The organism is Thalassospira profundimaris (assembly GCF_003326755.1).
Lineage (GTDB): Bacteria > Pseudomonadota > Alphaproteobacteria > Rhodospirillales > Thalassospiraceae > Thalassospira > Thalassospira profundimaris_B.
In genome coordinates, this window is sequence record NZ_JPWH01000025.1 from 1 (window position 1) to 57671 (window position 57671).

General features: G+C 56.1%; 50 protein-coding genes and 1 pseudogene (1 of these 51 running past the window's edge). 19 read left to right on the forward strand and 32 right to left on the reverse strand.

Translation table 11 applies throughout. The features are described from left to right. Positions 1-408 precede the first annotated feature (408 nt). Positions 409-900, forward strand: coding sequence for a YbaK/EbsC family protein (locus TH25_RS20560; RefSeq protein WP_114090159.1), 492 nt, complete (start codon positions 409-411; stop codon positions 898-900). Positions 901-944: 44 nt separating this feature from the next. Here the strand turns inward: TH25_RS20560 and TH25_RS20565 are convergent, their stop codons facing one another. Both TH25_RS20565 and fliI read right to left on the reverse strand, forming a co-directional pair. After that, positions 945-1373, reverse strand: a complete 429-nt coding sequence (locus TH25_RS20565) for a DUF1818 family protein (protein ID WP_114090160.1) — start codon at positions 1371-1373, stop codon at positions 945-947. A 115-nt stretch (positions 1374-1488) separates the two neighbouring features. After that, entirely contained in the window at positions 1489-2937 is a 1449-nt protein-coding gene (gene fliI / locus TH25_RS20570) for a flagellar protein export ATPase FliI (protein ID WP_258549246.1), read from the reverse strand. A gap of 389 nt (positions 2938-3326) precedes the next feature. On the opposite strand from fliI, the gene ctrA reads away from it, so the two are divergent. Then, positions 3327-4028, forward strand: a complete 702-nt coding sequence (gene ctrA / locus TH25_RS20575; protein ID WP_073953535.1) for a response regulator transcription factor CtrA — start codon at positions 3327-3329, stop codon at positions 4026-4028. 639 nt (positions 4029-4667) lie between these two features. Here ctrA and TH25_RS20585 read toward each other — a convergent pair. From TH25_RS20585 to TH25_RS20610, 6 genes and pseudogenes are all read right to left on the reverse strand, one after another. Then, positions 4668-5477: pseudogene (locus tag TH25_RS20585) on the reverse strand (CheR family methyltransferase); the annotation flags it as partial. A gap of 9 nt (positions 5478-5486) precedes the next feature. Beyond that, positions 5487-7277 carry a chemotaxis protein CheB gene (locus tag TH25_RS25655; protein WP_114090162.1) on the reverse strand — a complete coding sequence of 597 codons (1791 nt, stop codon included), beginning with the start codon at positions 7275-7277 and terminating at the stop codon, positions 5487-5489. A gap of 64 nt (positions 7278-7341) precedes the next feature. Next, entirely contained in the window at positions 7342-7707 is a 366-nt protein-coding gene (locus TH25_RS20595; RefSeq protein ID WP_114090163.1) for a response regulator, read from the reverse strand. An 89-nt stretch (positions 7708-7796) separates the two neighbouring features. Next, entirely contained in the window at positions 7797-8303 is a 507-nt protein-coding gene (locus TH25_RS20600; RefSeq protein ID WP_114090164.1) for a chemotaxis protein CheW, read from the reverse strand. Between the two features lie 17 nt (positions 8304-8320). Next, positions 8321-10984: a hybrid sensor histidine kinase/response regulator gene (locus TH25_RS20605; protein ID WP_114090165.1), complete on the reverse strand. Its 2664-nt coding sequence runs from the start codon at positions 10982-10984 to the stop codon at positions 8321-8323. A 157-nt stretch (positions 10985-11141) separates the two neighbouring features. Next, positions 11142-11753: a histidine phosphotransferase family protein gene (locus TH25_RS20610; protein WP_114090166.1), complete on the reverse strand. Its 612-nt coding sequence runs from the start codon at positions 11751-11753 to the stop codon at positions 11142-11144. A 333-nt stretch (positions 11754-12086) separates the two neighbouring features. On the opposite strand from TH25_RS20610, the gene TH25_RS20620 reads away from it, so the two are divergent. The 3 genes from TH25_RS20620 (at position 12087) to moaA (ending at position 14415) form a co-directional block, all read left to right on the forward strand. Continuing rightward, positions 12087-12272: a DUF3553 domain-containing protein gene (locus TH25_RS20620; RefSeq protein WP_114090168.1), complete on the forward strand. Its 186-nt coding sequence runs from the start codon at positions 12087-12089 to the stop codon at positions 12270-12272. A 173-nt stretch (positions 12273-12445) separates the two neighbouring features. Continuing rightward, the gene (locus tag TH25_RS20625) at positions 12446-13285 is read left to right on the forward strand and encodes a hypothetical protein (RefSeq protein ID WP_114090169.1); all 840 of its coding nucleotides are present in this window, start codon (positions 12446-12448) and stop codon (positions 13283-13285) included. 131 nt (positions 13286-13416) lie between these two features. Beyond that, positions 13417-14415 carry a GTP 3',8-cyclase MoaA gene (moaA, locus tag TH25_RS20630; RefSeq protein WP_258549247.1) on the forward strand — a complete coding sequence of 333 codons (999 nt, stop codon included), beginning with the start codon at positions 13417-13419 and terminating at the stop codon, positions 14413-14415. A gap of 113 nt (positions 14416-14528) precedes the next feature. Here moaA and TH25_RS20635 read toward each other — a convergent pair whose 3' ends face one another. The 4 genes from TH25_RS20635 to TH25_RS20650 all read right to left on the reverse strand — a co-directional run bounded on the left by TH25_RS20635 (position 14529) and on the right by TH25_RS20650 (position 17786). Continuing rightward, positions 14529-15326 (reverse strand): phytanoyl-CoA dioxygenase family protein, encoded by a 798-nt coding sequence (locus tag TH25_RS20635; protein WP_114090171.1) that lies wholly within the window; start codon positions 15324-15326, stop codon positions 14529-14531. Between the two features lie 61 nt (positions 15327-15387). After that, positions 15388-16608 (reverse strand): AraC family transcriptional regulator, encoded by a 1221-nt coding sequence (locus tag TH25_RS20640; RefSeq protein WP_114090172.1) that lies wholly within the window; start codon positions 16606-16608, stop codon positions 15388-15390. Between the two features lie 175 nt (positions 16609-16783). Then, positions 16784-17263, reverse strand: coding sequence for a GIY-YIG nuclease family protein (locus tag TH25_RS20645; RefSeq protein ID WP_258549248.1), 480 nt, complete (start codon positions 17261-17263; stop codon positions 16784-16786). Positions 17264-17276: 13 nt separating this feature from the next. After that, a complete protein-coding gene (locus TH25_RS20650) occupies positions 17277-17786 on the reverse strand; it encodes a glyoxalase superfamily protein (RefSeq protein WP_181847737.1) in 510 nt (169 codons plus the stop codon). Between the two features lie 317 nt (positions 17787-18103). Here TH25_RS20650 and TH25_RS20655 point away from each other — a divergent pair, with 317 nt between their 5' ends. From TH25_RS20655 to grxD, 3 genes are all read left to right on the forward strand, one after another. Continuing rightward, positions 18104-18337 (forward strand): BolA family protein, encoded by a 234-nt coding sequence (locus TH25_RS20655; RefSeq protein ID WP_073953523.1) that lies wholly within the window; start codon positions 18104-18106, stop codon positions 18335-18337. A gap of 124 nt (positions 18338-18461) precedes the next feature. Beyond that, positions 18462-19370, forward strand: coding sequence for an EamA family transporter RarD (gene rarD, locus TH25_RS20660; RefSeq protein WP_114090173.1), 909 nt, complete (start codon positions 18462-18464; stop codon positions 19368-19370). Between the two features lie 96 nt (positions 19371-19466). After that, positions 19467-19802, forward strand: coding sequence for a Grx4 family monothiol glutaredoxin (grxD, locus tag TH25_RS20665; protein WP_073953521.1), 336 nt, complete (start codon positions 19467-19469; stop codon positions 19800-19802). A 77-nt stretch (positions 19803-19879) separates the two neighbouring features. Here grxD and TH25_RS20670 read toward each other — a convergent pair whose 3' ends face one another. The 5 genes from TH25_RS20670 to cimA form a co-directional block, all read right to left on the reverse strand. Beyond that, complete coding sequence (locus tag TH25_RS20670; RefSeq protein WP_114090174.1) at positions 19880-20329, reverse strand: PACE efflux transporter; 450 nt, start codon at positions 20327-20329, stop codon at positions 19880-19882. A gap of 180 nt (positions 20330-20509) precedes the next feature. Next, a complete protein-coding gene (rpsD, locus tag TH25_RS20675; RefSeq protein WP_114090175.1) occupies positions 20510-21127 on the reverse strand; it encodes a 30S ribosomal protein S4 in 618 nt (205 codons plus the stop codon). Between the two features lie 230 nt (positions 21128-21357). Then, positions 21358-23457, reverse strand: coding sequence for a methyl-accepting chemotaxis protein (locus TH25_RS20680; RefSeq protein ID WP_181847739.1), 2100 nt, complete (start codon positions 23455-23457; stop codon positions 21358-21360). Positions 23458-23652: 195 nt separating this feature from the next. After that, on the reverse strand, positions 23653-24438 hold the full coding sequence (locus TH25_RS20685; protein ID WP_114090177.1) for an RNA methyltransferase: 786 nt from the start codon (positions 24436-24438) through the stop codon (positions 23653-23655). A gap of 235 nt (positions 24439-24673) precedes the next feature. Further along, complete coding sequence (gene cimA, locus TH25_RS20690; RefSeq protein WP_114090178.1) at positions 24674-26287, reverse strand: citramalate synthase; 1614 nt, start codon at positions 26285-26287, stop codon at positions 24674-24676. 326 nt (positions 26288-26613) lie between these two features. On the opposite strand from cimA, the gene TH25_RS20695 reads away from it, so the two are divergent. The 3 genes from TH25_RS20695 to TH25_RS20705 all read left to right on the forward strand — a co-directional run bounded on the left by TH25_RS20695 (position 26614) and on the right by TH25_RS20705 (position 28543). Beyond that, a complete protein-coding gene (locus TH25_RS20695) occupies positions 26614-26871 on the forward strand; it encodes a hypothetical protein (RefSeq protein WP_114090179.1) in 258 nt (85 codons plus the stop codon). Positions 26872-27050: 179 nt separating this feature from the next. Further along, positions 27051-27713, forward strand: coding sequence for a DsbA family oxidoreductase (locus tag TH25_RS20700; RefSeq protein ID WP_114090180.1), 663 nt, complete (start codon positions 27051-27053; stop codon positions 27711-27713). A 191-nt stretch (positions 27714-27904) separates the two neighbouring features. Continuing rightward, positions 27905-28543, forward strand: a complete 639-nt coding sequence (locus TH25_RS20705) for a LysE family translocator (protein ID WP_114090181.1) — start codon at positions 27905-27907, stop codon at positions 28541-28543. Between the two features lie 30 nt (positions 28544-28573). Here TH25_RS20705 and TH25_RS20710 read toward each other — a convergent pair whose 3' ends face one another. The 9 genes from TH25_RS20710 to TH25_RS20750 all read right to left on the reverse strand — a co-directional run bounded on the left by TH25_RS20710 (position 28574) and on the right by TH25_RS20750 (position 39430). Further along, the gene (locus TH25_RS20710; protein ID WP_114090182.1) at positions 28574-29878 is read right to left on the reverse strand and encodes an MFS transporter; all 1305 of its coding nucleotides are present in this window, start codon (positions 29876-29878) and stop codon (positions 28574-28576) included. Positions 29879-30060: 182 nt separating this feature from the next. After that, positions 30061-30765 (reverse strand): hypothetical protein, encoded by a 705-nt coding sequence (locus tag TH25_RS20715; RefSeq protein ID WP_114090183.1) that lies wholly within the window; start codon positions 30763-30765, stop codon positions 30061-30063. Continuing rightward, complete coding sequence (locus tag TH25_RS20720; RefSeq protein WP_220151469.1) at positions 30762-31736, reverse strand: aldo/keto reductase; 975 nt, start codon at positions 31734-31736, stop codon at positions 30762-30764. The genes TH25_RS20715 and TH25_RS20720 overlap by 4 nt, the downstream gene beginning before the upstream one ends. A 162-nt stretch (positions 31737-31898) precedes the next feature. Next, a complete protein-coding gene (gene cysS / locus TH25_RS20725; RefSeq protein WP_114090184.1) occupies positions 31899-33284 on the reverse strand; it encodes a cysteine--tRNA ligase in 1386 nt (461 codons plus the stop codon). A 70-nt stretch (positions 33285-33354) separates the two neighbouring features. Further along, positions 33355-34707, reverse strand: coding sequence for a glutamate--tRNA ligase (gltX, locus tag TH25_RS20730; protein WP_114090206.1), 1353 nt, complete (start codon positions 34705-34707; stop codon positions 33355-33357). Between the two features lie 28 nt (positions 34708-34735). Continuing rightward, entirely contained in the window at positions 34736-36412 is a 1677-nt protein-coding gene (locus TH25_RS20735; protein ID WP_114090207.1) for an NAD+ synthase, read from the reverse strand. 113 nt (positions 36413-36525) lie between these two features. Next, positions 36526-37011 carry a hypothetical protein gene (locus TH25_RS20740; protein WP_114090185.1) on the reverse strand — a complete coding sequence of 162 codons (486 nt, stop codon included), beginning with the start codon at positions 37009-37011 and terminating at the stop codon, positions 36526-36528. Between the two features lie 244 nt (positions 37012-37255). Next, a complete protein-coding gene (locus tag TH25_RS20745; RefSeq protein WP_114090186.1) occupies positions 37256-38638 on the reverse strand; it encodes a class II 3-deoxy-7-phosphoheptulonate synthase in 1383 nt (460 codons plus the stop codon). 291 nt (positions 38639-38929) lie between these two features. Beyond that, positions 38930-39430, reverse strand: a complete 501-nt coding sequence (locus TH25_RS20750; RefSeq protein ID WP_114090187.1) for a GFA family protein — start codon at positions 39428-39430, stop codon at positions 38930-38932. An 8-nt stretch (positions 39431-39438) separates the two neighbouring features. On the opposite strand from TH25_RS20750, the gene TH25_RS25130 reads away from it, so the two are divergent. From TH25_RS25130 to TH25_RS20760, 3 genes are read left to right on the forward strand one after another with little or no spacing between them, the layout of a single operon-like run. Continuing rightward, positions 39439-39594 carry a hypothetical protein gene (locus TH25_RS25130; RefSeq protein WP_181847741.1) on the forward strand — a complete coding sequence of 52 codons (156 nt, stop codon included), beginning with the start codon at positions 39439-39441 and terminating at the stop codon, positions 39592-39594. Continuing rightward, positions 39584-40327: a sulfite exporter TauE/SafE family protein gene (locus TH25_RS20755; protein WP_114090188.1), complete on the forward strand. Its 744-nt coding sequence runs from the start codon at positions 39584-39586 to the stop codon at positions 40325-40327. The genes TH25_RS25130 and TH25_RS20755 overlap by 11 nt, the downstream gene beginning before the upstream one ends. Positions 40328-40365: 38 nt before the next feature. Beyond that, entirely contained in the window at positions 40366-40947 is a 582-nt protein-coding gene (locus TH25_RS20760; protein ID WP_114090189.1) for an IMPACT family protein, read from the forward strand. A gap of 26 nt (positions 40948-40973) precedes the next feature. Here the strand turns inward: TH25_RS20760 and gntR are convergent, their stop codons facing one another. Together gntR and TH25_RS20770 are read right to left on the reverse strand one after the other, a co-directional pair. Continuing rightward, positions 40974-42020, reverse strand: coding sequence for an HTH-type transcriptional regulator GntR (gene gntR, locus TH25_RS20765; protein ID WP_114090190.1), 1047 nt, complete (start codon positions 42018-42020; stop codon positions 40974-40976). Positions 42021-42042: 22 nt separating this feature from the next. Next, complete coding sequence (locus TH25_RS20770) at positions 42043-42696, reverse strand: SGNH/GDSL hydrolase family protein (RefSeq protein ID WP_114090191.1); 654 nt, start codon at positions 42694-42696, stop codon at positions 42043-42045. A gap of 350 nt (positions 42697-43046) precedes the next feature. Between TH25_RS20770 and TH25_RS20775 the strand changes: the two genes are divergently transcribed. From TH25_RS20775 to TH25_RS20790, 4 genes are all read left to right on the forward strand, one after another. Then, a complete protein-coding gene (locus TH25_RS20775; protein WP_181847742.1) occupies positions 43047-43670 on the forward strand; it encodes a gluconokinase in 624 nt (207 codons plus the stop codon). A 2-nt stretch (positions 43671-43672) separates the two neighbouring features. Continuing rightward, on the forward strand, positions 43673-44704 hold the full coding sequence (locus tag TH25_RS20780; protein WP_114090192.1) for a TRAP transporter substrate-binding protein: 1032 nt from the start codon (positions 43673-43675) through the stop codon (positions 44702-44704). A 135-nt stretch (positions 44705-44839) separates the two neighbouring features. Beyond that, positions 44840-45481: a TRAP transporter small permease subunit gene (locus TH25_RS20785; RefSeq protein ID WP_258549249.1), complete on the forward strand. Its 642-nt coding sequence runs from the start codon at positions 44840-44842 to the stop codon at positions 45479-45481. Positions 45482-45532: 51 nt separating this feature from the next. Beyond that, positions 45533-46843 carry a TRAP transporter large permease gene (locus TH25_RS20790; protein ID WP_114090193.1) on the forward strand — a complete coding sequence of 437 codons (1311 nt, stop codon included), beginning with the start codon at positions 45533-45535 and terminating at the stop codon, positions 46841-46843. A 410-nt stretch (positions 46844-47253) separates the two neighbouring features. On the opposite strand, the gene pbpC is transcribed toward TH25_RS20790, so the two are convergent. The 3 genes from pbpC to TH25_RS20810 all read right to left on the reverse strand — a co-directional run bounded on the left by pbpC (position 47254) and on the right by TH25_RS20810 (position 55744). Continuing rightward, positions 47254-49446, reverse strand: coding sequence for a penicillin-binding protein 1C (pbpC, locus tag TH25_RS20795; RefSeq protein WP_114090194.1), 2193 nt, complete (start codon positions 49444-49446; stop codon positions 47254-47256). Positions 49447-49458: 12 nt separating this feature from the next. After that, positions 49459-54537, reverse strand: coding sequence for an MG2 domain-containing protein (locus tag TH25_RS20800; protein ID WP_114090195.1), 5079 nt, complete (start codon positions 54535-54537; stop codon positions 49459-49461). 190 nt (positions 54538-54727) lie between these two features. Continuing rightward, positions 54728-55744, reverse strand: a complete 1017-nt coding sequence (locus tag TH25_RS20810; protein ID WP_114090210.1) for a 1-aminocyclopropane-1-carboxylate deaminase — start codon at positions 55742-55744, stop codon at positions 54728-54730. Between the two features lie 171 nt (positions 55745-55915). Here TH25_RS20810 and TH25_RS20815 point away from each other — a divergent pair, with 171 nt between their 5' ends. Further along, entirely contained in the window at positions 55916-56380 is a 465-nt protein-coding gene (locus TH25_RS20815) for an Lrp/AsnC family transcriptional regulator (protein ID WP_073953495.1), read from the forward strand. 74 nt (positions 56381-56454) lie between these two features. Here the strand turns inward: TH25_RS20815 and gor are convergent, their stop codons facing one another. Beyond that, positions 56455-57671 carry the 3' portion of a glutathione-disulfide reductase gene (gene gor / locus TH25_RS20820; RefSeq protein WP_114090197.1) on the reverse strand. Its footprint extends 145 nt past the window's final position, so the window shows 1217 of its 1362 coding nt (coding positions 146-1362); its start codon lies off the right edge, out of view — the gene reads right to left on this strand; its stop codon occupies positions 56455-56457.

A 57671-nucleotide genomic window follows, 5' to 3' on the forward strand; every position in this document is an offset into this window, starting at 1 on the left:
TTTACCTCAATTAATGAGTCCTGAGCCTAGAGAAAAGGCCCCCAAAAGGACATGCGAAGAATTATCATTATCATGGCTCGAAAACCAGAATAATCGCGCGAAATTAAGAATAAGTGGCAAAATCACCCTTAAAATGCGGCATCATTCAATCAACACGAAAAACAGAATTCCCACAAAGTGCGGATAAATTGACATTTCTGGAATGGCTTTAGCTTCAGAAGCCTGCCACGCGACCAGAGTCGCCTATTTGGAAACCATCATTGGCAGGGGCACCAACATCCCCTGCGTGCCACTTGTGCAAGAAAATCTTGAAATACGGGCTATCTTGACCGTAGCGTACAGGCTCGCGCTTTGGGACAGGGACCTGAAGCCTCACCACGACAAACCCGTAAAAACTGCGACACCGTAATGAAAAAAATAACGCCGCCTGCCCGCCTTGCCAGCGCCTTTGAAAAGGCCGGTTTGACCGATATTGATGTATTGGAATTTCCCGCCGGAACCCGTTCAGCCGCCGATGCCGCCGCCGCTGTGGGCTGCGATATCAGCGATATTGGCAAATCACTGGTTTTTCAGGCTAAAAACAGCCAGGAACCGATCCTGATTATTATGAATGGTGCCGACCGCGTATGTGAAAAGAAGGTCGAAGCCCTGATTGGCGAACCAATTGGCAAGGCCGATGCCGCCCAGGTCCGCGCCCATACCGGCTATGCCATTGGCGGCGTGCCCCCCTTTGGTCATGCCAATGCCCTGCGCACCCTGATTGATGAAAAACTGCTGGCAAAACCGGCCATCTGGCTGGCAGCAGGCACGCCCAGCAGCGTGTTCAAACTCACCCCGGACCAGCTTTCCCACATTACCGGCATTTCCGCCGGCCATGATGTCAGGCTTGACAGCAAATAGGCCAACCTCGTGCCGTCACATGTGCCTCTCTCGGGCCCAAGGCTTTACATCAGCCCGTCCTTGCGGGTGGCGGCACGCGCGCCGATTTCATCAAGGGTTTCCTGCTCCTTGCGCTCTTCCTCGGCCCGCAAGGCGGCAACCCGGTTGCGTTCGGAGATTTCGGCGGTTTTCATGTCCTTGAAGGCTTGGGCAACCTCGTCACGAAAGGCATCGATTTTGTCTTCCTGCGCCTTGATCTGCTGGTCCAGTGCCGCACGTTCCGCAATAATGGCATTGGCAAAGTTGCCATAGGCAAACCCGGCGGTTTGCGGGTTTTCCGTTGCCACCTTTTGTTCGGCCTTAAGCGCACGTTCCAGTTCCTGGCGCTGCTCTTTCAAATGCTCCGCCACGCGCAGCATTTCGCCCAGTTCGCGTTGTTTTTCATCCAGCGCCCATTTGCGCACACGCACCAGGGCCTTAAAATCCTTGGCCATCTATCTTTCGGCCTTTCTCCTTGTGGCACGCATCGTGCCTAAACCCGTTATCGCCCCGATTATCGCCCTGGTTATCACCCCACGGACCAACAGCCCGCCCCGGAAAATCAGCCCCTTATCCGCCCAATGCCCGCTTGGCGGCATTAAGGTCGGTCTGATGCGGGCGCGACTGGCTGTTGATCGATGCTCCGGCAGGATGACCGGCCCCGCCATGATGTGCACCATCGTCACCCGCCGGGGCCATATCCAGCCTGCGGGCCAAATCGGCATATCCATCGGCCAGGCGGGTGCATTCATTTTTGCGCTGGCTTAAAAATTCCTCGATCAGGGGAAAATAATGGATCGCTTCATCCACCTTCGGGTCCGTGCCCCGACGATAGGCCCCCAGGCGGATCAGTTCGGCCATGTCATCATAGGTTGCCAGCAATTGCCGGGCACGCCGCACAATCTGGTTTTCATAATCGCTGTTGCAGCCCGGCATGGTCCGGGAAACACTGCGCAAAATATTGATCGCCGGATACCGCCCCTGTTCGGCAATCGAACGGTCCAGCACCACATGCCCGTCCAGAATACCGCGCACCGCATCCGAAATTGGTTCGTTATGGTCATCGCCATCGACCAGCACGGTAAACAGCCCGGTGATCGACCCCTGGCCTGGCCCGCCCGGCCCGGCCCGCTCCAGCAAACGGGGCAGTTCGGCAAAAACGGTGGGGGTATAGCCCTTGGATGCCGGGGGTTCGCCCACCGACAGGCTGATTTCGCGCTGCGCCATGGCAAACCGGGTGACGGAATCCATCATGCACAGCACATCGCGGCCCCGGTCACGGAAAAATTCCGAAACCGCCATCGTCATATAGGCCGCCTGGCGGCGCATCAGCGGGGGTTCGTCCGATGTTGCCACCACCACGACGGAACGACGCAAGCCCTCTTCGCCCAGATCATCCTCGATAAATTCGCGCGCTTCACGGCCACGTTCGCCAATCAGCCCGACAACGGACACATCCGATGTGGTATGGCGCGTCATCATCGACAGGATACTGGATTTACCCACGCCGGACCCGGCAAAAATACCCATACGCTGGCCGCGGCAACAGGTCAGAAACGTGTTCATCGCCCGCACCCCCAAATCAAGCTTGCCCGAAACCCGCTGGCGGGTATGGGCCGAGGGCGGGGTACGCCGAATGGGATAGGGCGCATTGCCCTGCGGTAACGGGCCTTTGCCATCTACCGGCTCGCCAAAGGCATTGACGACACGCCCCAGCCAGCCCTCATCGGGGTAGATTTGCGGCTGGGTATCGGCCAGTTCCACCTCGCAGCCAATACCAATGCCATCAAGCGCGCCAAACGGCATTAACAGGGCGCGTTCGCTGCGAAACCCCACCACTTCACAAATAACCGCTTCGCCATCGCGCCTGACCACCTTGCAGCGATCGCCGATCGACAGAGCCCCTTCAACACCGCCAATTTCAACCAGCAGGCCCAAAACCGCTGTTACCCGGCCAACAACCCAGTAATCGGGAACACGGCGAAGGTCGGCGACGATGTTTTTGCCAATCTGAAACATGGGAGCCTTTTATCGTAAGTCGTCTTGAGGATGCAGGGCGTTTTAAAACGCGACGCGGGGTGGAAAATGCCGCGTGCTGATCCTAATATAAGGGGAGATACGATGTTTTACAAAGCCAGTAAGCCAACACAGCCGTATTGCCGCCAAAGTTTTAACCTAGGCAAGGCAGCCTAACACCCTGTTAAATCTTTGTTTGGTCATGACGGGAACACTATGACGGTAAAAAAGTTAACAAATAACGACTCGTGTGCTTGCCACGAGTCGCAAAGCAACGTATCGTTAACGAAACGGGAAAAATCCCACGACACGGCTGCTGTTGGGGCATAGCCGGGACAGTCCGGATAAAAACCAGATTTATTGCGGAATATGGTAACGGAGCGGAGCGGAAAATGCGGGTGCTGCTTGTAGAAGACGACGACGCCATGTCGGACAGCATAGAGCTTATGCTGAAATCCGAAGGCATGGTTGTGGATACCACCGACCTGGGCGAAGACGGCCTGGAGATCGGCAAATTATATGATTACGACATTATTTTACTCGACCTGATGTTGCCCGATATTGACGGCTACGAGGTTTTGCGCCGCCTGCGTGATGCGCGGGTGGAAACGCCGGTTCTGATCCTCTCGGGGTTGACCGAAACCGAAGACAAGGTCAAAGGCCTTGGTTTTGGCGCGGATGACTATCTGACCAAGCCGTTTGACAAAACGGAGCTTCTGGCCCGCATCCAGGCGATTGTGCGCCGGTCCAAGGGACATGCCCAGTCCGTCATTGCCACGGGCAAGCTGCATGTCAATCTCGATGCCCGCACGGTCGATGTCGCCGGGTCGCCGCTGCATCTGACGGGCAAGGAATATGGCATTCTGGAATTGCTGTCGCTGCGCAAGGGCACGACCCTGACCAAGGAAATGTTCCTCAACCACCTTTATGGTGGCATGGATGAACCGGAACTGAAGATCATTGACGTCTTCGTTTGCAAATTGCGCAAGAAAATCCAGTCTGCAACCGACGGCGACAATTATATTCATACTGTTTGGGGGCGCGGCTATGTCCTGCGCGACCCGGACAGCAACAGCGCACATGCAGCCGCCTGAAACCGGGCTCAGATAACACGGTCCCGCTGCTGCCATTGCTGTATCGTTTTGCAAAACACCCCGTAACCGGGCCGGTTACGGGGTGTTTTTATGCCAGTAACGCGCTGAAAACCATCATGAGACACACATAAAGCGCCCGGTTTGTCCGCCGGGCGCTTTATGATTGGGGTGGTTTGCCCCCTTTTAAGCATTTTGGCCTTCATCAGGCGCATTTTGCGTTAATCGTCAGTCCTTTTTATCATCTGGCTTGCGCGGATAGGTCCGACCAAAACTTGATGATGACGGCGTAGCTGGCCGTGTGGACGAATAGCTGCTGCCGGTACTGCCCGTACTGCTGCTGCCATAGCGCGACGTGCCCGGGCTGGCGGCACCGGTGGTTGACGGGCGGCTGTAAGTACTGCCCGTTCCGCCTGTGGTGCTGCCGGTCCCAAAGCTGCTGCGCGGCGTCGTTGGTGTCGTACTGGCCGGACGGGCCGTTGTTCCGGTGGCCCCGGCAGATGATGCCGGTGTGCTGCCTGCGCCCGTTTGCATCGCCTTGGGCTTGGGAAAGGCAAATCCTCCCGCTCCGGCCCCGGCTGCGGCGGCACTGCCCCCTGCCTGAACCTTTTCGAGTTCGGACACATCAACATCCGGTGCACCGGGACGGTTCAACTGGTAAATACCACGCTGACGCGGGAGCGGTTTGAATTTGTCCGAAATCCCCAGCACCGTTTCCGCCCCGCCCAGAAACAGAAAACCGTCATCAGGCATTTGTGCCGCAATACGCGACAGCACATCGGTTTTGGTGGGCTGGTCAAAATAAATCAGCACGTTGCGGCAATAAACCACGTCAAACTGGCCCAGCGGCTTGAGGTCCTCCAGCAGGTTATATTCGCGATACTGCACCTTGGAGCGCAAATCCGCCGAGATCTGCCACATATCATCGGCCTTCTGGAAATGCTTGACCAGAAGCGCAATCGGCAGGCCGCGCTGAACTTCAAACTGCGAATACAACCCGGCACGTGCCTTGTTAAGAATTTCGCGCGAAATGTCGGTTCCGATAATTTCGATCCGCCATCCCGCAAGCTGACTGGCAAAATCCTGCAGGATCATCGCCAGGGAATAGGGCTCCTGCCCCGAAGAGGCCGCTGCACACCAGATACGCAAATGGCGCTTGCTTGCCCGCGCCTTGATCATGTGGGGCAAGACCACATGGCGAAACTGATCAAAGGGTTTGGTATCGCGAAAGAAGAAAGATTCGTTAGTGGTCATGGCTTCGACCACATCTTCGATCAGCGTGCGGTCCATACCGCGCAATGCCCCGATCAACTCGCCAAGGTCCTTAAGGCCACGCTTGCGCGCAATCGGCATGAGCCGGCTTTCGAGCAAATAGAACTTATCCTGCGTCAGGACAAGGCCCGAGCGGGATTTGATCAATTTGCTGACGAAATCAAAGTCTTCCGGCTTCAACATCTTGTGTTAACGACCTCCGGCAAATTTTTTCACGTAAGGGGCAATGCCCCCTATCGGCAGTATCGCACTACAAATTCCCGCATGGGCGGCCGCACCGGGCATCCCCCACACCACGCTGGTGGCTTCATCCTGGGCCACAACCATGCCGCCAGCGGCCACAACATTGCGCCCGCCCAGCATACCATCCTGGCCCATGCCGGTCAGAATGATTGTCAACATATTACCGCCGTAACTTTCCACCAGACTGCGCAACATCGGGTCCACCGACGGGCGGCAGAAATTTTCCGGCGGGTTCTGGTTCAGGGCGATTTTGCGGTTATTCCCCCGCCCCTCGACCACCATATGGAAATCCCCCGGTGCCAAATAAACGCGCCCTGGTTGCACAGGTTCCCCATTTACCCCTTCGCCGCATTTCAGGCCGGTCAACCGGGTGATATGCTCTGCCAGAATGGTGGTAAAGGTCGCGGGCATATGCTGGGTAATAAAAATGGGCTGACGCACGCCGACCAGACCACGCAAAACTTCAAACAGCGCCTGTGGCCCGCCCGTTGAACTGCCAATGGCAATCGCTTCGACGTTAACATGTTTTTCCGGTTGCAGTGTCACCTGCCCCTGGGACCGCCCGCGACGGGCCGGTGCCGGGGCGTTTCCGGCAACAACCGCCCGCTTTGCCCGTTCCTCTCTGGGGCGGGCCGGTTGTGGCTCTGCCCGGTGTGCCGGAACCTCGCGATTTGGTGACGCGGGCCGGGCCCTGGTTTCCTCGGCACGGCGTGCCCCCGATGTGCCCGCACCAGAACGCGCCGTTTCGGGTTTGGCCCCGCCATGCGGTTTCCCGGCAGGGAACGGCGTCGCAACACTGCCCGGCAGGGCATCGGCGATCCCCGCCTTTTTTGCCGCAACAGCCGCCTCCTCGATCAAACGGCCCGGATCGCGCAACCGCGCGATACCGGGTTTGTCCATACCGCCTTCGCGCGCGGGCGCAGGGTCGGCGGGCATGGGGCGCATTTGCGGGCGCATGCTCTGTTGCTGCATCGGATGCTGCATGGGGCGGGGGCGCAACTCTGCGGTAAAACGCTTGCGCTGAATGCGTCCCGGTTTTTGCAAAACCTGATGTTCAATCGACATTTCGGCGCGAAACGGTTTCGCACCATCGGGCTCGCCACCATCAGAAGGCGAATCGCTACGGTCTCCCTCTGATGCCACAACAGCATCGCCGCTGGTATCCTCAGCGGAAATATCCCCCGTGACAGCCCCCTTGTCCCCGGCCGGTTCTTTCCCGGCAGGATCAGGTACGCTGGCATCAACCGGTGCGGTCTCTTCGTCGAATTCGTCAATTTCGTCAAAGTCGCCTGCCTGTTCCAGCATCTTGCGACGCTGTTCAGACCACGCCTTGACCTTGTCAACCAGTTCGCTCCGGAAGCCGGAACCAACATTGATGTCCTTGGCCGAGGACGGTTTGGGAATATAATCGACCGCGCCCAGCGTCATGGCCTTAAAACTGATATCGGCATTGCGCTTGGTCAGGGTGGAGGCCATGATCACACGGACGGTGGGATCAATTTCCAGAATTTTCGGCAATGCCGTCAATCCATCCATGACCGGCATTTCAATGTCGAGAACAACCGCTTCAACGCCCCCATCGCGCATTACCGCAAGGGCGTCTTCTCCGTTCGCGACAGAACCGACAACCTCGATATCGGAATCATCCTGCAACATACGCGCAACAAGCCCGCGCACGATTGCCGAATCATCCACAATCAGGACTTTGTAAGGTGGATCGATGTGGTTTTGTTCCACAGGTACGATATTCCCGCTTGGTCAAAAGGCCGCAACACCCGTAACAACGTCACGGCCACAAGGATCAGATCAGGCCAACCTGTTCAAATTTGGCCTGGATGATCTCGCTATCAAAGGGCTTCATGATATATTCGTTCGCCCCGGCGGTAATGGCTTCCTGAATATGCTCCAGGTCGTTTTCCGTGGTGCAGAACACAACAACGGGTTCATCCCCTCCCGGTGCCGCGCGCAGTTCGCGAAGAAATTCGATGCCGCTTTTTATCGGCATGTTCCAATCCAGCAGCACCGCGTCAGGCATATCCGACAGGCACTTCTCCAGTGCTTCCATACCGTCTTCGGCTTCGACAACCGCGAATCCCAATTCCTCGAGGATACGGCGTGCCACCATTCTGATGACTTTTGAATCATCGACGACGAGACAACTCTTCATCGACTTCCTTCTCGCAATTTCACGTGTTAAGCCACGACCGGCAATATCCGGGCGCCGGGCGCGCCCGGACCATCGTTAACAGACGGGCATCAGCCCACCTGCTTTACAGACCCGGCAAAATCAAGCAGCCGGGTCACATCAAGAATAACCAGCAGGTTCTTTTCCAAACGGAAAATTCCGTCCGAAAATTCCCGCCAGCGCGGATCAAGTGTCGCCGGATTACGCTCAAAGGCGTTCTGCGGAACACTCAGAACCTCGCCAACCTGGTCAACCATCAGGCTGTAAAGCTCGCCACCCTGGTCAACCACGATGCTCATTCCGGGATCATCGCCTTCCTTGTTGCGCAGGCCAAGGCGCTTGCGCACATCAATGGCGGTAACGATACGTCCCCGCAGGTTCAGCGAACCTGCCACTTCGGGCGGTGCCAGCGGAATACGCGTGATTCGCTGCGGACCAAGAACGTCCTGTACGGTCAAAACCGGGATGCCAAACATCTGCTTGCCGATTGTCGCCGTGACGAAATCCTTGGTTGATCCCCCCAGGTCAAGGGCGGTATTGCGCTCGGAACTGGGGACAAGTGCGTTTTTGTCACTCATGATACTTTACCTTCGACTTAGACAGCAGCCAGCGTCTGGATCAGGGTCGAGACCAGGGCATCGCGGTCAAATTTGGCGACATAGTCACTAAACCCGACCCGGCGTCCACGCTCGAAATCCTCTTCGCTGGTATGAGACGACAGGGCGATAATCGGAACTTCACCCCAGCTCTCGTCATTTTGCAGGCTTTCGGCAAATTCAAAACCGTTCATGCCCGGCATCTCGATGTCGCTGATAATGGCATCGAAAATCGCACCATTGTTTTTCAGCTCCAGCGCCTGTTCGGCACTTTCAACCGACGTCACCTTGAAACCCGAAACCGAGAGCATCGGCGTCAGCAAATTACGGAAGAACGGGCTGTCATCAACAAGAAGAACCTTCTTCTTTTCGGTTCTGCCTTCTTCCTTGCCAAACCAGTCGCTAAAGGCCAGTTCAAGGTAATAGCCGGCATCGATCAAATCGGTTGCCTTGCCGTCAATCACGGCCGAGCCCACCAGACCATCCCGATCGGCTGTCAATTCGACATTGAGAACATCGTCAACAATATCAACGATTTCATCAACAACCAGCCCCATCGTCCGTTCACGATCCTGGAACACCAGGGTCGGCTGGCGGCCTTCGCTCTTCATCTGATAGGCACCGTCAATAAAGACCAGCGGCATCAGCTTGCCACGATACTGCACCAGCGGACGGCCATTTGAATATTCGATGCTTTCGACATCGATTTCTTCAAGACGGGCGACCAGGGCCAGCGGCACGGCACGGATTTCATTGCCCCCGGCACGGAACACCAGCATCGAGGTGGTTTCGCGATCCGAGCTTTCCGATTTGGCCTTGGATTCAACACCCTGCTGACCGCCAACCGTGATTTCGCCAGTCCGGGTGGCAATGCCGTTGGGATCGAGAATCATGATCACGCTGCCATCGCCCAGGATGGTATTGCCCGAGAACAGCGACAGATCGCGCAGGATCGGTGCCACCGGCTTGACCACGATTTCCTCGGTATCAAAGACGCGGTCCACGATAATGCCAAAGCTGTAGGTCCCGACCTGGGCCACCACGATGAAGGCTTCTTCATCCACCTCGGCATCGGCCGCCGTGTCATCAAGCCCGAGAATGCGCTTGAGGGTCACAAGTGGTAGCAGGCGGTTACGTAAACGCAGGACCGGGGTATCGTGAATGCGTTCGATCGAATGTTCGGAATTGCTCGAGGCACGAACAAGTTCCAGAACGCTGATCTGCGGGATGGCAAACCGTTCGCCGCCGCTTTCAACGATCAGGGCGGAAACAATGGCCAGGGTCAGCGGAATTTTAATGATGAAAGTCGACCCGCGACCTTCAACCGATTTCAGCTCCACCGTGCCACCGATTTTTTCGATATTGGTGCGCACAACGTCCATGCCCACACCACGACCGGAAACCGATGTCACCTTTTCGGCTGTCGAGAAGCCCGGCTTGAAGATGAACTGGTGGATCTGCTGATCCGACATGTTTTCCAGTTCGCCTTCGGTCACAAGACCATTGGTCAGGGCCTTGGCCTTGATCCGTTCAACATTGAGGCCACGGCCATCATCGGAAATTTCGATGATGATGTGACCGCCTTCATGATAGGCGTTCAGCGTGACCGTACCGGTTTCGGGCTTGCCCGCATCGCGACGGCCCTGAATGTCTTCCAGGCCGTGGTCGGCAGAGTTCCGCACCATATGGGTCAGCGGGTCCTTGATCAGTTCAAGAACCTGACGGTCCAGTTCGGTATCCGCACCGATCATTTGCAGATCGATCTTTTTGCCCATTTCAAGGGCAAGGTCGCGCACGATACGCGGCAGTTTTGCCCAGGCATTGCCAATCGGCTGCATACGGGTCTTCATCACCCCTTCCTGAAGGTCGGTGGTGATATGCGACAGACGCTGCAACGGAACGGTAAATTCGCTGTCATCCTTGCCGCGCACCATCTGCAACAACTGGTTACGCGTCAGCACCAGTTCGGAAACCAGTGTCATCAGGTTTTCAAGCAGTTCGACATTCACACGAATGGTCTGGGCCGCAACCGTGCTTTCCTTGGTTTCGTTACGCGGATGCGCATCACCCTTTGCCCCGCCATCATGCGCAGAGGATGCAGCAGCGGCAACAGCCTGGGATTTCGGCGCCGAGGGCGGTGTTGCCGCAGCGGCGGGGGCGGCGGGTTCCGGCTCGGGTTCGGGCTCTGGTTCCGGTTCCGGGGCGGCGGATGCAACAGGCGCCGGCTCGGGTTCCGGTGCGCGGGCCTGGGCCTTGGGCGCACTGCCAGCACCTGCAGGAAGCGTCCCGGTATCGGCAAAATGGTTCAGACGGGCAATCAGATCGGCATCATTGCCATCCGGTTCGGCTTCATTGGTTTCAAGCTCGCCGAGCAGATATTTGATGGTGTCGATTGATTCAAGCACCAGTGTGACCGCATCGGGCGTCACAACCAGTTCCCCGTCCCGGATTTTGCCCAGAACGTTTTCACCGGCATGGGCAACTGCTTCAAGACGCGGCAACCCCAAAAAGCCGCATGTCCCCTTGATGGTGTGAACCAGACGGAAGATATTCGACAGAATATCAGGATCATTCGGGTTCTGTTCAAGCTTCACCAGCTCGACATCGAGCGTCGAAAGACTTTCCGAAGTTTCGGTCAGAAATTCACTTAAAAGATCGTCCATATATCCCCTCCACAATGCCGGCAATCAGACCATCACCGGACCCGGGACGTCAACCGCATCAAATCTACCCAATCATCTCAAATTCCCGTTTCACACGAGAGTTACCATGTAGGTAGAGCCTAGCATAAGGATTTACTATACTGGCACGTCAATTTTTTTAAACATAGATCAAAGTAACAGAACTTTCTTCGCCCACCACCTGTAGCTGTCGGCCTAGTCTTTCGGCTAGGTTTCGGGCAAAAAAGCCCTGAATGTTACGCGGATCAAGGTCTTGCGGGTCAACCGGGCCCGAAAGCACATTTTCAATTTCCGGCCTGATCGCCGCGCGTTTGCCCCGCGCGGTGACATTTATTTTCGCCCCGGAGTCGCAACTTACCGCAATTTCGCCACCAAATGGCAGGGCCTCGCGTGCCATCATGACCATATTGAGCACAACCCTTGCGGTGGCGGCATCCATATCAATGTTTCCGTCCCAGGCCAGCGTCACCTTGCCATCGGCCTCGTAGGCCTGCATCACGGTCTTGCGCATGGTGGCGGCATCCACGCTGTTGCCCGCCCGGCCATAGGCCAGACGAAAAAGCTGCAAACGGCGCTGTGCCTCCTGCCCGCTTCGGCGCATCAATGCCAGGGCTTCGTCATCGCTGCCCCCGGCCTCGTCCATCAATTCAGCACCCGCATTGACCGCACCAACCGGCCCGACCAGATCATGACAAATTCGCGAGCTGATAAGTTCTATCAGGATAAGCTCCAGTTGCCTGTCCTGCTGCATGCACTGTGCTCCAGATCTTGGCGGTGCGCCTTCCCCAAAAAGCCGCATCCCACATGAAAACAAAGCCGTTCCCGGCATTTCATACCGGAATCGAAGCCCTAATGTGCAAAACAGGTATTAAAACCTTATTTAAATATCAGGCCAAAAAACACATGCCTCCTGTGCCAAAACCATCATGCCCCGTTTTTCCTTCTTTGTCACAACTGGTTTGCAATGATAGATTTATGCAAACAGATGACACAAAACCGGCCCCGCCTGTTGCGCGTAGCGTTGTTTTTTAAAACATCAGAACAACAGGCCCCAACCGGTCCACTTGGTTGAGAACGCAATTTTATGGATTTTCTACTGACACCTGGCACCATTGTGCGACATCCCGGCCAGCCCGACTGGGGCCTGGGCCGTATCCAGGCCGTTAACGGCGACAGCCTTGCCGTCAATTTCGAGGAGGCCGGCCGCCAGATCATTCGCACGCGCCACGTTGCCCTTGAGATTGTCGAACCGGCAATGGGGTACGAATAACCCCGGCCGGACATCGGCAAACCAAAACAGGATCGCGCACGGATACCCCGTCGGGGTGTTGGCCACGGCAAGACAAAGGCACACAAACGCAGGGTGATGTGATGCCAGGCAGATACCGGCCAGCGCAACGACAAACTGCGTTCAGATGACCCCGAACAACTGCGGACAGAATAATGACAAAAATCGAAACGCTTCCTGAAACCGACAGCTTTAAACAGCGCCATCATGATGCTGCCTGGGCCGTACTGGAACGTTTTGCCAGCGGACTGGCCGACAAGGCCCGCCATCAGGGCAATGCGATCAGCGCCGAAGAGATTGAAAAATCCCTGGCAATCCTCCGCGGGCAACCCCGGCTGTTCGACGATGCCTGGACTGCCGTAAAAGCCGAAATTTCCGCTGCCAATACCCGGCGCAATCCCTCCATCCGCAATGACCCGTTTGGCCGCCTTCTGGTCAGCCGTTTTGCCCACCTTCTGGCCGGACGCGAGGCGGGCGACCTGGAACATGGTGCTTTGTCACGCGACATGTTACAGCCGTTTTTTCACGCCATTCGCATGATGGTCGGGGCCGATACCATCGAGCAGATCGACAGCGAAATCCGCAGCATCGTCGAAACCCATGCCGATGAAGATGATGATATGCGCGATGCCACCGATTACTGGGACCATCTTGCGGAAAATCCGCTGGTTTCCAAACAGATCACGATGGTTTTCGTGCGCATGGCCATGCACTTTGCCGATTATGAAAAACGCAAAAAATGGTTCATCCAACTGGTCAATGACAATATGCACCGTAACGGGACCCAGTGGGAATTTACCGAGAACCATTTCATCAAACTGGTTCATGCGCTGTTTCGCGATGTGCGCGCCATTCTTGCCAGCCCGGAGCGTTCCGCTCTGCTGGCCGCCGAAATTGACCATGACAAGGTCAGTGTGCTGCGTACCGTGATGGCCAATATCGACCGCGATATCGCCGCCCTGCATAATCGCGAGGCTGCAACCTGGCAGGACTAAAAGCGCGTCCTGCCCGGCAGTCATTGTCAAAAAATATGGCAGCGGACCTTGCCCGTTGCCGCTTCTTTACACTATCTGTTTGCAGAAGTGCTAAAGGACACCGCGAAATTCAAAATGTCAGGCAGGAAACCGTGCAAAAGCCGCTGATCGACAAATATGGCCGTCATGTCTCGTATTTACGGGTTTCCGTAACCGACCGCTGTGATTTTCGCTGCACCTACTGCATGGCGGAAAACATGACCTTTCTGCCCAAATCGCAAATCCTGACACTTGAAGAGCTTGATCAGCTTTGCAGCGCCTTTATTGCACGGGGCGTGCGCAAATTGCGTCTGACCGGCGGGGAACCGCTGGTGCGCCGTGGCATCATGGATTTGATCCATGATCTGTCGCGCCATCTGAAATCCGGCACGCTGGATGAACTGACCCTGACCACCAATGGCAGCCAGCTTGCCACCTATGCCGATGATCTGGCCCGCGCCGGGGTCAAACGCCTCAATATCTCGCTTGATACCCTGGACCATCAGAAATTTGCCGACATCACCCGGCGCGGCCGCCTGGAACAGGTGCTGACCGGCCTTCAGGCCGCCAAGGAAGCGGGCATTGGCATTAAAATCAATGCCGTTGCCCTGCGCGGACAGAATGAAGACGAATTTTCACGGATGCTGGCCTGGTGCGGGCAGGAAGGGTTTGACCTGTGCCTGATCGAAACCATGCCGCTGGGCGATATTGATGGCGACCGCACCGACCATTACCTGCCGCTTACCGTGGTGCGCGAACGCCTGGAAAAAGACTGGACACTGATCCCCAGCAACCATGTCACGCCTGGCCCGGCACGTTATGTTTCGGTGGCCGAAACCGGCGGGCGGCTGGGTTTTATCACCCCGCTAACCCATAATTTCTGCGAGGGTTGCAACCGGGTGCGCATTACCTGCACCGGCACGCTTTATATGTGCCTGGGCCAGGAAGACCATATCGATTTGCGCGAAATCCTGCGCGAAAACGACCCGGCCTTGCTTGATGCCGCGCTTGATCGCGCCATGCTGCTCAAACCCAAGGGCCACGATTTCATTATCGACCGCAAGGGGCAAAAACCCGCCGTGTCCCGGCATATGAGCATGACGGGCGGTTAACGCGCCTTTTGAAAAAACACATATGTAAAATTCACATTCCAAAGGCGGACCAAAACCCACATGGCCCGCCTTTTTCATGGAATTCCGCGTGCAACCATTAAAGCGATTTGTCTTTAACGGTGAAAAATCACCGGAAACCAGTCCTCGCGCAGTTTTTGCCCTGCCTGCATAGCATGCCCTGGGAAAGGCGGCGATGTGCGTCCGGGACGTTCGACATAGCGGGCATCATCCCCCACCAGCCGTAATGAAAAAGCCCGGCGTCGGTTTTGCGTCAGATTACCGCGTGCACCATGCAGAATGCGAAAATCAAAGGCAACCGCATCGCCCGGCGCCATATGCCATTCGCGAATATCCATGCCCTCGGCATCGGGGTCGGGCACCGGCATATAGGCGGTTTCGTCAGGGTAAAAGCTTTCTTCCGATAACCAGCGTGTCGGCAACACCGCACGCGGCCATTTATGCGACCCGGCGACACAACGCAATGTCGCCTCGCGCACCGGGTCCAGCGGCGACCAGAAGCTTACCGTCTGCGTCCCCTCGACAAAATAATAGGGACTGTCCTGATGCCAGGGTGTGGGTTTGGAGGTTCCCGGTTCCTTGACCAGCACATGATCATGAAAAAGCTGCACTTGTTGCGCCCCCATCAAATCGGCGGCCACTTCGGCGACGGGGGAATGGCGAATAACCTGTTTAAATTCGCCAATACGCTGCCAGTTGCAGTAATCATCAAAAAAGCGTCCTGCCTCACCCTCCTTAAGGTTTTCGGCTGCGTAAGGGCCAGGGTCACGCATATTGGCCTCGATACCTGCAGCCAGTTGCGGCAAATAATCAGCAAACAGGCCGCGCACCAAAACTACGCCGTCGCGCTGATAGGTTTCAATATCGGCAGGTGTCAAAAGCGGGTGAACCATGTCTAAACTCCGTAAACGGAAACGCATAAGACACAAAGGCAGGCCATGCTATTCTCAAAAATCACACGATCTGCGGTATGTCTTTGGCTGTTCTTTCAGCCCGGTAAACGGAAGGCGTTGTCCCTGTAATCTTTTTAAATGCCAGATTGAACGTCGATTTTGAATTAAACCCAACACTCATCGCAATATCGAGCACCTGACGATCCGGCTCCGCCAGCAATAAACGTTTGGCATGAACAACCCGCTCAGAATTCACAAAGTCAAAAAAGCTCTTTTCGATATATCGATTAAGCACATAGGAAAGCTGATTGGGTGTGACTCCGACAAATCGGGCCAGTTTAGGCATCGACAGCAAGGGATCAAAGATCACGTCTTCCCGGGCAATAATCCGGTTTAGCCGCCGACAAATACGTTGTGCTTCGTCGACCTCGACCAGATGGCGGGAAAGTGCCCCGTTTTCATGAACAACACCCGCAACAGATGGGCTATCTTTGCCTGACGCATGATCTTTGCCAGAAAGGCCCGCCTCGACAAAAAGCGCGGGATTGGCTGCAATAACATGGCTGATACGAAAAAAGACCAAAGCAAAACCGCAATGCGCCAAAATAATCAGCCATTCGCTTCTTAACACAAAGATATCAAACAGGTTAATCGCTATATAAATTGCAAAGATAACGCTTGTTTCAACAAGAAACTCGGTCGTCCAGTTGCGCAATACCGCCCCGTCAAGACCAAACTGCTGATGAACCTGCCGATGATAAACCAGACATGTTCGCCATATCGCAATCATATAGGCAATAAATTGCCCGCAATACACGGCAATCATCACCAGCATCAACGCCGTTATTGAAACTGGGGCCTTCCAGTTCAAACCAAGCCCCTGGTCTGTCAGCAGCAGGCGATTTACATCTGTATTGCCATGAATGGTCCAGACAATGACTGACGTGCAGATGGCGACAAACACTGCCATGACAAAATGCCTGGCAGGTTGCGGCACAGGACGACCGGAAATTTCGCGAAAATACAAAAAAATTGCCGGAATGGCGGCAAAAATAAAGGGCGAGAAGAAAGGGGCAAGATACAAACGCATCAATGGAGACAAGAAAACGTCGAGAATCTTATCAACAAAAATAACACAAACGATCGCGGTGAAAACCATCAACCAGCGATTAGCCCGAAAGGCACGTTTACCTTCCTGAAGCAGCAATAATATCAGAAAAAACGCCTGACCGATCCCGACAACAGCGATAATCAGCAGGACAACGGCTTTCGGCTCAAGCATGTCTCAAGTCTACCAGAAATCGCACGGGTCCAAAAAACTGGAGGTTTCAGGGACATATAAAACCAATCAAGTAACAACTATCGCTGTTTCATGCCCGCAAATCAATTCCGAACAAATTTCTCATCCATCCGCGCAACAACGATCGCGCAAACTGGGCTCGCACCACAAGAGCAACCTAAGGCTGACTACCAACAATACCAACCAACATTTTCAGAATGTTGGCACCACATAAATGCTCTTTTGGAACCGCCAGCAAATGCGCCGGGCAGGTGGGGCAATCGGAACTGCCAAATCCGGCGATGGGGGCCGTCAGGTCAAATTCATCACACAATATGGTTCTTAACTGGCATTCATCGCCGCCAATAACGGCAAGGGCTGCTGTTACCTGCCCCGCGGGCCGGGTGGTTAAGGCATCGACATGCCAGTGTTGTTTTTTATCGGCCGCACAATGGCGTTTGACCCGTGCGGCAATACCCCCCGGCCCCCGCGCACTGCCGCAATAAAGATATGTGCCGGGCGTCACAATCTTGCCCGCAAACTGTCGTTGCGACAGGGAAACCGGACGATAAAGACGAATTGCCAGAATATAGGCCCCGGCTGCCTTGGGCAGCAGCCGGAGGGTTTGATCGGAAATATCGCTTAACAGCAGCGTCAACAGCCGCCCCTGTCTATAACAACAGATCAATCGACAGGCCCGGCCCGCGCTGGCCCGATGCCAGAACCGGTTCACAATCCTTGTTGATCCGCGCGGCAATGCGCTGGCGATAACCGGTAAAATGTTTGGATGCCACCACATCGACCGCATGGTCCAGATGCACCTCGATCCGGTACACACCGGCAACCGGCGTGCCCGTCAGGCCCAGGATTTTGCCGGTTACGGCATGGCCAAGATAGGAGCCGGCAAAACGTTTGCCAATGCCCAGATCGGCGACATCCATGCTGGCGGCATTGCGCCGCGTCATGGCAAGGGCGGTGTTCCAGTCGCGAAAGCCACAGCTTTGCGCCATCAGTTCCAGGCTGCCCGCGTGGGAAACACGGACATCACGATTGGCAAGGGCCGCGCGCAGACGCTTTGCCCGGGCTTTCAGGGTATCGGCATTCTCGCTGGTAAAGTTTTTCGGTGCCCCGGTTGCCGGGGCATCGGGGTTTTGATCCATCGGATTATCAAGTCGCATCATCGTCTCCATCAAGGAGGCCGGGTGTTCGCATTGCCGGTCCGACACGGAACCGAAAGATTTTATGTTGCGGCATTCACCCTCCCTTGCGGGTGCGAACGGCTGGCTGCCACAAAGCCAATGTTGGCAATACCCCAATGTGACGCGGCACGCAACGCCAAACCCGCACAATCCGGAATGCCAAACCGCGATCCGGCCAATATGATGTCCCTTGATTGACAGTCCCAATGGCGCAACATATACCAGAATGAAGAATGCGTTTTTAACAGATCCGCCCACCCGCACGGGCCCGAGGCTCTGTTTTACAAAGGATAAGACACATGGCGATGGCAGCACACGAAATTGAATCCATGATCAAGGAAGCCCTTCCCGATGCCCAGGTCCGAATCGAGGATCTGCGCGGGGATGGCGATCATTATGCCGCGCTGGTTGTCTCCGAGGCTTTCCGCGGCAAAACCCGCGTCATCCAGCATCAGATGGTTTATTCCGCCCTGAAGGGCAAAATGGGCGACGAATTGCACGCCCTCGCCCTGCAAACCTCGGTTCCCGAATAAACCACCCCGACGCCGACTTTCGGTCTGTTTGAGAAATCCCGTGCCGTGCGCGCCGTTTTTTTAACCGGGGCGCACAGGTTTTCCGGGGCCAGATGGCGCCCCTTTGCTGACTCTGGTTCATTTTATGTCACAATCCCACAAACCGGCCCTGATCGGCATCGGCCCCCTAGCCGGGCTCGGCGCATTTTGTTTCTGGGGTATTTCCGGGGCCTATTTTCATGCCGTCGGCTTTGCCGGGGCGATGGAAATTCTCAGTCATCGTATTGTATGGTCTGTCGTGCTGACCCTGGTGCTGATTTTTGCCCTCGGGCGCAAGGCATCGCTGCTGCAATTGCTGGGGTCGGCCCGGACAATCGGGGTTTTGTGCATGACCGGCCTGCTGATTGCCGGTAACTGGCTGATCTATATCTGGTCGGTCAATCATGGTCATGCCATCGAGGCCAGCCTGGGCTATTATATCATGCCGCTGATCATGCTGGTGCTGGGGCGTATTTTCCTTAAGGAAACGCTTAATCGGGTTCAGGTTCTATCGGTGATCATCGTCTCGCTCGGGGTGTTGAACCTGCTGGCATTTTTTGGCACCGTGCCCTGGATCGCACTGGGCCTGGCGTTTTTGTTCGGCTTTTATGGTCTGTTGCGCAAAATGGTCCCGGCAGACCCGATTGCCGGCCTGTTTGTCGAATGCCTGGCGTTACTGCCAATTGCCCTGATTTATCTGGGCTGGCTTGAAAGCCGGGATGAACTGGTTTTTCTGCAAACCAGCACCGCCAACCAGGCCATGCTGATTGGCCTTGGGGCGATGACGACCATTCCGCTGGTGCTGTTTGCCTTTGCCGCGCGCAACATGAAATTTGGCGCACTGGGCCTGATGCAATATATCAACCCGACCCTTCAGCTTTGTGTTGCCGTGCTGCTGTTTGGCGAACCCTTTACGCAGGCCCACCTGATCACCTATATTTTTGTCTGGTGCGGACTTGCCCTTTTTACCTGGGATAATTTGCGCACAAGCCGTGCCGCACGCGCCAACAGTTGACAGAAACGCGCCAGAGGGCCATATCTTCGGCCAGCCTTATTCATATACCTGCGGTCGCACGCCGAACCGCGCTTATTACAGTCAAGGATACCCGTTATGTCCGAAAATCCGGTTTTTGACCGCATCCAGAAAGATATCGACGACAACGACGTCGTTCTGTTCATGAAAGGGACCGCCATGTTCCCGCAATGCGGTTTCTCGGCCGCTGTGGTTCAGGTTCTGGCCGAACTGGGCGTTCCGTTCAAAGACGTCAATGTGCTGGTTGACCCGGCCATTCGTCAGGGCATCAAGGACTTTTCCAACTGGCCGACCATTCCGCAGCTTTACGTCAAGGGCGAGTTCGTGGGCGGTTGTGACATCGTTCGGGAAATGTTTGCTTCGGGCGAACTTTCGCAGCATATGCGCGACAAGGGTGTGGCTGCTGCCGCCTGATTATTCGCCACCGAATGACTTGAAAACACGTCAGGGATGCCTCTGGCGTGTTTTTTATGCCAAAATGCCGGACTTTGTTACGGCCCCTGCCGGGCATAATGACCTTTCCCGCCGTGTTCCGGCACGGGAAACACCACGTCATAAATCCAGTTAAAGACAAACGCGTAAACGAGATAAAAGGCCGAAAACGACACATCCATCGTAAAGGCATGCCAAAGGCTGACATCCAGATACCAGGCGATAAAGGGCATTAACACGGTTAACAAACCGGCCTCAAACGTGATGGCGTGAAACACGCGCAAGACCACTGATTTGCCGGTATGCCCCTGAAGGCGGCGCAGGATGTGATCAAACCCCAGATTGAACAGATAATTCCACACTGTGGCGATCGTGGCACTGACCAGGGCGACAACACCCACCTCGCTCATGCCAAAGTCAAACACCCATCCGCCCAGGGGAATGACAATCAGCAAACCGATAATTTCAAAGGAAAGGGCGTGGCGGATACGGTCCTGTGTCGTGCGCATAGCGACCTCGTCATGATGCCGGGTCGTCCCGAACGATATGTCCCGAAACGGGCGAGGTCGTCCTCGTTTGCGGCCATCCTGCCTGAATATCGGGTATCTGGCAACTGGCCTTCGTACAAAAAACGCCCGCTAAAACCAGCGGGCGTTTCTGTCCGAATTCGGCGTAATCTGCGGGGCAGATTAACGCGAATAGAATTCGATAACCAGGTTCGGCTGCATCTGAACCGGGTACGGGATTTCCGAGAATTTCGGGACGCGAACGAAGGTGCCTTTGAAAGCCTTCGCGTCAACGTCGAGATATTCGGGAATATCGCGTTCTGCCAGGGTGGCAGCTTCCATCACCATCGGAATTTCGCGCGAAGCCGGTTTGACTTCAACAACGTCGCCTTCTTTCACCAGGTAAGAAGGAATGGTGACCTTCTTGCCGTTGACCAGGATGTGGCCGTGGTTGACGAACTGGCGCGACGCAAAAACGGTCGGGACGAATTTCATGCGGTAAACAACGGCGTCCAAACGGGTTTCCAGAATACCAACCAGGGTTTCCGAGGTATCGCCCGGGCGACGCGATGCTTCTTTGTAGTAACGCAGGAACTGCTTTTCGGAAATGTTGCCATAGTAGCCCTTGAGCTGCTGTTTGGCGAAAAGCTGGGTACCATAATCGGTCGGTTTTTTACGGCGGGTTGCGCCGTGCATGCCCGGTGCATATTCGCGCTTGTTCAGCGGCGATTTGGAACGGCCCCAAAGGTTCACACCAAGGCGGCGGTCAATTTTATGCTTGGCAGCAATACGTTTCGACATTCTAAAACTCGCTTTTTTAAAGTGCTTTGTTGTCCCGATAGTTTCTGCATCAACACAATACAGAACGGGGCCGCAGACTTTTGCCACGACCCGCTTTCTCGGAAGTGAGGCGCAATATAGAGATCATTGCCCGAGAGTCAAACGAAAAGGCACCTGTGCGCCCCACAGGTGCCCACAGATGCCTTGCGTTACATGCCTGGCGGGTTTTTCACCATCATAACGGGACAGTTTTATTTATCACCCCGGATTTCCCGCAAAAATCCGTCAACCTGTTCGCGCAGGCTGGCGGCCTGCCCGGTCAAATCGCGCGATGCCTCGGCCACTTCGCTGGCGGCATCGCCAACCATGCCGGTCGATGTGGTGACATCGCCAATGGTCGCTGTCACCTGCGAGGTGCCGTGCGCTGCCTGGCTGACATTGCGCGAAATTTCCTCGGTCGCCGCCCCCTGCTGTTCAACGGCGGCCGAAATCGTTGCAGCAATCTCGCTGATGCGGCGAATGGTCTCGCTGATACCGCCAATCGCGCCCACCGCCTCGCGCGTGGCCCCCTGAATGCCGCCAATCTGGCCCGAAATCTCGTCGGTTGCCCGCGCAGTCTGGCTGGCAAGGCTTTTAACCTCGTTGGCCACCACGGCAAAGCCCTTGCCGGCATCCCCGGCGCGGGCCGCCTCGATGGTCGCATTCAGGGCCAACAGATTGGTCTGGGCGGCAATCTCCTGGATCAGTGTAACCACATCGCCGATTTTTTCCGAGGCATCGGCAAGGCCGCTGACAAGTTCGGTTGTGCGGGTGGCCTCGTCAACGGCGGTGCTGGCGATTTGGTTCGACTGGGAAACCTGGGTCGATATTTCACGAATGGAGGCGGAAAGTTCCTCTGTGGCGGAGGCCACCGTCTGCACATTGCCCGATGCCTCCTCTGCCGCTTCATTAACAGCGGCAGCCTGGCTGCGGGTATCGACTGCGATCTGGTTCATGCGGCCCGACGCATGGGAAAGTTTCTCTGCCGCGCCGCCAACCGACTGGGCCACCGCCCCGACAGAGCGTTCAAACGTATCGGCCAGTTCATTGAGATGGGCACGACGGCGCTGTTCTGCTTCCCGGTCGGCGCGCTGTTTTTCCTCCTCGGCGGCACGCACACGCATGGCATTTTCCCGAAACACTTCAACGGCCCGTGCCATGTCGCCAAATTCGTTTTCACGGTCGGTAAAGGGAATATCAATATCGGTACGGTTCCCGGCCAGCAGGCTCATGCTTTCGGTCATGCGCTGAACCGGCCGCCCCAATGCACCGCCCAGCCACAAGGCAACAAATGCCACCACAATCACGGATAACAGACCGACAATCAGGGCGGCGGTTAACTGGTTATTGGCCTCCGCCAACACCGCATTCATCGGGTTGACAATCCCAATTGACCAGTTGGTGCCGGTTCGCCCAATCGAGATCGGCGAGAAAACCGTGAAAAATTCATCGCCGGCCGCCCCCAGGGAAAGTTCCTGCTGAAACACATTTCCCCGTTTTACCTGTCGCAATGCGGCATCCAGCGTTGGATAAATATCAAGAATATTCTTTCCCACCAGCGCAGTGTCGCTATGGGCCACGATATATCCCTTTTCCGAGATCAAAGTGGCAATGCCACCTGCGGGCAGGTCAATCTGCTGAATGATGTTTTCCAGGGTTTTCAGGGCTACATCAGCCGTGACCGCGCCAATCACCTTGCTGCCGGGGGCATCCTGATAGACCGGTGCTGAAATCGTCGTCATCAGCACATCAACGCCATTTACCGGATAAATATAAGGCTCGACAATGGCTTCACGGCGTTCATCGCGCGGGACCAGCCACCAGTCCCCGTCACCTGGCGTATCAAACCCGACCAGCGGTGTGACTTCGATCTTGCCTGTCGTATCGCGAAAAAAATAGGGCGCAAACCGCCCGTCCGCATCACTGCCGGCACGGTTGGCATTACTGGCATCGGCATTGTCAAAGGCGTTTGGCGCCCACAAGGTGCCCATTGCCAGAATTGAGGGATGTTGCTGCAAATTTTCGGTCATAATGGCCGCTGCAATATCGCGGTCCGGCTTGCCCGAAAGCACCAGGCCCTTAAGCGCCCCGGCAGTGCTGCGTGCAACTTCGGCGGCGGTATTCATATCCTCGGAAACAAGGCTGGCAAAACGCGCGGCCTGTTCAAAGGCATTCTCGACGGAAATTTTACGTATGGTTTGAAAAGACTGGACTTGCGTTACCCCCAGCACCGCCGCAATCGCGGTTAACGACAGACCAACCATTGCGATAAGAAGCTGCGTTTTCACCGACAAATTCAAAAAGCTTTTCATCCCCACCCCCTGAAAAGGCCTTTGCGACACCATCCCTGAATGCTGTCCTGATCACATCGAGTTTAATGCAACCAGGAAGACTTTAAAGTTAAACAAAATATAACCTTTGCATCAATGCGTCTGGGCCACCCGCAGCCGCGAACAAAAACACCCGGCACAGGGCCGGGTGTTAGAAACACGGTATCAGAATGCGGGTCACGTACGGGGTTTGTGTTTCCCGCCACGCAATGCCACCAGCATCCCGCGAATGGTTTGCACTTCCTGATGGGTGATGCCAACCCGATTAAAAATATTGCGGATATTGCGCATCATGGCCGGGCGTTTTTCGGCCACCCGAAAGAACCCGGATTCATCAAGCTCTTCTTCCATATGAACAAACATGCGTTCCACCTCATCACGGGTGGCGGGGAAAGAATCATTGAGCATCATCTGATAATCGGGCACCTCAACCCCGGCCTGCCACCATTCATAGCCAATCAGCAACACCGCCTGTGCCAGGTTAAGCGAGGTAAAACCGGGATTAAGCGGCACCGTCACCACCGCATCGGCCATCGCAACATGTTCGTTGCGCACACCTGTTCGTTCGGGGCCAAACATCACGCCCACTTTTTCGTTACGGGCAATATTGGCCCGCATTTCCGGGCCAAGGCCGCGCGGGGTGAAAACCGGTTTTACCGCATCGCGGGTGCGTGCTGTCGTCACGTAAATGCGGTTCAAATCGGCCAGCGCGTCTTCTTCACGCTCGAAAATGCGGGTATTTTCAATAACAATATCGGCACCCGAGGCATTGGCGACCGCCTTTTCATTGGGCCAGCCATCCCGCGGGCGCACCAGACGCAATTCCACCAGACCACAATTGAGCATGGCGCGCGCCGCCTTGCCAATATTATCACCAAGCTGCGGTTCGATCAGAATGATCACCGGCGGATTTTCCACACCACCTGTTCTCGATACATCCACCTTGCCGGGGCTGCCGCTCATGTCCGGGATTCTCCAGTTGCGCACAAAATTAAGTACGCTTCTTTAGCAAATCCTTCCCAGGGAAACCAGTGGCTGTCGGGCGAATTATCCCGCCGGTATCCGACCACATCTCATGATCACAAGCTGTTTGATCTTTTGCACGGCATTACAAACAGAAAACCAGCAGACCATCATCCGCTGGCTTCTCAAAAATCATCTATCTGCTGTCATAATACGCCGATATTTCCCGGCACCCTTAGGAATGCTGGCTGCGAATCCCGGCCTTGAACAGTTTATAGCTTATGGAATCACGCAGGGCGTTATAGGACGCCTCGATAATGTTGGTTGAAACACCCACGGTTGACCAGCTATTGCCTTCGGCATCACGGCTTTCGATCATCACGCGGGTGACAGCACGGGTGCCATCGCCACGGGTTATGATGCGCACCTTGTAATCTATCAGTTCGATCGGAGCGATGACCTCGCGATATTCCGGCACGGTCAGCAACACTTTGCGAAGCGCCGCATCCAGGGCGTTGACCGGCCCGTTGCCTTCGGCCACCGACATGAACTGTTCATCGCCCACCACGACCTTCACGGTCGCTTCGGACATGGTGATAACCTGTTCATCCTGTTCATCAACCCAGCGGCGTTCGTCGATCACGCGAAAAGACGTCACCCGGAAATAGCGTTCCAGTTCACCCATTGCCTTGCGGGCCAAAAGCTCAAAGCTGGCTTCAGCCCCGTCATAGGCATAACCATCGAACTCGCGCTGTTTGACCAGTTCCACCAGTTTGCCCACCGCCTCGGATTTCGGGTCCACCTCCACCCCGATTTCACGGAAACGGGCGAGAATATTGGACCGCCCGGCCTGGTCAGAGACCAGAATCTGGCGCTGATTCCCGACCTTTTCGGGTTCAATATGCTCATAACAGGTCGGGTTTTTCTCGACCGCCGACACATGCAGGCCGCCTTTATGGGCAAAGGCGGAATCCCCGACATAGGCGGACTGACGGAGCGGTTCACGATTTAGCCGTTCATCCAGAATATGCGAGATCCGGCGCAACTGGGTCAGTTGATGTGCACTGATGCCCACGTCATATCCCATTTTCAGCATCAAAGTCGGGATAATGGAAATCAGGTTGGCGTTACCACACCGTTCCCCCAAACCATTCAGCGTGCCCTGAATTTGCCGCGCCCCGGCGCGCACCGCCGCCAACGAATTTGCCACCGCATTTTCGGTATCGTTATGGCAGTGAATACCCACATTGCCGCCGGGAATGCGCGAACACACATCGGTGACAATATCAAAAATCTCGTCTGGCAGGGTGCCGCCATTGGTATCGCACAACACCACCCAGCGCGCCCCGGCATCATAGGCCGCCTGAATGGCCGACAGGGCATAATCCCGGTTGGCCTTGTAACCATCAAAGAAATGCTCGGCATCAAACAGCACTTCTTCGCTATGCTGTTTTACATGGGCGACCGATTCCGAAATCATCGCCAGGTTTTCATCAAGTTCGATGCCCAGCGCTTCTGTCACCTGGAAATCCCAGCTTTTCCCCACCATGCACACCACCGGCGCATTCTGGATCAGCGTGGTCAGGCCCGGATCATTTGATGCCGACCGTCCGGCGCGCCGGGTCATACCAAAGGCAGTCAGGCGGGAATTTTTCAGTTTGGGCGGATTGGCAAAAAACGCATCATCGGTCGGGTTTGCCCCGGGCCAGCCGCCTTCAATATAGTCAATCGACAGCTCGTCCAGTGCCTTGGCAATCGCGGTTTTGTCCGCGGCTGAAAAATCAACGCCCTGGGTCTGTTGCCCATCGCGCAAGGTACTGTCATAGAGATAGACGCGCTTGTCAGACATACTGGTTCCAAATCTGCATAGAATGCGGCGCACAAAACGCCAGTCAAAACGGGAATAGCCCGACAGCCACTGCCGGGACGGTCTGGCAAATTGCCGCAAAACGGCGCGACACGCAACCTCGTTGCCATCTATCCGAAAAAAACGGCAAAAACCGCCTTTTCTCCGCCTTTAGAGTAGCAACCCTGTCCCCCTGCATGATTGTGCGCTATGGCACGGCAACCTTATATTGTTAGACAGATTACAAGATGCCGTTTTTGGCGCTTCCCGGCATAGCGTTGCCATCCGCGCATATATGGATTTTCTCTGATATTCAAGGACACAGTCAGATGGATCGCATTGCTTCCATGTCAGACGATCTGATCTTCCTGGGCGGGCTTACCTGGTACCGTGACGGCAAACATTGCTGGCGTGCTGCCGACCGTTTTGCCGAATACACCATCTGTCGCAAACCTGATGACAGATGGCATGGTTACTGGATGCGCAATGGCATCAAAACCCGGGCGGAATGGTCCTGCCCGACGATTGAAACCTTTGCCGAATATCTGATTGACCAGGTGCGTCATGCACGGCTGGAGCTCGATTGATCTGCGCGCTCGTCGGCAGCCTTTTACGCTCTGGCACGTATGTCGGTTACGGAACCGGGCCAACAGAACAGTGAATGCCATTCATCGCCCCAATGCCTCCCGCCTGCACAAGAATGGTTGCGTTCCGCGTATAAGGGCTTATTTCTGGGGCAGATTGTTTCACTAACAAAGGTCTTTGCATGACCCATCCAACCAAAATGCAGATCGACATTGTTTCCGACGTCGTCTGCCCGCGGTGCATTATCGGCTATAAACATCTGGAACAGGCGCTGGCCAATCTTGAGGGTCAGATTGACGCCAAATTGCGCTGGCACCCGTTTGAACTCAACCCCGATATGGGGCCCGAAGGCCAGGAACTGGGCGAACATATCCATGAAAAATATGGCCTGACCCCGGATCAAAGTGCCGAAAACCGCGCGCGCATCCAGACAATGGGCGAAAATGCCGGTTTTGAAATCCGTTTCAGTTCGGACAGCCGCATTTACAACACCTTCGATGCCCATCGCCTGCTATATTGGGCGGGCAAGAAGGGCAAACAGACCGACCTGAAACTGGCCCTGTTTGCGGCCTATTTTCAGGAGGCCGAAAACCCCGGTGATCATGGCGTCTTGAAACGCTGCTGCGAGGAAGTGGGCCTGTCCCCCGAAGAAGCCGCCGACATCCTTGCCAGCGACAAATTCGCCAGCGAAGTGCGCGCCGAGGAAGAAGAATTTAAAAATGCCGGCATCACGTCGGTGCCGACCTATGTGGTCAATGGCAAATACGCCATTTCCGGCGGGCATCCGCCCGAGGTATTTGAACAGGCCCTTTCCGAAATCGCCCGCGGCGTTGAAGAAGCCTGAACCGCCTTAAAACCACTCCATATCCGCAAAAGCCCGGCCATCCGTCATGGCCGGGCTTTGTCATAACCACCTTGGCCCTTCCTGCGCCTGACATATCATGTCAGCACGCTTTGACTATGGGTTTTACCCAATCGACCCGGGCCTGACAATCCCCTATAGTTTTAAAGGCTTTCAAAACAGGGGCGGGCGTCATGGCAGAATTTCTCACGTATCTTCCGGGCATATTGCTGGCTTATGCCGCGTTTATGGTTGGCCTGATCAGCCCCGGCCCCGCCCTGATGGCGTTAATGGGCGTATCCCTGGGCGATGGCCGCCGCGCCGGGCGGTATTTTGCCCTTGGCATTGGCTCTGGCTCCTTTTGCATTGGCATTCTGACATTATCGGGCTTATCGGCCCTGTTGCTGGCCTATGCCGATGCGATGTATGCCATTCGTATTGCCGGGGGATGTTATTTGCTGTGGATGGCGTTTAAGGCCCTGAAGGCTGCGGCGCGCCCTGCACCTGTTTCGGCCAAGGCCGATACCGACCCCCAACAATCCGCCGCCCATTATTTCAGTCGGGGCCTGGCCCTGCATTTAACCAATCCCAAGGCGATCCTGACCTGGATTGCCATTATCTCCATCGGTTTTCATCCCGGTGCGCCGCTGTGGGTGGGCCTGGTGATTGTCGCAAGCTGCGGCCTGATCTCGACCCTTGTGCATCTTTTTTATGCTACGGCCTTTTCAACCCGGCCGGTCATTGCGCTCTATCGTCGCCTCGCCCGCTGGATCAATGCCATCCTTGGCGTGTTCTTTGCCGCCCTTGGTCTGAAGCTGATTTTCAGCCGCTAAAGCAACTTCTGCCTGTGCCAAAGCCCAAGCCTACTCCGCCCTGGACTCTTTGCCCGTTTCCTTCGCGGCTGCCTCTTCTGAAGCGGCTTCGGCCCCGGCTTCAGCCTGTTCGGCTGCCCACACCCCGGCGGTTTCAACCGCCATCGGCGATGTCGTCGGCAGGACGCTGACATATCTTTCGGTTTCTTCGACTGGCAGCGATTCACGGCGTGTCATGCGATACAGCGCATAAACCGCAATAACAGCAAATGTCACCGCCAGCACCAGCCAGAAGCTGCGCGGACCAAAATGTTCCATCGACCACCCCGCCAGAAGCGGCCCCAAAATCGCACCAACCCCAAAGGTCAGAACCAGACCGCCCGAGGCAGCCGGCATATCTTCAAGCGGTAAATAGTCATTTGTATAGGCCAGAAACAGCGCATAAAGCGGCGTGGTCATCCCGCCCGCGAGAAAGGCCGCCCCCATCAGGAAGACAAAATTGTCACCAGAAACACCCCCCAACATGCTGGCCCCCATTGCCACCATCGAGGCCCCGAAAATCAGAGTGCGACGATCCATCCGGTCCGAAAGCCAGCCAATTGGATATTGAAAGACCAGTGCACCGGCAAACAGCATCGCAACAAAGGCCGCAATTTGCCCGGTGGTCATGTCAATCTGGGTTCCGAAAACCGCCGCCATCCCTGTTTGGGTTGCATAGACACAGCCCAAAAGAAAGATGCCCACGGTACTGAGCGGTGATCCGGCAAAAAGTTCCTTTAGCCCCATCGGCCGGGCTGCTTCTGTCATCGGAACAGAACTGGCCGACAGCAGGATTGGGGCAAAGGAAATCGAAACCAGAATGGATGCCACAATAAACAGGGCCGAATTTGCCGCATCCCCAAACGTCAAAAGCCCCTGTGCCCCGATAATCCCCAATGTCTGGGCAATCATGTAAGCCGACAGAACCTTGCCACGCGTTTCATTGGTCGATGAATCGTTCAACCAGCTTTCTGCCGTGACATAAATGCCCGACATGCAGAACCCCAAAATCACACGCAGCAACGTCCAGGCCCAGGGCTCCGGGATCAAAGGCAGGGCAATCAGGGCAGCCGAGGTAAAACTGCCCAGGGCGGCAAAGACGCGAACATGGCCAACACGCCTGATCATTCTGGGCGTAAGACGCGCCCCGGCAAGGAACCCGGCAAAATAACCCGATGTTACAATGGCAAGTTCGGCCGAAGAAAACCCTTCAATCCCGCCACGCAAACCGATCAGGGTAAAGTGCATGCCGTTGCCCAGCATGATCAGGACAATACCAATAAGAAGTGCCCAGACACTGGTTAAAACCTGGATCATGGCTCGCCCTTTCACACTTGGGGATTACCTGGGCGCTGAACCTGTCAATGTGGTTCGATGCAGCATGGTTCAGATAAACTGACTTATTCCAGCAAAAATACGAAACCACTGATCAGCTGCGGTTTCCAGATTTTTTTTAATGCGAAAGGATTTTTGCTTCAGACGGGACTTGGCCCGGATGTTTAGTCAATCTCTGCCGTTTCCAGGCGACGGCGGGTGACACCGTTTCTAAAATCCAGCCAGCCACAAAAAACAGTCATCCAGAGCGCAACCAGCATCACGACCGCGACCTTTTGATCCATGACCCAAAGCGTGCCTGCAGAAATGACACACCATGCCAGCGGAACCGGTAACAGAACCCAGCGCCACGTGCCGCGTGACAGCAAAACAAAGCCCAAGGTGCCAAGGACTGTTGGGTCAGCGGCACTTCCGAACAGCTCCGCCTGTATCAGGCCACGCCCCTCGATCAGGCCGATAAAGGGATAGACAATCAGGGCAAAGGCAACCAGCGCCAACCCGACATAAGATGAAAAATCCCCCCGCCAGCCAAAGCAAAGCGGCAAAGGACGCACAGCAAAGATGACAAACAGAACAACCTGAAGGACAAAGCCCGGCAACAGATAGGACACCGCCCAGTTGATCGGCAGATAATACTGCCACAGAAAGCCATAGCCGGACCAGGCCCAAACCAGCGCCAGTAATACCGGAATAATCCGGTTGCCGCGCAATCCGTGCCGAAGGGCCAGATAGAACGCGATCACCCCGGCCAGCAGCGCACTGGCAACCACCAATCCCCAGGTGGTATTCATATTTTCAAACAGCCGGTAATAAACGCGGGGTGAAAACAGCAGAAAATCGGCCAGGCTATAGTCCCACCACGCGGTCATAATGCCGCCTCGATGGCCCGGGCAATGGCATGGCGTTCTTTGCCTTCTGGCAACAACACCTTGTCGGCATCTGGCATGGGGGTTATCGCGGCCATGTTTTCGCGCACGTGATCCACCCGTGTGGTGGCGGGAATGGCACATGTAACCGCCGGATGCGACACAATATATTTCAAAATCAGTTGCGCCCAGCTTTGCGCCCCGTAATCCGCCGCAAGACCGGGCATCGGCTGCCCCCGCAGCGCCTTGGTCAGTCGCCCGCCGCGAAAGGGCCGGTTGATGATCACGGCAATGTTGCGTTCACGGGCCATTGGCAGGATCCGGTCTTCCACCGCACGATCCAGCGGATTATATGTCACCTGAATAAAATCAATCGCCTCGCGTTCCATGATGATGCCCAGCAAATCATGACGGCGACCATGCGATGTGGTGATGCCGGTATAACCCAGTGCCCCGGCGGCTTTCATATCCTGCAAAAGCGGCAACTGGTTTTCCCAGTCCAGCATATTGTGAACCTGCAACAGGTTGAACTGGCGAATGCCCCAGCGCCGCGCACTTTCATCAATCTGTTCTGGTCCGCCATCCTCGTCACTGGTCCAGACTTTATCGGTGGCAAACACCTGTTCGCGATCAATACCCAATTCCGCCAGCCCGTGGCCGATGGTCGCCTGGGATGACCCATACATGGGCGATGAATCAATCATTGCCCCACCCGCCGCAAAAAATGCTGCCATCACGTCGGTGCAGTTTTTCAGCAAAACCGGGTCATTGCCGACATTAAAGGTAATCCAGCTTCCCAACCCCACCGCAGGCAGGGCGTGATCCGTGCCGGGAATACGATGATGCAGGGGCTGCGGCCCCGATGCAGCATGCGCCAAGCCTGCCCCGGGCAGCCGCGCTGCGACCAGCCCGCCAATGCCAAGCATTCCCGCCCCGGTCAAAAATGTGCGTCGCGTGATATGATGACGGGTCATGTTGCCATTTCCCTTGAACGTCGCATTCATAAATACGCTCCAAGGGTGCCGCAATTTTCCATGCGGTGCAAGGCGCGGTCTTGGTTCCCCCAAAAGCAAAAGGCGCTGCCTTTGCCAGACAGCGCCTTTATCTTATAAAGTGATGATTACCTGAAAGCTGGCTTAAACCCGTTTCCAGGTCGTCCCGTCTTTTGAATCTTCCAGCACAATCCCGCGTGCCTTCAGATCATCACGAATTTGGTCGGCCAGGGCGAAATCGCGGTTTTTCTTGGCATCGGCGCGTTTCACAATCAGCGCCTCGATCTCGGCGGCTTCGCCGTCATCACCGCCGCCGGTAAACCAGCCATCCACATCCTGTTCCAGAATACCCAGCAGGCTGGCAGCGGCCAAAACGCGGCCCTTTGCCTCGGCCTTTTCGGTATCCGACCCCGCCTTGTTCAACTGTGTGACCAGTTCATGGAACTCGGCAATTGCCAGCGGGGTGTTCAAATCATCGCACAGCGCATTCAGGACGCCGGCGGGCATATCAACAGCCGCTGGCGCTATGGCCGCTGTCTGGCGCAAGGCGGTATAAAAACGATCCAATGCCTCCTTGGCCTGACGCAGATTTTCGAGCGTCCAGTTGATCGGCTGGTGATAATGGGTCCCCATCATCGCCAGACGAATGGCTTCGCCAGGCCAGCTTTCCAGCAATTCATGCACGGTGACGAAATTGCCCAGGGACTTGGACATTTTCTCGCCCTCGACCATCAAATGGCCGTTGTGCATCCAGTATTTGGCATAGCTGGACCCGTGATTGGCGCAGCAGCTTTGGGCGATTTCATTTTCATGATGCGGAAAGACCAGATCGATCCCGCCGCCATGAATATCAAATTCCTGCCCCAGATAGCGCGTGGACATGGCAGAGCATTCAATATGCCAGCCCGGCCGCCCCCGGCCCCACGGGCTGTCCCAGCCCGGTGTGTCATCGTCAGACGGTTTCCAAAGCACGAAATCTGCCGGGTCCTGTTTATAGGGCGCAACTTCAACACGGGCACCAGCAATCATTTCATCGCGGTTACGCCGCGACAATTTGCCGTAGTCATCATATTTGGAAACCGAAAACAGCACATGGCCCTCGGCGGCATAGGCAAAACCCTGTGCAATCAGCTTTTCGCACATGGCGATCATATCGCCGATATGCTCCGTCGCGCGCGGTTCGATATCGGGCTTATGCGCATTTAACGCACCCATATCATCCAGATAGGCCTGATGGGTGCGGGCGGTAATCACCGATATCGGCTCGCCACTTTCGCGGGCGCGCTGGTTGATTTTGTCATCAACATCGGTGACGTTCCGCACATAGGTGACCTTGGGATAGACATGGCGCAAAAGCCGTACCAGCGTATCAAACACCACCACAGGACGGGCATTGCCGACATGGGCATAATCATACACCGTCGGTCCGCACACATATAAACGCACATGTGCCGGGTCAATAGGTTCAAAGTGCTGCTTTTGGCGGCTCATGCTGTCGTAAATACGCAATGCCGCTGAACTGTCCGTCATTTTTTTCGTCCGTTAAATTATCGCGTCTTTGTGTGGCACAATTTCTTTACGGCGATCCGACACGAATATGTCAGACCGCCTGACCACACAGACGCGCACGGGCTTTTTCGCTGCCGATCATCGGCAGCAATGCAGACATTTCAGGACCATGTTCGCGCCCGGTAAGGGCCTTGCGTAACGGCATGAACAACTGTTTACCCTTTCGACCTGTGGCCTCTTTTACGGCCCCGGTCCAGCTTTTCCAACTTGTGCCATCCAGATCGCCTTGCGGCAGCATATCAGCGGCCTGGGTCAAAAATTCACGATCTTCATCGTCAATTTCCGGCACAATCGCATCATGGACAACATCCCACCATTCGCGGGCTTCGGCAACACGCCAGCAATTGCCGCGCACCGCCTGCCAGAAGGCTTCGTCCATCCCCTCCATTCCGGCGGCCGCCAGCTTGTCGCGGGCCTGATCATAAGGCATGTCATGAACGATTTTTTCGTTCAGCGATGCCAGATCCGCCGGATCGAATTTGGGGGTCGAACGACCATAAGCCGAAATATCGAATGTTTCAATCGCTTCCCGCATGGTGGCCGGTTCGATCCGGTCCGATGCGCCAAGCCCGGTCAGCAGGCCAACCAGGGCCGGAACCTCGAACCCGTCATTGCGCAATTCACGCAAAGACAGGCTACCCAGCCGTTTTGAAAGCTGCGATCCCCCCGGCCCGGCCAAAAGCGGCGTATGACCAAAATCCAGCCCGCCGGGCTGGCCGCCAAGCGCCATATAAACCAGAATCTGCGCCACCGTATTGGTCACATGGTCTTCACCGCGAATAATATGGGTCACCCCCATTTCCAGGTCATCCACGACGGAGCCCAGCATATAAAGCAGCGATCCGTCTTCGCGGATCAAAACCGGATCGGAGACATGCTGGGTGTCGAAATGGCACAGGCCACGGCACATGTCATCCCATTCCACCACGCCATCGGGCAGTTTGAAACGCCAGTGCGGCTTGCGGCCTTCGGCTTCCAGCGCGCGAATTTCCGCCGGGTCCAGCAGCAATGCCTTGCGGTCATAAATAAACGGCTGATGGCGCTGACGGGCGGCTTTGCGCTTCCAGTTCAGCTCGCCTTCCGTTTCATAACACGGATAAAGCAACCCTTCGGATTTAAGCTGCTCAATCGCCACGTCATATCGGTCCTGGCGCAGGGACTGGCGTTCTTCGCGGTCCCAGTCAATGCCCAGCCAGCGCAGATCCTCGCGGATGGCATCAACATATTCATCCTTGGAGCGTTCCGGGTCGGTATCATCGAACCGCAGGATGAATTCGCCGCCATGTTTGCGGGCAAACAGCCAGTTCATCATGGCGACACGGGCATTGCCGACATGCAGCAGGCCGGTCGGGCTGGGGGCGAAACGTAATACAGGTTTTTTCATATCAATAATTTTCAAACACAATATAAGGTCAGCTTACCAGATTGGTAAAGCCATTGGTAATCGGATAACGCCGGTCACGACCAAAGGCGCGCGGGGTAATTTTCACCCCTGGCGGGGCCTGACGGCGCTTATATTCGGCACGGTCCAGCAAACGCCATACCTTGCGCACGATTGCCTCGTCATGGCCGCTGGCGACGATTTCGGCAACGCTGCGTTCACCCTCGATCATCTGACCTAGAATATCATCAAGCACATCATAGGGCGGCAGGCTGTCTTCGTCTTTCTGGTCCGGGCGCAATTCGGCCGAGGGCGGCTTGGTAATAATCCGTTGCGGAATCACCATACCCTCCGGCCCCAGCGCCCCTTGCGGGCGATGCAGGTTGCGCCAGCTACACAGGGCAAACACGGTGGTTTTATACAAATCCTTCAAAACCGAATAGCCACCGCACATATCGCCATAAAGCGTGGCATAGCCCACCGACATTTCCGATTTGTTGCCCGTGGTCAAAACCATATGGCCGAACTTGTTGGAAATGCCCATCAGGATGATCCCGCGCGAGCGTGCCTGGATGTTTTCCTCGGTAATGTCGGGGTCCCGCCCGGCAAAGGCCGGGGCCAGCATGGTGCCAAAGGCCTCCATTGCCGGGCCGATATTGATGCTTTCAATGCCGGTTTTCAGCATATCGGCACAAATTTGCGCATCCTCAAGACTATCGGCCGAGGTATAGGGTGAGGGCATCATCACCAGGCGCACCCGTTCCGCCCCCAACGCATCGACGGCCACGGCAGCGGACAGGGCCGAATCAATGCCGCCGGACATGCCAATGACAACACCGGGAAAACGGTTTTTATTAACATAATCACGCAGACCCAACACCAGCGCCTGATAAATCGCATCCAGGCCGGACGGGTAATGCGCATCGGGCTTGGCATCGTCGCAATACCATTTGCCATCGCCATCGCGCGACCAGTGCGAAAGCTGCACGGTTTCGGCAAAACCCGGCAGGGCAACGGCCAGCGTGCCATCAAAATTCAGGCCGAATGTGCCGCCATCAAACACCAGTTCATCCTGCCCGCCGACCTGATTGCAATAGATCATCGGCACGCCGCATTCCAGCACACGGTCGCGAATCAGTTTGCGACGCAGGCCATCCTTGCCCGCCTCAAATGGCGACCCGTTGGGGACCAGCATCATTTCCGCCCCGCGCGCGGCCAAATGGGCCACCACCCTGGGTGTCCAGACATCCTCGCAAATCGGAACGCCCAGCTTGATGCCGTGAAAATCAACCACATCGGGCATCGGGCCTGCGGCAAAAACCCGTTTTTCGTCAAACACGCCATAATTGGGCAGGTCGTTTTTGGCACGCACGGTTTCAATCGTGCCCCCGTCAATCAACAATACCGCATTATGGCGGATACCGTTAATTTCCCACGGCGTTGTCAGCAACAGGGCCGGCCCGTTTTTGCGCGATGCGGTCCGCTTGCAAATATCATCTACCGCGTCGCGCAAATGGCGCATGAAGGAAGGTTTCATCACCAGGTCTTCGGGCGGATAGCCCGACAAAACCAGTTCGGAATACAGGATGATATCCGCGCCCTGATCAGCCGCAGATTCCCAGGCAGCCACAATCTTTTCCGCATTCCCGGCAATGTCGCCGACAACCGGATTCAACTGGGCAATGGCAATGGCGAGTTTGTTTTTCATGTGTTTGGAATAGGAGGGGTCCGCCCGCAAGTCAATTGCGGAAATTGCAATAGCCCCCGAAGGTTTTACAACCCGGTTGGGCCACGATTGCATGGAAGATACACGTGAGCCGCCTAAAGCGCCATTGCCGCGTCGATTTCTTCCTGGCTCATGGTTTTGGCCGACCCGTGAATAATGGAGCTGGCGACATCCATAAACCGCTGCAATGCCGCCGTCGTGCTGCTGGCCGTCATGCGGATGACCTCGGGGTTGCCATCATTGATCACGACTTCCAACTGCTCGTTTGCGCGCAAAACCAGTGCATTCATGTGCTCGATGGTTTCCTCGAACGGACGGCGGAATTTTTCCGGCACGTGGTCATAGGCCTCGATCGCCAGTTCACGGTCGGAAAAGGCGCTGTCCTGAAAATGCTGCTGATAGCTTTTGGGTGCCCATTCCCGACAGTCTTCAAGCATGTCGGGCATATCGGGCACCATTTCAAGCAGCATCACGATTTCATTGAAATGATTGAGGTAATCCGTTGCAAGCAGGGTTGCAGAGGAAATATTCGTCCCCTCGACCTTCTTTTGCCAGAATGCAAAATCATCATCTGCGGCCATATTCGCGTCTATCCCTCTTTCGCCTGCAAGTGCGCCCCGTTTTTCTTTATATGCGAAAGGATAAGCATCGCATCAATATCAATCCAAGACAAATTCCCAAGTGGGTACGTTCTGACCCGTTTTTTAGGTCCGATCCCGGCTTTTTAGAGAGTTTATCAAATTCCTCAACGAAAAAGGGTGCCCGACATCCCGGACACCCTTTTTAGCAATCGAAATTCCCGATTGCCCGATCAATCAAAAAAGATCAGGCACTTGCCAGCAATTCATCACGCACATTGTCGCGTTCCTGTTTGATCATCTCGGCGATCAAAAAGGCCAGTTCAAGGGCCTGGGCCCCGTTCAGGCGCGGGTCGCAATGGGTGTGGTAACGGTCCGACAGGCTGTCTTCGGTAATCGCCTGTGCACCACCGATACATTCGGTCACATCACGCCCGGTCATTTCAAAATGAACGCCCCCGGCATGGGTACCTTCGGCCTTGTGAATGTCAAAGAAGGTTTTGACTTCGCCCAAAATCGCATCAAAGGCGCGGGTTTTATAGCCGTTGCTGGCCTTGACCGTGTTGCCGTGCATCGGGTCGCACGACCACACAACCTTGCGGCCTTCGGCCTTCACACGACGTACCAGACGCGAAAGATGTTCCGCCACCTTGCCCGACCCCATACGGCAGATCAGGGTCAGACGACCGGCTTCATCGGCCGGATTGAGGGTATCAATCAGGCGAATCAGTTCATCTTCCTCAAGCGTCGGGCCGCATTTCAGGCCAATCGGGTTTTTCACCCCGCGCATGAATTCGACATGGGCGCCATCGGGCTGGCGGGTGCGGTCGCCAATCCAGAGCATATGCGCCGAGCAGTCATAATACTGGCCGGTCAGGCTGTCCTGACGGGTCAGGGCCTGCTCGTACCCCAGCAAAAGCGCCTCGTGCGAGGTATAAAAATCGGTTTCGCGCATTTGCGGCGCGGTTTCCGGCGTAATGCCACAGGCCCGCATGAAGGCAACGGCTTCGTCGATCTGGGTGCTCATCTGGCGGTAACGTTCGCCAGCCGGGCTGTTATCGACAAAGGACAGGTTCCAGCGGTGAATCTGTGTCAGATCGGCAAAACCACCCTGGGCAAAGGCGCGCAACAGGTTCAGCGTCGATGCGGACTGGTTATAGGCCTTGATCTGGCGCTGCGGGTCGGGCGTGCGGGATTCCTCGGTAAATTCGATCCCGTTAACGTTGTCGCCGCGATAGCTGGGCAGTTCGACGCCATCAATCGTTTCCATATCCGCCGAACGCGGCTTGGCAAACTGGCCGGCCATACGGCCCACCTTGACCACCGGGCAAGACGCGCCATAGGTCAGCACAACCGCCATCTGCAACATGACCTTAAAGGTGTCGCGGATATTGTTGGGATGAAATTCCTTAAAGCTTTCCGCGCAGTCACCGCCCTGAAGCAGGAAGGCCTTGCCTTCTGCCACTGCACCCAGCTTTTCTTTCAGCGCACGCGCCTCGCCAGCAAATACCAAAGGAGGATAGCTGCCGAGCTCTTGTTCTACGGCCTTGAGGGCCTGTGCATCCGGATATGTCGGAATCTGCTTTACGGGCAGGTTCCGCCAACTATCAGTGCTCCAGCTCTTGCTCATCTGCTTCCTCTCCATCGGATGTCTCTTTCAACATCCCTAGCATAACATCATTTCTATCATACGCCTCACATTACAGGCGCCAAAACCAGCCATTTGCCGGGTCCAACTAGATAAGGGTTTTGCGCCGCCGTTTCCAGTCTTTCCCGCACCGCGACAACAGAAAAATGGCAAATTTTTGCCAATCCTGCCCTATTGCGCGCAAAATTCCACTCACTTTAACCACCCCCGAATGAAACAGAGGCAAAATATTACGCGCTGTGCGCACATCAGAACTGCGAATCCACGCCGGTTTCAGGCCGTTTCGTCATCGGGTTCACCAAAATGTGTCCGGGCCTCTGCCGGAATCGCAATTCCGCGAACCTTGCGTGCCACCCAGATATGATCCACCCCGGAAAGATCCGGCATCACATCCAGCGACCCGCCCTTGATGCTGACCGGATCATCCCCGGCAAGGTCGCCGTGAAACAGGCGCGATCCGCATTCAGGGCAAAAATGACACGCCAGCACCCGGCCACTATCGGTCGGGCGCTGCCAGGTTTTTACCTGGCCCTGTGTGATGATGACATCCGCACCATGCACCCGAACCGAAATTCCAAAGGCGGACGCCGACTGTTTCTGACATTCCCGGCAATGGCAGATATAGGTTTTCACCACCTGCCCATCGAGCCGGTAGCGGACCGCCCCACACTGGCACCCGCCCGTTATGGACCCTTCTGGCTGCGAAATTGCACCTGTCATCTCCATCCACCCTTTGCTTTGCTGTGCTGCACGGTCGCGGCTTTCATCGGACATTGCCCGTCATGTGCGAAACCGGCATTGCCATCGCACAACATATTATCATCGATCTGAAACAGTTGCGCCCCGGCGCATTTCGCCGCAAGCTGCGCTGCTGCCAGATATGGCAGGAGACCAACCTGCCGTATCTGCTGATTTTCGGACCGCCCCATGTCGCTTGAAACCACCATCATCGTTGCCTGTGCCTATTTTCTTGCCGCCTTTGTCAAAGGGGCCACCGGCCTTGGTTTTTCCACCTCCGCCCTGCCGGTGATGACATTGGGCCTGGGTCTTAAATCGGCGATGCCGCTGGTGATCATTCCGTCGATTGTCAGCAATGTAATCGTCATGGTTCAGGCGGGGCATTTTCGCGAAACCGTGCGGCGTTTCTGGCCGATGTTTGTTGCGACCATTCCCGGGCTGATTGTTGGTCTGATCATTCTGGATCGTGTTAACGGGCTGGTGGCCGGGGCCGTTTTGGGTGTTGTCCTGATGAGCTATGGCATCATCACCCTTGGCCGCCCGGCCATTTACATTCCCAACCGGCTGGCACGCCGCATTGCGCCCTTTTCTGGCTTTCTCACCGGCCTTGTTAATGGCGTGACCGGATCACAGGTCATGCCGATCCTGCCATTTTTCCTCTCGCTACGGCTGGATCCCAAACGCTTTGTTCAGGGGGTGAATATATCCTTTACCCTATCGAGCCTGATCATGGCCGCCGGGCTTAGCCGGATTGGCCTGATGACCTGGCATAGCGTGCTGATTTCGCTGGCTGGTTTGATCCCGGTTTTTCTGGGGGTCAAGGCGGGCAGCTTTGTTCGTGCCCGGCTGGATGCGGAAACCTTTCGCAAGCTGGTGCTGGTGATGCTGATTTTGTTTGGCATCATCCTGATTGGCAAAGCCCTGCTGGCTTAAGCCTTTTCTGACCGTTTCCGCTCTGCTAAGACAAAGCCATGAACACCATTGAACAGCCTGCCTTTTGCGAAACCGAAGAAAAGAAATCGCGCTTTTTGGCGACACTGGTGCCCTATGCGCAATTTGACGACACCCTGGCCGACCTGCGCAAGGCCCACCCCAAGGCCAATCATCACGTTACCGCCTATCGGTACCTGAATGACGAAGAACAGTTGATCGAACATGGCAAGGATGACGGCGAACCTTCGGGCACGTCGGGCATGCCGTGCCTCAAGGTGTTGCAGGGGCGCGACCTGATCAATATTGCCGTCATCGTCACCCGCTATTTTGGCGGCACCAAACTGGGGACGGGCGGGCTGGTTCGGGCCTATAGCGGGGCGGTACAGGCCGTTTGCGAGGGTGCGACCATCATCCCTTATATCCCGCAGGGAACAACGCGCCTTTTTGCCACCTTTGCCGATGCGGGAAATATGGAACAGGCCTGCGACCGGCCCGACATTACCGTGCAAGATCGCCAGTTCGACACCCTGGGCAGCCTGATCGAAATCAGCGGCCCGCGCGATATGATCGCTGATCTGGCAGAACGCTTTCCCACACTGGACAGGGACAATTCCGATTAAATTGGTCGCAAATGCCGGGCCTATCCTTATGCCGGGCCGGATGCCAGAATATGCCGCCGGTCCGAGCTTTGCCGCATTTGAAGGTCGAACCCGAGATCAATGATCTTTTCGGGCGGCGGCGTGCCCTCCAGCACCGCCTGAATCATATTCACCGCATGACGGCCAATGCCATAACGATCCGTGCGAATGCTGGTCAGCGACGGACAGGCGGCCTGCATCATTTCAAGGTCGTTGAACCCGGCAATACCCAACTGGTCGGGCACGGAAATGCCCGCCTTTTGCGCGCCAAACAGCGCACCCAGCGCAAGGTCGTCATTATTGCAAAAAACCGCATCCAGGTCAGGCCGGTGGCGGGCGAGTTCACGCAGCAATACCCCGCCCAGTGTCACGCTGGACGACGTGGTGGTGGTTTTCACAAGGTCCGGGTCAAACATCCCGGCATCTTCAAGCGCACGGCGAAACCCCGCCAGACGGCGGGTTGTGCGCGGGTCCATGCGTGCACCCAAAAACCCGATATGGCGGTATCCCTGATCAATCAGATGCTGGGCTGCGGCTCGCCCGCCCTGATAATGGGAAAAACCCACCATCATATCAATCGGGTCCGGCCCGGTTTCCATGATCTGCACCACCGGGCAATTGGCTTCTTCGAGCATTTTGCGCGCTGCTGGCGTCTGATCAATGCCCGACACAATCACGGCAGTGGGGCGCTGGCTTAAAAAAATGCCAATCAGGCGTTCCTGTTCGGTGGCGGAATAGCGCGAATTGCCCAATTGCACCTGAAGCGGACTGGCATCGAGCGCATCATAAATCGCGCGCAGGGTATCGGAAAAAACGTTATTGGTGAGCGACGGCACCAGCACCGCCACAACATTGGACCGTGACGATGCCAGCGCACTGGCATGGGTATCGGGGATGTAATTAAGCGCACGCACCGCCTTGTCGATTTTGGCACGCAGGCGTTCCGATACCTTTTGCGGGTCGCGCAAGGCCCGCGACACGGTAATCGAACTCACCCCTGCCTGGGCGGCAACATCGGCAATTGTCGGCCGCCCTGCCCCTTTACGTTTTCTCATGCCTGCCTGACTGCCCTAAACCTCAATCTTGCGGGCCACCCCGCAATATTCCGTCAACCAACGGAACCAGCGCGGCCCCGATTGCCCGTGTATTAGCCGCATCCAGATGCACGCCGTCAACAGATGATGCCGTCGCAACCGTTGCCGCATCAAAAAAATGGCAGTTCTTTTCACGCGCCAGCACCTGATAGGCCGCCGCAAATTTTTGCGATTCGGCAATGCTGTGCGCGGTTGGCAAGGTGCCGCCCGCCCGCTCCGTTTTGCACAGATGCGGCGGCGCCATTACCATGACCTCCGGCGCGGGACCGGCCTTATAGGGATAGCTGCGCACAATATCGACCAGTCGCGCCATGCCGGCCACAGCCCCCCTGACATCCCCGCAGATAAAGGATTTCAGATCATTGGTCCCCAGCATGATAATCACCAGGTCCAGGGGGTCATGGCTGCCCAGAAGGGTTGGTAAAATCCGTGCGCCATTCCGGTCTGCCGGGGCGGTATGGTCATCAAAGGCCGTGGTTCGGCCACTCAGCCCCGCACCAATCATGCGGGCCTGTTGCCCCAACCCGTCACCCAGCACCGTTGGCCACAAATCGTCAAACGGGTGACGTCTGCCATGCTCGGGGTGATACCCCCATGTCAGACTATCCCCATATGCAAGAACGGTTTTTTTATACATGGCGCTATTCCCGAAGAGATTTTCAACAGTCCTTTCAGGGTTGTTTCCCCAAAAACCTGATGATTTGAACCCGTTTATCGTTTCCGTCTTTGCAGACGGTTACATTCCGTCTAAAGTCTTTCGCGCCAAAGGTGTGGCGCGTATCATGATTTTCGCATGACTTTTTTTGCATGAATACTCACTAATATTCAAATTGTTCCAATTATCTGAATTTGCCAATGGAAAATGGCATAAAACTTTCGTCTGTAAAATTGGTTGACGTGATGTTAGCGCTATCATTATGTTAGCGCTAACAAACGGCGGCGGTAAAAAGCCGGGCTCTCCAGACGATGAGGAAACAGTCTTTACCAATGAACAGCCTTGCGAAATTCGTCATTGTCATGGGGGTTAGCGGGTCGGGAAAAACCGAAACCGCGCGTCGCCTGGCTGCAGCCACCAAGGGTGCATTGCTGGATGCCGACGATTATCACCCGGCGGAGAATGTCGACCATATGCGCCGTGGCCTGCCGCTTGACGATGCCATGCGCTGGCCCTGGCTTGACGCACTTTGCCAGGCCGCAATTGCCACCCGTGCCGAACTGACATCACGTGCCATCGCAGCCCCCCTGCCCGGGCTACCGACGCCGCCCATATTCATCGCCTGTTCCGCACTCAAGCGGCGCTACCGCGATTTTTTGCGCACCCATCTGGGGGCTGACCTGATTTTTGTGTTCCTTGATGGCCCGCGCGACCTGATTTTAGACCGAATGAACAACCGGGCCGGGCATTTTATGCCTGCCGCCCTGCTTGATAGCCAGCTTGCCGATCTTGAACCGCTGGGGCCGGATGAAGATCCGCTAACGATTTCAATTATGGCCCCGATAGACGACATCGTCTGGCAAGTGCTGGATGATCTGACTGCACGTAACGATCGAGAAAGCGGAACGGAAGCATCCGTATCCGCCGATGAAAAAACCACATCCACGGGAGGATAACCATGAACATGCCGATCAAAACACTTTTGGGTGCAACCTTTGCCGTTACCCTGGCGGCCACCACGTCGCTTGGCGCGCAGGCCGCAGACTATGAATGGAAATTCCAGTCGAGCGACAATTCCGGCACCCCGACCTTCGAGATTGATCAGGAATGGACCAAACGGGTCGAGGAAATGACCAATGGCCGCATCAAGATCGAATTGCTGCCGGTGGGCTCCATCGTTGAACATTCTGAAACCCAGGACGCGATTGCCGCAGGTATTCTCGATGGTCACATTACCGATGTCAGCTATTTTTCCGGCAAGGACCCGGCATTCAGCCTGATCGCCAACCCGATTGGCGCTTGGTCCGACCCGCAGCAAATGTTCCGCTTCATCAATTATGGGGGCGGCAAGGAACTGATGAACAAACTGGAAGAGCCCTATGGCCTGCACTTCATCGGTGCCGTGACGCCGGGTCTTGAAGCCTTTGTGTCATCTGTTCCGCTTAACGGTGTGGATGACCTCAAGGGCCTGAAAGTCCGTGCGCCCGAAGGCATGGTGCAGGAAGTCTTTGCCGCCGCCGGTGCCGCCCCGGTGAACATTCCGCAATCCGAAGTTTACACCTCGCTTGACAAAAAGGTCATCGATGCGGCGGACGCCACGGTCTATGCCACCAACTCGGCAATGGGGCTCAATGACATTGCCAAGCATCCTGTGTATCCGGGCTTCCATTCCATGCCGCTGGTGGAAGTTTCGATGAACAAGGAAAAATGGGATGCCCTGCCCAAGGATTTGCAGGAAATCCTGACGGTTTCGGTGCGTGACCTGTCCCAGGACCTGGTGGCCCGCCTGCAAATGAAGGACCGCGAAGCCGTTGCCAAAGACCAGGCCAAGGGCGACATCGAAATCACCAACTGGTCGGATGAAGAACGCGCCAAATTCCGGGCCATTGCCATGAAACAATGGAAAAAGGTTGCCGAGCGGTCGGACAATGCCCAGGAAGTTTACGACACCCTGACCAAATACCTGAAATCGCAGGGCCTGCTGAAATAAGCCTGCCTGTTTTCATCCCCCGGCGCCGAAATGGTCCGGGGGATTGCAGTGCGATGCCGGGGGCAGAGGATGTGTTTTTTCTGCCCGCCCGGTTGTTCCCCCTTTTGTGCGCGTGCCCGTTAAAGGAATGGTTTCATGACCCACACGCCCCCTCACGATCCCGAGACGCCACCCGAGACGCCAATTGGCACCTCCGAAGGGAACGTGGCCGAATTGATGGATGACAATGCTCCAGTCCTGCCGGCGGAATCCGGCCTGCTCGGCCGTATCGTCAATCAATTGGGCATCGTTTTTGCTGTCGGTTTCCTGTGTTCGATGGCGGCCCTGATTTTTGAAATCTGCATGCGGCATATCTTTGATGCGCCCACCATCTGGGCCCATGAAACAACCACCTTTTTATGCGCAATGGGCTTTGTCTTTGCCGGGCTGTTTTGTGCCTCGCGCAACCAGCATATCCGGGTGGTGATTATTTATGACATGGTCGGGCCAAAGGCACGGCGTGTGCTCAATATCATTATTTCGCTGATTTGCGCGCTTTCAACCGGCTTTTTCAGTTTTGCCGCCTGGCTGATGGTGAAAAAGGCCGCCTTTGCCCCCACCGGCGACATACGCCTGGAAACCAGCGGCAGCGCCTGGAACCCGCCCTTTCCCGCCATCATCAAAATTTTCATGCTGCTGGTGATGGTTGTACTGACGGTGCAGTTTCTGATCCTCGCCTGGAATTATTTCCGGCAAAAACCCGAAATCTCCGCCAGCGAAGCGCCCGCGCGCCGCTGATCGTTCCCCTGCTTCATCTCCTGCGTTTCTGGCGCATCAGGAAATTACCCCATGTTACATCTGCAATCACTGGGCATTGAATACGGCACGCTGGCGATGTTTGTCATGCTGATCGGCTTTTTGCTGACCGGGATGCCGCTGGCCTTTGTCACCCTGCTGGTCGCCCTGATTTTCACCCTTGGCTGGTTTGACAATGTGATGGTGGTGCAGCTCATCACCAGCCGGGTTTATTCGTTTGTGTCGTCCTTCGTATTTGTCTCCGTCCCGATGTTCGTGCTGATGGCGGCCCTGCTGGACCGCTCGGGCATCGCACGCGATCTGTTCGAGGCGATGCGCCTGTTTGGCGGGCGGCTCAAGGGCGGTGTGGCGGTTCAAACCATTTTTGTTGCCGTCATCCTGGCTGCCATGAGCGGCATTATCGGCGGTGAGATTGTTCTGCTCGGCCTGCTGGCTTTGCCGCAAATGCTGCGCCAGGGCTATGATGAAAAGCTGGCCATCGGGGTGGTTTGTGCCGGCGGGTCGCTGGGCACGATGGTGCCGCCCTCGATTGTGCTGATCATTTATGGCTTAACGGCCAATGTCTCGATCGGTGATCTGTTTACCTCGGCCTTTATCCCCGGTTTCATGCTGGCGGGCTTTTATGTCGCGTATGTGCTGTTTCGCTGTTATTTCGGCGATAATGTCGCCCCGCCCCCGCAGACCGAAAAAATCCCGACTTCCGAAAAACTCCGCCTGCTCAAGGGCCTGTTCCTTCCCATCGTCGTCGTGATCTGCGTTCTGGGCTCGATTTATGGCGGGATTGCCTCTGTGACCGAGGCATCGGCTGTCGGTGTGGCCGGTGTGATTGCCTCTACCATCCTGCGGCGCGAATTTTCGCTGACCATGCTCAAGGGGGCGGCAATGCAAACCCTGTCCACCTGCGGCATGATCGTCTGGATCGGTATTGGCGCATCGGCCCTGGTGGGTGTGTTTAACCTGATGGGCGGCATCAAGTTTGTTTCGGGCATGATCACGGGCATTTCCGATGACCCCACCGTGGTCATTCTGGTGATGATGCTGATCCTGTTTATTCTTGGCATGTTCCTGGACTGGGTCGGCATTGCCCTTCTGACCATGCCAATTTTCGTGCCCATCGTTAAACAGCTTGGCTTTGATCCGGTCTGGTTTGGCGTCCTGTTTGCCATGAATATGCAGGTCAGCTTCCTCTCGCCACCCTTTGGCCCGGCGGCCTTTTACCTTAAATCGGTGGCCCCGCCCGATATATCACTGGGCACCATCTTCCGCTCCCTCGCCCCCTTTATCTGCCTGCAAATCCTGGCAGTCGCCATCCTGATCATCTTCCCCGGCATTACCGGGCGATAACCAGCCACACAAATCCAACATCCAGGGCGGGCGTGCCACGGCACCCCGCCTTTTGTTCATTTCGGCTTGTCATCCCCACTTTCCGGCTGCCAAATAATCACCACCTCTAAAATCGAACCTGCTACAATTTCAAACAGGGCGAATTGCCACATGGTAAAGTTGTAGCTACCCTCTAAAATCGAACCTGCTACAATTTATTTGGATGGTCAGTTGGGAGTTGTAGCTACCCTCTAAAATCGAACCTGCTACAATAGGAACACCGAATCCCGCAGCATATTCAGAATGTTGCGGGATTTTTTTGAGTCGAAAAAAGGCATTTTTGCCCGGTTTTTCGCCGAATTTTTGCAAAAATGACTCAGTTTTGGTGCGTAAAAACCGGCAATTTTCATGCCGCTTGCGACGCATCGCCGTCAATTTTGCGTCGAGGGGGAAAGTGAAATGTTATGGATTGGGGACAACAAAGGTTCGCTGGCCCGGATGGTGACATGACGGTGGCGGGCAACGCCGTTTTTATCGAGCACCGTGATGTCATAAAAACCCGGCCCGTCGGGCTGCCAGCGCACATGGCGCTGCCACGGGTCGGAGGGCAACGGCACGCCATTGACCATCCAGACCAGGGGCCGTTCGCCATTGCGGGCGCGTAAAACAAGGCCGCGCGGGCCAAGGCTGCCAACCATGAAAATGCTGTCATCGGCAGGATATTCAATATCGAGCGCATTTGCCGCCACCACAAGCGGATCGGCCCGTTTGATGCCGAAATATTTAAGCCCGACGGGGGCCGGATTTTGCCAGTCTTTGGCGTGGGCATTGGCGCTGGCATTTTGCCCCGTGCGCGACAAGGGCGGCAGTTTTTCAAACACGGAAAATAACAGGGGTGCGGCACTGTTAAGCCCCGTCTGACCATTCACCGGCTCGCCCGATGCCCGCCCGACCCAGACACCGACCGTATAATCCGCAGTGTAGCCAAAGGCCCAGGCATCGCGATAGCCATAGGATGTGCCGGTTTTAAAGGCGATGGGGGCGGCATTGCGGCTGGCATTATATGCCGCCTGCGCCCGGTAGCCATCGGGGCGCGGGGTATGCTGCAAAATGCCGGTGATCCAGTTTTGCGTCTGGCGCGAAAACATGTCCTGCGGACTGGCGCATGGCTGGGCGGGCGCATTTTGCAGATATGTCAAAGGGCAGTTTTTACGGTCCGTTGCCAAGGCGTGATAAAGCTGCGTCATTTCATCGAGGCGAATGCCCGTGCCGCCCAGGGCAATGGCAAGATTGGGCACATCGCCGGCGTGGGGCAGGCGCAAATCCAGGCCGTTATGGCGCATGGTTTCGCTAAAACGGATGGGTCCAAAGCGTTCAAGCACCTTGACCGCCGGGATATTGAGGCTAAAGCGCAGGGCATCGGCAATGCTGACCTCGCCAGCCTCGCCATGATCAAAATTGGCCGGACGATAGCCGCCATCGGCAATGGCGCGATCCCAGATCAGGGTTTGCGGGTGGGTTTGCCGGGCATCGAATGACAGGGCATAAATAAACGGTTTTAACGTGGATCCCGGCGACCGCACCGCCTGCGTCATATCGACAAAGCCGTGGCTGGCGCGGTCCAGATAATCGCGTGATCCCAAATGAACCCGTACCTTGCCGGTTTTGTTTTCCACCACCATCAGGGCCACGGAGCGTTGTGGCCTGTTCCGCCCGCCATAATATTCCACCAGCTTTTGAATATCGGCCTGCAACCAGGGTTCGATGGTGGTGGTAATACGATGCTGGCCGGGATGGGACGCCACCAGCCGTTCTGCCAGATGCGGGGCCAGCATCGGCACGGGAAATTGCCGGTCGGGCAGTGGTTCGGCATTGGCTTCGTCATAATCAGCCTGCGTGATCACCTGTTCGCCCAACAGACGTTGCAGCACCTTTTGCCGGGCAGCGCGGGCGCGGGCGGGAAATCGGTCTGGCCGCAGGGTGCTGGGCGATTGCGGCAGCACGGTTAACAACGCGGCCTCGGCAATGGTTAAATGCGCCGGGTCCTTGCGGAAATAAATATTCGCGGCACTGCGCACCCCTTCAAGGCGCCCGCCAAACGGGGCCAGGGTGACATACATGTTTAAAATGTCGGTTTTGGAATAATGCCATTCCAGTTGCAAGGCACGCAAAATCTCGATGCCCTTGGCAACAAGGGTACGATCGCGCGGTTCCAACAGCCGCGCCACCTGCATGGTCAGGGTGGAACCGCCCGAAACGATATGCCCGGCGCGCGCCCATTGCCAGCTTGCCCGCAGCAATGCCGCCGGGTCCACGCCCCAATGGTGGTCAAACCGGCGGTCCTCGTAACTTTTTAAAAAGCGCAGATATTTGGAATCCACCCCCGCCACACGGGTTTGCAAACGCAAAAGCCCGCCTTCGGTGGAGAACATGCGCAAAGGTTGCCCGTTACGCCCCTCCACCACCGCCGAAATATGGTCCAGCCGCGACAGGTTTGGCGGAAAGGCGCGGTCCAGCCCCCATAAGGCCAAAGCCAAAACCGCCCCCATCCCCAGCAATGCGCCAGAGATACGAACGGGTTTGTTTTTACCCCATGTGGTGACGAATGACAGTAAACCGCGCATAGCCTGCCGGGCCTAATTCGCCGGTGAAACCACAAGGTTGCCCATCGCACCCCGGGCAAACCAGGCCGGTTTATACATATCCTCGACAAACGGGGCCGGATGCACATAGTGCCCCGGCGTGACGGCGCGCACCACATAATACAGGCGGAATTTCGCGCCTTTGTCATCGCCATAACGGTCCGCGCCCAAATTCACCGCCGCGACATAACGGTCATCCCGTTCGGCAATAAATTCGGTTGCCGACAGGTCACTAGGCGTAATCGACAGGCGTTTTTCCAGTTCGGGGAAGCGGGCATTAGCCTCGATCTCGAACCCGGCGGGCAGCAAATCCACCACCAGTGCCCGATGCGAAAGCCGATCCTTTGCCGCGCCCGACAAAACAACAATAAAGCGATCGCCGGTTTTTACCTGGTCAAGCTTTGCGGCCTTGCCATCCATATCAAAATACTGCCGCTGGATCGAAAACCCCTGGGATGCCGCAGCCATTGGCTGTGCCGGAATGCCGGTGGCCGACCAGGTAACAAAGGCCGTGCCCTGCCCGGTATTTTCAATACGGTAAGAATCCTGCACCTGATCCGGGGTTAAGCCAACACGGTAGCTTTGCAGCGTTTGCGCAGGCTGGTCATTCACCCGCAAGGTCAGGCTTTTACCCGCCCCTGTTGCAATGGCGGTTGCCGCCTGCAACAGCCAGGCCTTTTCCTGGGTGCTGGTATAATGCTGGTTTTGGGCATCATCAGTGACGGTGGTTAACAGCGACAGACGTTCATTATCGCTGGCAAAAATGCCTGCTGGCAGGGTTAAAATCGCGGCAAGGTCGCGCAGCGGCGAACCGTAACTGTGGTAATAACGCTTATGATCACCGACAAAATAGGTGAAATTATCAAACGTAAAGCCATCCACCGTGCCCCCACTGATCACCCGTGCCGCCGCAAGCTGTGCCCAGGCGAGCGAGCCGATTTTACCCTTCAAAATCCGGGTGATTTCATAATCCAGTGCCGATTTTGAATAACGGTCATTGCGGGTCAGCACCAGCACCATATAGGCACGGGCCTCGGGCGAATATTGTTCGGACCGCACCACATTCTGCATCCAGTCCAGTGCACTGTTAAACCGGGCATCAAGCACGTCATACCCCTTTGCCCGTGCCGTGGTCAGAAAATCAGTCGCATAGGCGGTTAACCACGGTTCGGCGTCGCTTTGGCGGTTCCAAAGGCCAAAGCTGCCGTCGCTGCGCTGTTTTGCCAGCACACCGGCAATGCCATCGCGAATTTTGTCATCAAGGTTGTTTTCATCAAATGTCACCCCGGCGAAGCGGTCCTTGGCATCGCGGAAGGACAGCAACGGAAAGGCCCGACTGGTGATTTGTTCCAGGCAGCCATAGGGATACTGGTCCAGGGCCGTGATAAGATGTTGCACATCAATGGCCGGGACCGAAGCCAAGGCCACATCAAGCGATGCCGTCTCGGGGCGGAACATATCCAGATACGCGCCATCCAGATTAAGCACATCGCCCGCCGCCAGTTTTTGCTGACCAAAATTGGTGGTCCAGGCCTGGGCCGGGCGGACTTCCATATCCCATGACCGCACCTGATGATAGCGATCCGGCCCGTCAATCGTAAGGGTCAATTTGCCCTGTCCGACACGGTTTGCCGTCACATCAAAGCGATTTTCCGCCTGCTTGCCCGGGGCAAGATCGCCCTGCCAGCCCGGATTTTTCACCGTTAAAATATCATTCGTTGCCAAACGAATTTTATAACTGCCATCCGGCCCGCTTAAATTTTGCAGGCGCAGGGCAAAATCGGCCTGATCGCCCGGTGCCATAAAGCGCGGCGGCAGCAAATCGGCCACCACCGGCGCACGTACCAGCATATTGGTAACACCGCTGCCCATCGCGGTTTGGCTATAGGCCACGGCAAATACGCGCAATTTGCCGTTAAAGTCCGGCACGTCAAAATGCGCCAAACCCTTGCCGTCACCATCAAGCAGCACGGTATCGCTGGCAAGGGCGACGGTTTTAAACACCCGCGATTTAAGCGAGGCCTGGTTGCCATCGCCCATTTCATCACCACCAGATCGAAGCACACCCAAATCGCCCTTTTGCGGGGTAATCAGATGCCCATACAGGTCATGGTATGAAAGCTGCAATAATTGCTGGCCCAACAGCGCATCTTCGGGTTTGGGGGCCTTAAAGCCGGTCAGGCGCAAAATGCCTTCATCCACGGCAAAGACATTAACGCGCACCTTTTCGCCCGCGCCAATCGCCTTGCCCGTAACCGTGACGGGCACATCCAGGCTGGTATCGGGGCGAATTTCGGCTGGTACATCCAGCCCGACCTTTAATGTCCGGTCCTGTTTGCCAAAACTGACCCATTGGGCCGCCACCGCGCGCACCGGCCCCATCGCACCGGATTGTTGCTGGTCCAGCCCGGCGCGATAGGCCGTTGCCAGCACATAGGCCCCATTGCCCCATTTCGGGTCCACGGGAATGTGGAATTCCACGCCATCGCCCGACAATTCATAGTCCTGGCGCCACAGCACGTTTTTCTGCGCCACCGTTACCACCAACCGGCCCGTAAACGGGGTCTTGATGAAACCCTCTATCTGGCCGCGGGCAGGGATTTCCGTGGATTTAAGGCTCATATTCAACTGATCGGGGCGGTCGGGCGATTGGCCGTTGGCCCACCAGCCCACCCGGAAGGTATGGTCCGCCGCACTGCCGGTGATCGGGTCGCGCACCACGGCACGGTAATACCCCCAATGGTCAAAAGACCGGGCAAAATGCACCTTGCCATTGGCATCGGCGGTAATGGCCTCATGCCCCACCGGCACGTCATATTTATCGTAGCTCGATTGCCATTCGCCGTTTTGATAATACCAGTTATAGGTCCGTTCCTCGCGCACCCAGTCTATCACCAGTTTACGAACGGCCAGCGGCTGCCCCTTGGCATTCACCACAACGGCATCAAAGGGCGCCTCCTGCCCGTAAGTCAGGGAATCGCCATCAAAACCGGGGCGGATACCGACCAGACTGTCATTGGCCTGCAACGGCAGGCTCAGCCGGGTGCGCGACGGACGGCCATCAATATCGGCCACTTCCACATTCAAACCAACCTTTAGGGGCGATGATAAATCCACCCGTTCAAAGGCGGGCACCCGAAGGTCGGCATAGCCGCTGGCATTGCTTTTCACGCCATCAAAGTTTTTACGGACCTGGGCCACATCATCCTGCAAACCGAAATAATAGTTTTTCCAATCGGCAAAGGGATGATGATCCACTTGCAAAAAGGCATTGCCCCCGGCCATCAAACCACTGCCCGGCGCGCCAAACAAATAATCGGTTTGCACATCCAGTGGCATGGCCTGGCCAAAAACCATATAGGGGGCTGTGGTGCTGGCCTTGACCTCCAGCCGCTCGGGCACAAATTCCTCGACCTGAACCGACAAATCACCAATCGGCGCACCGTTGGGGTCACTATAGGCGGAAATATGCCATTTGCCGGTGGCAGCCGCATTGGCAAGGGGAATATCAAGCGTACCGCCCCCGGCATCATCGGGCTGCTGCACGGTTTTAAAGGCTTCCTTGCCATCGGGGCGATACAGCACAATTGTCACCGGCACGCCGGTTTGTGCAGCGGATAAATCATCGCGCAGCATATAGCCCAAATGGATTTTCTCGCCGGGGCGGTAAATCCCCCGGTCGGCATATAAATAAGTTTGCAGGGCACCGGGCGGCTCATGGCCCGAAACACCCCGATCCGACAGTTCCAGCGGCGATTGATCAAGCGAGATAAAGGAAAAATCGCCATCCTGCGTTTCGGCGGTGACATACAGCGCCTGCTTGCCGCCCTTGCCCGCCAGCAACGACCCTGGAAAATCCGCCCAGCCATCATCATCGGCCACGGCGGTACCCAGCACGGCATTGTTGCGTGCCACCAGGGTTACTTTTGCCCCATCTACCGGCGCAGCACTGCGCAGGGACCGTACCTGAAGCGACAGGCCCTTTTCGCCGTTATAGGCCGACAGGCCCAAATCCGTGACCACCACCCACTGGGTCGGTTTGTTGCCCCAGCGGTCATCATCATCGGGCGCACTTGCCACCAGGGCGTACAGGCCCGGTTTAAAATCCTGCACCATTTCGCGCAGCGGAATTTGCGTCACCACGTCCTGGTCGGGCACATTGCGCACATCAAGGGTCCCGGCCCAGACTTCCTCGCCCGTGCGATCCTGAATCGTATCCATGTCCCAATTATCAAGACGATGGGCAAGCAGGTTTGAGGTCAGGGTATTGACCAGATTGCGTTCGACAATGCGGAAAAACCGTAATGCCACATGGTCCTGGTTCACCGTTGTAATCGGGATGACCGGGCTGTCGCTTTTGGGCAGTACATAATTATTGGTGCCCAGCGTGATTTCCGCCTTGCGCGCGCCGATCGTTATGTCGCGCGACACATCCTTTGCCAGGGCAAAATCAAAAATGCCCTTCAATCCCTTGCGCAAGGTGACTTTGGTTGTTTGCGAATGCGGCAGGCCCATCAGGCACAGCTTGCCATTGGCAATGCGGGCGGAATAATCGCGCGCCGGTGACAGCTCGATATAGGATCGCACATCCAGCGGCTGATCGGCACTGAGATCATGATCAAAGGCAAAGCAGGTTTCGCTCACGGCCTTGTCTGCCTGGGTCGTGACCCTGGTAATCGTCAAATCACCCGTCAATTCGGTGCGCAAATCGTCAATGCGGTTCTGATAGGCGCGCGTCAGGCAGTGCAGGGTTTCCGGGCGCAGAGCATCGGGTTTTTCATCCTTTTGCAATTCGCAGCCATTGCGCACCTGATGCAGCCAGGCCCGCTGGTCCGTTTGCAGGGCGCTTTTTGCCAGCTCGTCCAACGTGCCCAGGGCCTGCTGATAGGTTTGCGCCATTTTCACATCAAGGGCGGCCAGGTCGGCATTCTGGCATACCGCCTTTTCAATGCCGGTCGAGGCCTGTTCACACGGGAAACTGGTGGGGTATGTTTCGCTGGTATGGGCCAGTGCAGGCAAAAAAAGCGCAAAAACAAACAGGAGAAGTGCGGCAAGCCGTTTTTGGCAGGGCATCAGGACCTCGATGTCGCAGGAAGTGATCTGGCGGAATGAACAAACCAGTGTAGAAAAACGGTTTTTTTACGGTTACGCAACACGCAAAAAGTGCACCCTGCGGTTTTGTGCCGCTTTGCCCTGCACCCAAACAAAAACGGCAGGGACATTACGCTGCCCCTGCCGCCCAAAATATCTACCGACTGAGTGATCAGCCGTTGCGATAAAGGTAGCTATAGCCGTTAATCGCCGGCACACCGCCCAGATGGGCGTACAAAACCTTTGATCCTTTGGGGAAATAGCCCTTTTTGACCAGATCAATCATGCCCTGCATCGATTTGCCTTCATAAACCGGGTCGGTCATCATGCCTTCGGTGCGCGCGGCCAAACGGATGGCGTCGTTGGTTTCATCTGACGGCACCCCATAGGCCGGATAGGCATAATCATTGATCAGGGTAATATCCGCATCGGAAACGCCACCTTCCAGTTCCACCAGATCGGCGGTTTTTTCGGCAATGGCCAAAACCTGCGCGCGGGTCTGCTCTGGCGTGCCGGAAGCATCGATCCCCACAACCTTGTTGGCGCGGCCATCGGCGGCAAAGCCCACGACCATCCCGGCATGGGTCGAACCGGTCACGGTGCAGACCACGATATAATCAAATTCAAAGCCCAGTTCGGCTTCCTGCGCGCGGACTTCCTCGGCAAAGCCGACAAACCCCAGACCGCCATATTTATGCACCGATGCACCTGCCGGGATCGGATAAGGCTTGCCGCCTTTGGCCTTCACATCTTCAAGGGCGGCTTCCCAGCTTTCGCGAATGCCAATGTCAAAGCCTTCATCGACCAGTTCGATCTCGGCACCCATGACGCGGCTCATCAGGATATTGCCAACGCGGTCATAAACCGCATCGTTAAACGGCACCCAGCTTTCCTGCACCAGGCGGCATTTCATGCCAATCTTGGCGGCAATGGCCGCGACCTGGCGGGTATGGTTGGACTGCACACCGCCAATCGTCACCAGCGTATCAGCCCCCGATTTAATGGCATCAGGAATGATATATTCCATCTTGCGGACTTTGTTGCCGCCAAAGGCCAGGCCGGAATTGCAATCCTCGCGCTTGGCATAAAGTTCCACATCCCCGCCCAAATGCGCAGAAAGGCGCGGCAGAGCCTCAATCGGGGTCGGGCCGAAAGTCAGGCTATATTTTTCAAACTTGCCGAGATTCATTTTTTTCACGGTTAGCACTCCCTGGCTGGCAATCATCGATGCGCAAATGCTAATGCCAATCGAATGAAATGTGCTCTCGAAATTCGCGTAAATTTTTCGCACATTGATTCACGTAATGTGAAATATGTGGCTATACTTTCATTATCTCGACGAATTATGGAATAATCCATCATGGAACAGCCGCTCGACCGCATTGATCAGAAAATTCTCCGTCTGCTGCAAAGCGATGGTCGCATGGGCAATGCCGAAATCGCCAAGCGCGTCAATGTCAGCCCCGCCACCTGCCACCGCCGCATTCAACGATTGTTTGATGACGGCTATATCAGCTCCGTTCGCGCCATGATTGACCCGAAAAAGGTGGAACGCGGTGCACTTGTCATGCTGGGCGTGGTGCTGGACCGCTCTACCCCCGAAAGTTTCGCCGAATTTGAAAATGCCTGCCGCAAACTGCCCTTCATCCTCGATTGCCATCTGGTGGCGGGCGATTTCGACTATTTCCTGAAAATCCGCGTCAGCGACATGGCAAATTTCAACCACCTGCACGGCGACCAACTCATCGCCCTGCCCGGCATCCGCCAAACCCGCACATTCTTTGTGATGAAAGAGGTGGTGGACAATGCGCCGTTGGCGTTTTGAAGACGCCAGCACAGCAAAAGGCGGCACCATATGGCACCGCCTTTCGCATTTTAGCTTCCCGTTAATCCCGGCAATCAACCGCCAACCGGTGTGCGCATCGTCACAAATTCCTCGGCGGCCGAGGGGTGGACGGCGACGGTTTGGTCGAACTGGGCCTTGGTCGCGCCCAGACGCACGGCGATGCCGATGCCCTGAATGATTTCGGCGGCGTCGGGGCCGACCATATGCGCCCCCAAAACCACATCGGTGGTTTTATCGACGATCAGCTTCATCAGGGTCTTTTCATCGCGCCCGGAAAGAGTGTGGCGCATGGGCTTGAAGGTGGAGCGGTAAATATCCACATCGCAGCCCTTGGCGCGGGCTTCCTGCTCGCTTAAGCCCACGGTGCCGACCGGCGGCTGAGAGAAAACCGCTGTCGGGATGGCCTGATAGGTCATATGCCAGGGTTTGCCGCCATATACCGTATCGGCAAAGGCCATGCCTTCCTTGATGGCAACCGGGGTAAGCTGCACCCGGTCGGTCACATCGCCCACGGCATAGATGTTATCGATGTTGGTTTGCAGGCCCTTGGTGATCACAACCGCGCCCTTGTGGTTGGTTTTCACTCCGGCGGCCTCCAGCCCCAGGCCTGCCGTATTGGGCGCGCGACCAGTGGCGAACATCACGGCATCGACCACCATGTCGCTGCCTGTCGTCAGGGTCAGTTTCAGGCTGCCATCGGCCTGTTTTTCAATCGCGCTGACATTGGTTTCAACCTGAAGATCGACGCCCTTTTTGATGATTTCGGCAGCCAGATGGTCGCGAATGTCGCGATCAAAGCCGCGCAAAATCTGATCCCCGCGATAGAGCAGCGACACATCGGAGCCCAGACCGGCAAAAATACCGGCAAATTCCACCGCAATATAGCCGCCGCCGACAATGGCGATGCGCTTTGGCTGGTCTTCCAGATGAAAGGCCTCGTTTGAGGTAATGGCATGTTCGATGCCGGGAATATCGGGCACGGTGGGATGACCGCCCACCGCAATCAAAATCCGTTCGGCGGTCACGGTTTTATCGCCGACCTGAAGGGTATGGGCATCCCTGAACACCGCACGGTCTTCAAACAGGGCCACGTCGGACCCGGCCAGCAATTTGTGATAAATGCCGTTTAAGCGGTCAATTTCCTTGTCCTTATTGGCAATCAGGGTTTGCCAGCTAAAGGTTGGCTCGCCGGGCAGTGTCCAGCCATAGGCGGCGGCATCCTCGAAATCCTCGGCGAAATGGGCACCGTAGACCAGCAGTTTTTTCGGCA

What these genes read in the sequence shown, in the direction of transcription:
- TH25_RS20560 (WP_114090159.1), top strand. Translation starts at nt 409, where the DNA reads ATGAAAAAAATAACGCCGCCTGCCCGCCTTGCCAGCGCCTTTGAAAAG.
- TH25_RS20565 (WP_114090160.1), bottom strand. Translation starts at nt 1,373, where the DNA reads ATGGCCAAGGATTTTAAGGCCCTGGTGCGTGTGCGCAAATGGGCGCTG.
- fliI (WP_258549246.1), bottom strand. Translation starts at nt 2,937, where the DNA reads ATGTTTCAGATTGGCAAAAACATCGTCGCCGACCTTCGCCGTGTTCCC.
- ctrA (WP_073953535.1), top strand. Translation starts at nt 3,327, where the DNA reads ATGCGGGTGCTGCTTGTAGAAGACGACGACGCCATGTCGGACAGCATA.
- TH25_RS20595 (WP_114090163.1), bottom strand. Translation starts at nt 7,707, where the DNA reads ATGAAGAGTTGTCTCGTCGTCGATGATTCAAAAGTCATCAGAATGGTG.
- TH25_RS20600 (WP_114090164.1), bottom strand. Translation starts at nt 8,303, where the DNA reads ATGAGTGACAAAAACGCACTTGTCCCCAGTTCCGAGCGCAATACCGCC.
- TH25_RS20605 (WP_114090165.1), bottom strand. Translation starts at nt 10,984, where the DNA reads ATGGACGATCTTTTAAGTGAATTTCTGACCGAAACTTCGGAAAGTCTT.
- TH25_RS20610 (WP_114090166.1), bottom strand. Translation starts at nt 11,753, where the DNA reads ATGCAGCAGGACAGGCAACTGGAGCTTATCCTGATAGAACTTATCAGC.
- TH25_RS20620 (WP_114090168.1), top strand. Translation starts at nt 12,087, where the DNA reads ATGGATTTTCTACTGACACCTGGCACCATTGTGCGACATCCCGGCCAG.
- TH25_RS20625 (WP_114090169.1), top strand. Translation starts at nt 12,446, where the DNA reads ATGACAAAAATCGAAACGCTTCCTGAAACCGACAGCTTTAAACAGCGC.
- TH25_RS20635 (WP_114090171.1), bottom strand. Translation starts at nt 15,326, where the DNA reads ATGGTTCACCCGCTTTTGACACCTGCCGATATTGAAACCTATCAGCGC.
- TH25_RS20640 (WP_114090172.1), bottom strand. Translation starts at nt 16,608, where the DNA reads ATGCTTGAGCCGAAAGCCGTTGTCCTGCTGATTATCGCTGTTGTCGGG.
- TH25_RS20650 (WP_181847737.1), bottom strand. Translation starts at nt 17,786, where the DNA reads ATGATGCGACTTGATAATCCGATGGATCAAAACCCCGATGCCCCGGCA.
- TH25_RS20655 (WP_073953523.1), top strand. Translation starts at nt 18,104, where the DNA reads ATGGCGATGGCAGCACACGAAATTGAATCCATGATCAAGGAAGCCCTT.
- rarD (WP_114090173.1), top strand. Translation starts at nt 18,462, where the DNA reads ATGTCACAATCCCACAAACCGGCCCTGATCGGCATCGGCCCCCTAGCC.
- grxD (WP_073953521.1), top strand. Translation starts at nt 19,467, where the DNA reads ATGTCCGAAAATCCGGTTTTTGACCGCATCCAGAAAGATATCGACGAC.
- TH25_RS20670 (WP_114090174.1), bottom strand. Translation starts at nt 20,329, where the DNA reads ATGCGCACGACACAGGACCGTATCCGCCACGCCCTTTCCTTTGAAATT.
- rpsD (WP_114090175.1), bottom strand. Translation starts at nt 21,127, where the DNA reads ATGTCGAAACGTATTGCTGCCAAGCATAAAATTGACCGCCGCCTTGGT.
- TH25_RS20680 (WP_181847739.1), bottom strand. Translation starts at nt 23,457, where the DNA reads ATGAAAAGCTTTTTGAATTTGTCGGTGAAAACGCAGCTTCTTATCGCA.
- TH25_RS20685 (WP_114090177.1), bottom strand. Translation starts at nt 24,438, where the DNA reads ATGAGCGGCAGCCCCGGCAAGGTGGATGTATCGAGAACAGGTGGTGTG.
- cimA (WP_114090178.1), bottom strand. Translation starts at nt 26,287, where the DNA reads ATGTCTGACAAGCGCGTCTATCTCTATGACAGTACCTTGCGCGATGGG.
- TH25_RS20695 (WP_114090179.1), top strand. Translation starts at nt 26,614, where the DNA reads ATGGATCGCATTGCTTCCATGTCAGACGATCTGATCTTCCTGGGCGGG.
- TH25_RS20700 (WP_114090180.1), top strand. Translation starts at nt 27,051, where the DNA reads ATGACCCATCCAACCAAAATGCAGATCGACATTGTTTCCGACGTCGTC.
- TH25_RS20705 (WP_114090181.1), top strand. Translation starts at nt 27,905, where the DNA reads ATGGCAGAATTTCTCACGTATCTTCCGGGCATATTGCTGGCTTATGCC.
- TH25_RS20710 (WP_114090182.1), bottom strand. Translation starts at nt 29,878, where the DNA reads ATGATCCAGGTTTTAACCAGTGTCTGGGCACTTCTTATTGGTATTGTC.
- TH25_RS20715 (WP_114090183.1), bottom strand. Translation starts at nt 30,765, where the DNA reads ATGACCGCGTGGTGGGACTATAGCCTGGCCGATTTTCTGCTGTTTTCA.
- TH25_RS20720 (WP_220151469.1), bottom strand. Translation starts at nt 31,736, where the DNA reads ATGACCCGTCATCATATCACGCGACGCACATTTTTGACCGGGGCGGGA.
- cysS (WP_114090184.1), bottom strand. Translation starts at nt 33,284, where the DNA reads ATGACGGACAGTTCAGCGGCATTGCGTATTTACGACAGCATGAGCCGC.
- gltX (WP_114090206.1), bottom strand. Translation starts at nt 34,707, where the DNA reads ATGAAAAAACCTGTATTACGTTTCGCCCCCAGCCCGACCGGCCTGCTG.
- TH25_RS20735 (WP_114090207.1), bottom strand. Translation starts at nt 36,412, where the DNA reads ATGAAAAACAAACTCGCCATTGCCATTGCCCAGTTGAATCCGGTTGTC.
- TH25_RS20740 (WP_114090185.1), bottom strand. Translation starts at nt 37,011, where the DNA reads ATGGCCGCAGATGATGATTTTGCATTCTGGCAAAAGAAGGTCGAGGGG.
- TH25_RS20745 (WP_114090186.1), bottom strand. Translation starts at nt 38,638, where the DNA reads ATGAGCAAGAGCTGGAGCACTGATAGTTGGCGGAACCTGCCCGTAAAG.
- TH25_RS20750 (WP_114090187.1), bottom strand. Translation starts at nt 39,430, where the DNA reads ATGTCCGATGAAAGCCGCGACCGTGCAGCACAGCAAAGCAAAGGGTGG.
- TH25_RS25130 (WP_181847741.1), top strand. Translation starts at nt 39,439, where the DNA reads ATGTGCGAAACCGGCATTGCCATCGCACAACATATTATCATCGATCTG.
- TH25_RS20755 (WP_114090188.1), top strand. Translation starts at nt 39,584, where the DNA reads ATGTCGCTTGAAACCACCATCATCGTTGCCTGTGCCTATTTTCTTGCC.
- TH25_RS20760 (WP_114090189.1), top strand. Translation starts at nt 40,366, where the DNA reads ATGAACACCATTGAACAGCCTGCCTTTTGCGAAACCGAAGAAAAGAAA.
- gntR (WP_114090190.1), bottom strand. Translation starts at nt 42,020, where the DNA reads ATGAGAAAACGTAAAGGGGCAGGGCGGCCGACAATTGCCGATGTTGCC.
- TH25_RS20770 (WP_114090191.1), bottom strand. Translation starts at nt 42,696, where the DNA reads ATGTATAAAAAAACCGTTCTTGCATATGGGGATAGTCTGACATGGGGG.
- TH25_RS20775 (WP_181847742.1), top strand. Translation starts at nt 43,047, where the DNA reads ATGAACAGCCTTGCGAAATTCGTCATTGTCATGGGGGTTAGCGGGTCG.
- TH25_RS20780 (WP_114090192.1), top strand. Translation starts at nt 43,673, where the DNA reads ATGAACATGCCGATCAAAACACTTTTGGGTGCAACCTTTGCCGTTACC.
- TH25_RS20785 (WP_258549249.1), top strand. Translation starts at nt 44,840, where the DNA reads ATGACCCACACGCCCCCTCACGATCCCGAGACGCCACCCGAGACGCCA.
- TH25_RS20790 (WP_114090193.1), top strand. Translation starts at nt 45,533, where the DNA reads ATGTTACATCTGCAATCACTGGGCATTGAATACGGCACGCTGGCGATG.
- pbpC (WP_114090194.1), bottom strand. Translation starts at nt 49,446, where the DNA reads ATGCGCGGTTTACTGTCATTCGTCACCACATGGGGTAAAAACAAACCC.
- TH25_RS20800 (WP_114090195.1), bottom strand. Translation starts at nt 54,537, where the DNA reads ATGCCCTGCCAAAAACGGCTTGCCGCACTTCTCCTGTTTGTTTTTGCG.
- TH25_RS20810 (WP_114090210.1), bottom strand. Translation starts at nt 55,744, where the DNA reads ATGAATCTCGGCAAGTTTGAAAAATATAGCCTGACTTTCGGCCCGACC.
- TH25_RS20815 (WP_073953495.1), top strand. Translation starts at nt 55,916, where the DNA reads ATGGAACAGCCGCTCGACCGCATTGATCAGAAAATTCTCCGTCTGCTG.